A 51284-nucleotide genomic window follows, 5' to 3' on the forward strand; every position below is an offset into this window, starting at 1 on the left:
GTTAATCTGCGGTAAAAATACCTCAACCAAAAAACAAGACGACCTATTGGGGTCGTCTTATTTTATTTAATAAAAAATGCAATTTGTCAATAGCAAACAGCGACTATTTTTTCCGTTTAGCCTTATCTAACCGCCTGCGATCGCGCCACTCAACCGAAGTCAAATATGCAACCCCGCCTGTGACAGTCACCAGCAGTACAAAGGCCACTAAAACGAGAAAATTAGCAATAGAAAATTCCACAACCCCTCCTGCTTGGCTTAGATTTGAGATTATGTGCGATCGCACAACCGCAATCAAATTAGCTTGTAACGAGGAATATAAGTCCTCATCAAACTCTGCAGACTCGCATTCCTCACTACAAACCTTACAACAACTCTTCCAAAATTGTAAACCGGACATGATTAATTGCCAAAGTCCCCACGGAAACATCCTCCTTCTTCAGAGGAACGCCCCCGCTGGTGAGACTTTGAAACCGAATTCCCTTGCCAATTTCTACGTGGTACCAAGCTAAGCCCATAAAAAATCTCAAAGGATAAGGGCCTCTGTCTTGAATATCATCGGGATTAGATTCCATCGGTACCCAGCCAAAGCCCGGAATATAAAACTCCAGCCAAACATGATTGAAATCAGGTTCCAGCGGCACACCTTTTCTGTCAGCAAAAGCCGGACACTTGTAACGCCCAATTGTGCGGCAAGCAATCCCGTTTAACCTTGCCAAAGCCAACAATAACCCTACGTACTCGCCACAAGAACCGATGCCGCGCCGCAGTACAATATCGGGTGTATCTATGTGAGGTCTGATTCCGTAAGAAAGTTGGTCGTAAACAAAATTGCGAATGCTCAACAATTGCCTGAGAATGTTAGTTTCTGTGCCAATTGAGGCCACCGCAGCCGATCGCACAATCTCCGTATCCATCGCCAAATTATCATTATCCACCAAATACTTAGCTTCAAACTCCGGCGACAGTTTGGGAATCTTTTCCACATCGCGAGGCGACAATTGATACTTAATCGATCGCACTTCCAACAAAGCCTTCCAGCCAAAAATTCGCCGTTCCCCCTTCATCAGGCGATCGAACTTAAACACCGCCACCCGTTCCCCTTCCTGAATTTCCTCAGTAAAAGGCATCCCGACTGGCGTAATTTTCCTCACCTTTTGCCGGTGAGTTTCCGAAGGTAAAGCAATCCGCCACTCCAAATTGTCGATTTCTACCTCATCCAGAGGAGACAGTTCCTCCACATAGGACATTTCTATCAAAAAACCGTTTGACAAAGCGTAGCATTCTGCCTCATTGTAGTGAAAAGACAAAGGGTGAATAAAAGTGCGATCGCGCTTCGTCAACTGAAAAGGATCTTCCGAATTCGGGTCATCCCGGATATAAAGCTCATCGCCCGCATAAGCCACGTAGAGAACCTCTTCTCCCGTCTCTGAATCCTTGTGAAAAGCCAAGCCAGAAGGATATTCAAAGGGAGTCAAAATGCTAAATTTAATTTCTCCTGTGGCCCGTTCCAAACAGTAAACAGTTTGCTCGGTTTTGTCGCAAATCCAAATTTCCTCATCCCGGATTGTGATATTTTCTACTCCGATACCCGGAGCAAAAAATCGAGTAATTTCCCGACCAGTTTTCCCGTCAAAAACCAGAATATAGCCCAATCTCTGGCAAGTCACGTAAAGCGTAGATTGCCAAATCGCAATCCCGTCAACTGGATAAGAAAGGGAAACAAAATGTTCCGGTTTGAGTTGTGCGATCGCCCCATCGCGAATTGCACCCGGACAGCAACAAATATCCTGACCTCGCGCAAACCAGAGAGTATCTTCCCAAATAGCCAGCCCGGTTGCGCCCGCAAACTTAACCGTTTGATAAGGATTCAAAACAGTAGTGTTGTCAGTTTCTCGATCGATCTCCAATAGCAGCCCTTCGGCGCGATCGACACCGAACAACCGATTTCCCAAAAAAGCAATGCCGTGCAGTGCAGATACACCGATCGGTCTGACCATTCGCAGCCCCGAAGGCTGTTTGTCCGAGATAACTGGTGAATCGAGGTTCATGCTAAATTTCTTGTCGGTATTGTACAGAAAACTTGACTTTTGACTTGTAGCCGATCGCTTGAGATCCACCGGTCTTCATTACCGAGATTCCCGGTCTCCAAAACTAACGCATCAACCGGGTTTGTTTACGAAAATACAAGTTTTAGCCTGTCGTCGTAGTTAAAAAACCCGGAATATTAGTCATTGTCAAAATTGGGTGTAACAAGGTCAACCCAACTTGCTGCTGTGAATGCAGCTAAGTATAACCACTAAACCACCGCGCCAAAACGCTACACAGAATTCTATTTCCGTCACAGCAGCCAAACTAATCGTATCTGTCTGAACATATAAATTAAGTACAACAGATTACTATATCCGCCAAAACCTTGGGTAGAATAAAAATGTGCATCGAGTTCTTAGGTTCATCAGAAGGCAGGTTCATCATGGCTTGGAAGTCTGCTCTCAATACCAGCGCCCTTTCTTTAATTCTGTCTTTACAGGCAGTTGGCACCGGTAGTTTCTTTATACCAGCGGAGGCTATCAACAGCCCCGCAAAAAGCGTCCACCGCCCCTCAACACCGCAGCTACCCCTCAACTTGCAAACAGCTCAACCCCCCGGACAGACGGGAAACAGAACCAACAGCAAGCAACCCGGAGCCGCTTGGAATAACTTTCAACCGCCGGAACAGGGAGTACCCGGAAGGCGGGAAGGGGGAGGAACCAGGGGCTTAGTCTGCCCCACTCCGATCACAGCCTTGATTCCCCAATCAACTATGGGGCAAACCATATCAGGAAAGCCGACATTTTTCTACTACATTCCCGCAGCCGTTGACAAAACAGTTCAGTTTGAGTTAGCAGACGAAAGTGACAAAACAGTATACAAAAAAAGTTTTCGGATGGTAACTAGCCGTGGTGGTATCGTTAGCGTCAGCCTAGGCTCCGACGGCAACGCGCCAGCCTTGGAAGTGGGCAAAAACTATCAATGGTACTTTACTATCAAATGTAGCCCGCAAAGCTATACAGATGATGTTCTCGTGTCCGGGTGGATCAACCGCACCGCACTCGCCCCAACAGTAAAAACACAGTTGGATCGATCGCCCGACAGTCGCGCCAAGCTCAGCATCTTCGCCCAACAAGGTCTTTGGTACGAGTACCTGGCAACTCTAGCTCAACTGCGCCTAGAGTCTCCCAGCGATAGCAGTTTAGCCACCAAGTGGTCAGAAGTGTTGAGTTCGGTCGAACTCGGCAAAATCGCCCAAGCACCATTAGTCGCCAGTGAGTTAACACCCATAACCAAAAAATAATTCTATTTGTGCGCGGCGTACCAAAAACTCGGTTTCGAGGGCGGTATCTGCCAGCGCCACAGATGATTTTGGGGGTGTTGGGGGTTTGTTTGTCGATCGTCCTGAATAAATTCAAATTTTTGTGCTCATGAGCATTTCTGGTTCGCTTGCCTCTTGAAAGCCGGACTGTTCAAATTTTTATAGTAAAATTGCGCCCAATACTAAATGGTAAACTTGCAGAGTCAAGCAGAAGACAAACTTATTTTACAAAACACATTAATTATGCGCCCGAGAGCAAATATTGCAATATTTCGGTTGGGGATTTCACTTCTAACAGCGCTTCCTATCGCTTGCTTTTATGCCAATAAAGCTATATCCCAAATAAATGATATTTCTCAGTTTTCGGCCGCTGACAACTCAGCAAATACGGACAACGAAGCATTAGCACTTCAAAAACTGGAAATCCAACAAGATGAAACTGCAACCAACTTAAATCAACTCCCCGATTTTCCCGAAAGCAGCCCGATCGAGAATCAGCCCGATCGCTGTTCTACAATTAATCAAACAGATTGTGATACGCGCCTGTCGCCCGAAGCCAAAAAGTTCGCAGACAGCCAGCCAAAATGTCATAACCCCCTAGATTGCAATGTTTTAGCCCAAAACCAACCCCAGACACCTCCAAACCTGCCACCGCCCCCAACTCAACCAGATCCAAATCGCGATCGATTTCTGCAACCAGCCCCGCAGCCTTCCCCACAACCTCCCCAAACACCACCAACAGTTGCGCCCCAACCCCCGTCACCAGTTCCGCAGCCGCTGCCGAATACGATAATTCAGGTGCAGAAAATTGAAGTAATTGGCAGCACCATATTAACTGAAGACGAAATTAACGCCTTAATCAAGCCGTTTGAGGGCCGTTCTGCCACCCTAGAACAGATCCAACAAATCGCCGACAAAATTACCGAAATTTACCTCAATCGCGGGTACATCACTTCCAGAGCAATCTTGCCACCCCAAACTATCACCGCAGGGGTAGTCAAAATTCAAGTGATCGAAGGCAAGCTAGCCCGAATTGAGGTAGAAGGAAATAAAAGAGTGCATAAAAGTTACATCCGCAGCCGAATTCGACTCGGTGCCGGAATACCTTTAAGCACATCTTCATTAGAAAACCAACTCCGGCTGCTGCGAGTCGATCCTTTATTCGACAATGTAGAAGCCAGCCTGCGGGCTGGAGATAATGCAGCCGAGAGCATTCTGATCGTCAGAGTTACCGAAGCTAATCCGTTTCAATCTAGTTTCAGCTTTGACAATTACTCGCCTCCCAGCGTCGGTTCCGAAAGATTGGGGGTGAGTGTGCGGCACCGCAATATCACAGGAAATGGCGACGAACTGGCGGCGGCTTATTACCGATCGCTAGGTGATTCAGACTTGTTCGATTTCAGCTACCGCATCCCGCTAAATGCCATGAACGGCACTTTGCAACTGAGGGCGGCACCGAACCGCAACAGTATTGTACAAGCACCTTTTGACGCTTTTGATATTTCAGGAAAATCGCATTTATTTGAATTAAGTTACCGCCAGCCGCTGCTGAGAACGCCGATCGAAGAATTTGCCCTGTCTGCCGGTGTTACTTATCAGACAAGCAGAACTTTTCTCGCCGGCGAACCGTTTCCTTTTGGCATCGGCCCGGACTCCAAGGGTGTCAGCACTACCACTGCAATTAAGCTGGGACAGGACTACATTCGGCGCGACGCGCAGGGTGCTTGGGCCTTGCGATCGCAATTTACGATCGGCACTAGCTTGTTTGATGCTACTCAAAACGAAGGTTCTGTCCCTGACGGACAATTTTTGAGTTGGCTTGGTCAAGTGCAGCGAGTACAGCGATTGAACGACAAACATTTATTAATTTTGCAATCAGATTTACAGTTGTCTGCTAATAGTTTGTTGCCTTCCCAGCAATTTGTAATTGGTGGCGGACAATCTTTGCGCGGCTACCGCCAAAATGCCCGTTCTGGCGATAACGGCTTCCGAGTGTCTGTCGAGGATCGGATTGCTTTGCAGCGCGATGCTTCGGGAAATCCCAAACTTCAATTAGCGCCTTTTTTGGATGCGGGTACGGTGTGGAATAATCCCAACAATCCTAATAAATTAGCGAATCAGAGATTTTTAGGTGGTGTGGGTTTGGGGGTAATTTGGCAACCGATACCGCAGGTGAACCTGCGCGTAGATTACGCTTTTCCTTTGGTGAGAATTAGCGATAAAGGCGACAATTTGCAAGATAACGGCATTTACTTCAACCTAATTTATACACCATAAGGAGAATGGGAGAATGGGAGAGGGGGAGAGGGGGAGAATGGGAGAGGGGGAGAATGGGAGAATGGGAGAATGGGAGAGGGGGAGAATGGGAGATGAACACAATATTTCCTTCTTCCCTCTTCCTTCTTCCCTCTTCCTTCTTCCTGATGACGTTGTACCGAAAGCTCGGAGGCGACAGCACTGATGACTAATGACTAATGACTAATGACTTCTTCCCTCTTCCTGATGACGTTGTACCGAAAGCTCGGAGGCGACAGCACTGATGACTGATGACTAATGACTAATGACTAATGACTAATGACTAATGACTAATGACTTCTTCCTTCTTCCCTCTTCCTTCTTCCTTCTTCCTTCTTCTATCCGATATTAATCGCCAACTTCCCCGACAACCTCCGCAGCAGCCTGAGTTTCGAGCCATAGTTTGAGCAGCAATCGCTCGGCCCGATCGCCCAAAACAGTCGCAAACACGCCCTGGGCCCCCTCAGACTCGCCAGAAATCCACGTACCGCGCAGAGTCACCTCCACAAAATCAGCATCAGCAACACAAAGATCGATCGCCTCGCTATCATTTCGGCGGGCCTCAGATTCCAGCAGAGACAGCGCCGGCAAATTCGCCGGCAGCAAAAATGCCGCAGTGCTCGGTTCGACGCTGATGCTTTGACCAACTCGCATAGCCAGCACAACTCGCAGCGCCACTAACTGTTCGGGAGATTGAGCCAAACGCTCTAGGTTAAAGCCCGTTTCAGTGTAAGTCAACTTCAGCATATCGACAGCCTTAAAATTGAAATTTGTCAGTAGTCAGTAGTCAGTTGTCAGTTGTTAGTAGACTGACTAATTTCCTATTCCCCAATTTGGTATTCGTGCCAAAACATTTCGGAAAAAGCCACAGTGGGGTGCATAGGAGACTTCGGCTTAGTTCGCAAAGGCATTTGAGCTTCTATGGGAGTTCGATCGCCCTTACGAGAGTTGCACCCTTCGCAAGCAGTCACCACGTTGTCCCAAGTATGCAGCCCGCCCTTCGAGCGAGGCATGACGTGATCCAGCGTCAACTGTCGGTTGCTGCCGCAGTATTGACAAGAATGAGCGTCGCGGCGCAGAACTTCCCGGCGATTGACCGGTGGCACTTTCCAAAGGCGTTCGCTGTTGGCAAAAGTCAAGCGGATGTGTTCGGGTACGTGGATGCTGGTACTGGGCGATCGCACCAGCCAGCCATTGCCGGTGCTATAATCCAGAGCTTGGGCCTTGCCTGTTACCAAAAGTACGATCGCCCGTTTGATGTTGACACGGCTCATCGGTAGGTAATTCTGGGAAAACACCACCACAGATTTCCTCAATACATCAGTTAGTACGGTCACGGCTGCCTCCTCTTCATTAGGATTTTAGATTGAAGAATTTAAAATTTTTCGACTTCGCTCAAAACAAGTTTTAGATTTGGGATTTTGGGTGTTTCACCAGCATGATTAGATTTTAGATTTTGGATTGTGGATGTTTCACCAGCATTGTTAGATTGAAGAATTTAAATTTTTTTGACTTCGCTCAAAACAAGTTTTAGATTTAGGATTTTGGGTGTTGCACCAGCATTGGCTGAATCTGGTTTTTTGCCAGTTTCCCAAGCCTTTCCCAATTTCTCAAATATCCAATCAAATGCCCCCGCTTCTGTCGTACAGAAGCGGGGGCCCAAAAAACTGCTTTCATGCAAATTTTCATCCTGTGTCGGTACAGTTTTTTAGCTGTACCTCCCGCTTCGCGTATCTTTCTGTGGCTGTGCCACTCCCAGACCGTCCCGGTCTACCTGGTTGTAATTAATTTCTGCATTTTGTCTTAATCCACTATAACCGGGTTTAATTGGGCTTATACGCGCCCGCGAGATTGCTGTGACGGTGGCAAAACTCGCCATCAAGACACGCAGCGACTCGTCGCTGCAACCACAAGGGCGATCGCGCTGCGGTTGATAGGTGGAGTAGGTGGAGAGAAATATCACAGTAGGCACAAAGTGATCGGAGACCTTTAAATCTAGCTTTAAACATACTACACTGATATTACACATATGTCCACCTGTCACGGAGAAAAATAATGCATACCTTACCTAGAACCTCAACCACCGAAATGGAAGTCACCAGCATCCGACTAGAAAGAGAGCTCAAGGAGAGACTCAAAGAGCTCGCGGGGAATCAAGGCTATCAAGCTTTGATTCGAGATTTGCTCTGGAATTACGTCCAGCAGAAGTCTGGAGAGTATCGCCAGATGTTTTGCCGAGAAGATATTCGAGCCAGCATTAATGCCACAGCACAGCAGGAGGAACGCTGCGCGCTTACAGGAGAAGCAATCCGAGTTAATGAGCCGATGTTATTAGGCCTGACGATGCACGGGGAAATGGTGCCGCTAAGTATGGGGAGTATGGCTGGATAAACCAGTCGATCGAGAATTTGCCCGGCCTGGGGTGAAGGCCCCAGGCGCTGAATATCAAATCCTGAAGCGTTTCGAGATATCTATTTAACGAAAGCAAGAAGACGAGAAGTGCGCGAAGGAAGATCGGAGAAGGAAGAGGTGCAGCTAATGCTAAACTTTCCATCGGGTGTGCCGCAGGATGAATGGTCAATTTGATGGAAAAATTTAAGGTAATGCTGAAAAACCGCTACTTGACTGCTGTAAGTTCGATCGCCATTCTCACAATTATTACCGGATGCGCCGCTACGGAATCACCCCAACTTGCAACTCCCTCTCCTGTAGCCGAATCTTCCCCGCCGCCGGTTAAACCGAGTCAGCCGTTAACAGTCTCTGTCAACAATTCCGAAACTGCCACAAATACCAAAATCCAGCAATATCTCAACGGATTGACAGCCCAAGGTTCTGCCAAAGAAGACCAAGGAATCTGGATGCAATCTGGCAATACTTTGCTAGCCAACCATCAAGGTACAGTTCCTCTGTCAGCAGCTTCCATTACCAAAGTAGCAACATCTCTGGTAGCCCTGCAAGAATTTGGGCCGGAACATCAATTTATTACTTTAATTAGTACCGACGGGACAATCAAAGACGGCGTATTAAAAGGCGATTTAATTATTCAGGGTAGCGAAGATCCTTTGTTTGTTTGGGAAGAGGCGATCGCCCTCGGTAACACCTTAAATAAAAAAGGCATCAAGCGCATCACTGGTAATTTGATAATTGTCGATAAATTTTACATGAACTTTGAATTAAATCCCCTCAAATCAGGAGAATTGCTCAAACAAGCATTCAACAGTCAAAACTGGCCCAGCGAAGCCGCCGCCCAGTATCAAACACTAGCTCCAAATACCCCAAAACCTCAAATAGTAATTGATGGTACTGTCAAAGTTGTGCCAGCACCTCCCACCAGCGTGCCTTTAGTCAAACATTATTCTTTGCCCCTCACCGAACTGATCAAAAAAATGAATCAGTACAGCAACAATCTCATGGCAGATATGCTCGCCGATAGTGTCGGCGGCGCGAAAATAGTTGCACAAAAAGCAGCAGCAGCAACTGGAGTTCCTCCCGCCGAAATTCAACTCGTCAACGGTTCGGGATTGAGCGAAGATAACCGTATTTCTCCCCGCGCCGCTTGTGCGTTATTTATAGCTTTAGAAGGCTATCTTAAACCTTACAGCATGACAGTTGCCGATGTCTTAACTGTAGTTGGAAAAGATAAAGGAATCCTCTCTGAACGACCGTTGCCAAAATTAGCAGTAGTCAAATCTGGCACGTTGGATAATGTTAGCGCTTTGGGCGGAGCGCTGCCAACTCAAAAACAGGAAACAGTATGGTTTGTTATTATGAATCGAGGGGCAAATGTCGAGGAATTCCGCACTCAGCAAGAGGTTTTGCTGAAAAGCTTTTTGAAGGATTGGGGAACTGTTCAAGCCTCACCGGCGGAATTAACGCCAAATCCTGCTAGAAAGAGTAAGGTATCTCGCAACGAAATTGTCAATTAATTTGGTTGTAGTCAGGAGTTTCGTCCTTGATTGTTAAGTAGCGTCAGGTTCGCCACAAGCACCTAGCCCGCTTAGGGATGCAATGGATGGATTTGCGTCATTATTAGGTGTTGGCGATCGGCAATAAACCAGATTTATTACCCATCGCCCAATTCCGAGGAGTTCCCTATTTACGAAGGTGATGAAACACTCTAACGATAGAAACACCCGATTATTATCCCCATAAAACTGCTCTGTCTCTACAACTTGCGAAAATAGCCGTTGGAATACTCACAAGCATAGAGTACAGACACTTTTTCAGGCTTGTCTGCAAAAAACTCATCACAAGCACGTTTTACACCAGGCGATTTGAATGGCTCAGCAGTATGTGGACGTGAAAACACCTTTTCATCATAATAAATGCCAAATAAGCAAATAGCTCCTGGCGTTAGACGCTCGTACACATAGGGTAGTACATATTGAGTAGAGCTATATATATCGCCGTCCACAATTGCAAAGCTGATCCGATCTGGAAGACATGAAGGAACAGTATCCTCGAACCATCCTTTATGAATATGTGGTAGATCCAGTCCAACATCGGAAAAATTCTTTTTGAATTTGTCGAGTTTAGCTGTCATCGAACCTTGAGCGTATATTCCATCTTTTATATCGTCTTCTTGTAGTTTTGGAAGCCCTTCAAAGCTGTCAAACACATGAAATTGTTTCTCCGGCGCATACTCATTCAGAATTTTTTGGATCACAATGGAGCTTTCGCCGGCATTACAACCCACTTCGACAACATCACCCTCTACTTTGTATGCTGCTATTTGGCTCGCCAAATGAAAAATATTCATTCGAGCTTCTATACTTGCCATACCAGGCGTTTTTGGAATAACTTGACCGTTCAATCGCAATTTATTCAATACCCGATTAGCCAAGCGATGGCGTTTGCGTGGAGTCCGGTGATCCCAATCAAAATAAGTTGCAATGAAAGTATTGTCCATGTCGTTTACTAGATGAAATTGTGAATAGTGGTTTAGAGAATGGATGACTTCACTTATAATCCTTGCGTCAGCAGCATAGCAGTGGAACCAAATTACATAGTTTTGAAGAGCGGTCGAAAAAACATTTTGGAACCTGCCAATAGCAAGGAATTTAAATAGAATAAATGAAAATCCTATCTTTGCTAAAAAGTTGAATAACGCTCACTTCATTGAGAATAGAGATAGAGTAGCGAAAGAAAATGTTGCTACCTGAGATACTCCAAATTGGTTTACTTCTCTAGAATTACACGCAGTTATGAAATTACGATGAAATGCCGATCGCTGCAAAGCATGAAATCATCTCCTTTTCAGAAGAAAGAGGCAATTAAGCTGTTGCGGCAATTAAATTTTATGTAAAAAAATAAAACAATGAGTGGGCCGTTGCTCTGAGCATCACCCTGAATATGCAATGTTTATTTGCGCGACAGCTTAACAGCTTTGCTTGCGAGAATTTTATCGGCTATATTTTGGGGTGTATTGTGGAGTGGGTTTTGGTGGTTTGTCTGAAGCATAAAATCATGCAAAAACACCAAAAATTGTAACAGGTTTGTAGTAAGTAAGGGCTTTAGTTTTTACTGTTGATAACCTCACATATCTTTATCTGGGATCGATCGCCCTAACGACTACAATGCCGATCGCGCTTTCGACTCTGCTAATATATCTTTGCAAGTCGTAAGCAACTGTCACAGCCCCAGCCGGCGAAGCATGAATTAAACCCAGATTCCCGTCTGCATTCCTGTACACAAAACCCGTGTGGGTGACATCCAATCCTTTAAGATCCGTGGCTACCGCCACAATATCCCCCGGTTTTAACTGAGAATAAATACTTTTTATCCGATTTGTCGGGATGTAATTAACAATCGTTTTGGCTAAGTCTGCTTCTTGGTTGACTATGCACTGATAAGTTGCTTCGTCTTTGACCATTTGCGGGTAACTGCTGCGGTGCTGGCTCATGAAATTTAGTGTTTTATTCATGGGCACTCCGCCTAATTCAGCGGTGATGTTTTCTACTGTTTTCCGTTTTTGATTGTCGTTAATCCACTCAGAAAAATAGTGCAGGCGGCTGCAATAACCGTTCATTTTACCGTTTACATACCGCTGTTGTTCTATGCGATTTACAAAGTTTTGATAGTCGTAATCTTTGACGGCTACGCCTCGCGAAATAGCCAAAACGGTTTCGACAAATAAAACGCAATCAAATTTATTTAAAGTTACGATCAACTTTTCTTCGCCGGAATTGTCAAGCAAATTCTCGGCGTAGGGTTTTCCTAGGAAATTGTCGGCGATCGCCTGTAGGATTTCTCCGATCGCGCGATCGGGCAAATTTTGTTGTTTTGCATACTGTACAATCTTTTCAAAACGTGCTATATCTTCGGGTTGTGCAGCATTTTCTCTCGCGGTATTGTCTGAGTCGGCTCCTCTAGCGAGCACTTCGAGCAATTGCGAATAGGAAATTTTAGATAAATTGTTGATTTCCCAAAACAGACTCGGGAAACTGGAAATAGTTTGGTTGTTTATTACGTCCCACTTTTCGCTTTTTTCCGTCAACTGGGCCGCTACATCCGCGCCCTGTGCTTTTGTTGGTCGATCGACAACAGCGACAGCAGGTGGAGGCTGAAATGCCCACACATCCGGTATCAAAGAATTATTCACAATGGCGATCGCAAATCCCCAAATAGCCGGACTCCAAAAATTTCTCATGTTTTTCAAAGGATTTTGCTTTAACCGAGTGCTATCCTGAAATCTTTACAATTATTAGAAGTCTGCATCAGCCTAGAAGAAAGCTCGAATTGGCAGTGGCGGACTCGGCTGATAAGTGTATCAGTCCATTTTAGATTTTAGATTTCAGATTTCAGATTTCAGAAATGAATCTCGGAGGGTCAACTACCCGGCCGCTTCGGGGTTTGTACCTGTTTTTGGGCTTGGTCATTTAAATTAGTTTCCCAAAAGAATCCGACTGTAAGCCCGCGATCCAAACCCTTATATAATCAGTGATTCGCAATTTTCAAATTTCAAATCTAAAATCTAAAATGGTATTATACGCCGACCTATTATAAACTTATCCTGCGAGTTTGATACCACAACACTGTAATGCAAGTAGACCGCCGACGCCCCCCCATCGGGCCCCAACGCCCCATCCAGCCCCGACAAAGCAGCAGCCGTCCAGTCCCATCCCGACAAAGTAGCAGCCGTCCAGTTGCATCCCCGCGCCCCATAGATTTCTGGGAAAAGTCGGTATCAATTCTTAAAATTATCTACGTTTATCTGCGTTCCTCTGCCTTATATCTGCGGTCTCTTTATCGAGAGAAGATGGATGCCAGAAGTTTAACCCAATCCCCACCCCAAAGCAGCCAGCGTCCAGTCAGGCGCAGACAAAGCAGCCAGCCTCCCGTCCAATCTCGTCGCCGAGTCAGGACGAAATTTTCTCGATTAAAATACGGCAACATCCTGTGCTTAGTTGCTGGGGCGATCGCGCTTTTTTGGATTGTCACAATACCCTTCAGAATTCGCCGTCCCCCAGAACCGCCAGTCATTTTGACTCAAGAACCCCTCTCGCCGCCGATAATTCAAACACCGGAAAGTTTAGTCGATCGTCAAAGCGAGCCTACCTTCAGCTACAACATCAAAACACCTCCTAATTTAACTTACTCTCAAGAATTGCAAGGGATTGTTGATGAAGCTGTGAAGATTGCGACCAGCAAAGGACTGCCCGCAGATCAACTATCAATTAGCTTAATTGATGTTAGCAATCCCCAAACCCACAGCATTGCCGGATATCAAAATCAAAGTCTCAGATTTCCCGCTAGCGTTGCCAAGTTATTTTGGATGGCAGCCTTTTACTCAGCCACCGAAAAAGGCATAATTACACAAAAAGAATCGGCCTCCAAAAATGACCTAGAACAAATGATTGGCTTCTCCAACAACGATGCCGCCAGCCGGATTTTAGACAAAATCACTGATACAAAATCAGGAGTCAGGCTCGCAGGAGAAGAGTTGCAAACATGGCTGCAAAAACGCACGCAAATTAATTCATTTTTCCAGTCAGCCGGCTACAATGATATTCGTATAAGCACCAAAAATTATCCCATACACTATTTGCATCAAGAAGGCCCTATCGGTCGTGACTTGCAATTGCGGGGCGATGCTTCGCAGCCAATTCGCAATCAAGTAACTAGCGATCAAGCCGCCAGATTAATATATGAAATCTATACTAGGCAAGCTGTTTCCAGCATCGCCAGCCGCAAAATGGCTTACTTGCTGACGAGAGATTTAGACCCCAAGGCCTGGAAAAATGACCCTACCAACTCGATCAAAGGATTTCTGGGCGAGTCTTTACCAACTAAGATTTATTTTGGTTCCAAGGTTGGCTATACTTCCAAATCCCGCAGCGAAGTGGCATTTGTCAGGACTTTGAACGATCGCGCGATTTATATCTTAGCTGTTTTTGCTGACGATCCGGCTTATTCCAGAGACGAAACAGCATTTCCGGCCATTTCGCGATACGTGTTCGATCGGCTCAACGCTCGCGAGATCAAAAGTTCGCAGTGATCTGATGTGGGGCGATCGAACAACCACAATAAAATTGGTTTGCAGTCAGGACTTTAGTTTTTTGATTCAGAAACACTGAAGTCCTCACTACAAACATAATTCATTGGTTCGTAGTGAGGACTTTACTCCTTCTGAATCAACCATTGTACAAACAATTTAACTGGGGCGAAAGGATTCGAACCTCTGAATGGCTGGACCAAAACCAGCTGCCTTACCACTTGGCGACGCCCCAACGTCTTAACCTTCATCATATTAGCATTCAAACACCTAAATCTGTCAAGCATTTTGACAGTAAAATCTCAAAAATATTTTTTAAACCGATCGCCCGCCAGTTTTTTGTTTGACCGGTGCGGGGCGATACAGCGGGACTTAAATCCAGAAATCTGCTCCCTGTAAGGGTTCCGAGATACACTTCAAACTGCCACCCTGTTGTTCCACCACAATCTGGTAACTGATAGACAAGCCTAGTCCCGTACCCTGCCCCATCGGGGTTAGTGGTAAAGAAAGGGTCAAACAAGCGGGATTTAGCTTTTTGGGTCAATCTCTGTCCGCTGTCGCGAATCCGAATCACCACAAATTTGCCGTTAGCGGAGCCCGCCCCTACGGGGGCTGCGCCAACGAAGAGGATCGACTTTCCAAACTCAGCATCCTCCCACTCTCTGGCCACCAGCGCCGTCGAGATGGCGATCGTCTTGGGCGCGGGCCGATTTTCCCAAGAGTCGATCGCATTCCCCCAAATAGTCATAAATACTTGGTTGAGAGCTCCGGGATAGCACTCTACCTTCGGCAAGTCGCCCCAGTCTTTAATTACCTCAATTCCCGGTATCAGCCCGTTGGACTTCAAGCCGCCCTGCAAAATCAGCAGCCTGCTGTCAACCCCTTCGTGAATGTCCACCGGCTTCAATACCGGCCCTTGCAAAACAAGCTCTGTATTTTGTGTCGGGAGACTGTTGGCACAAGTCGCGTGCAGCCTGCTTGCGCCCAACTCAGAGCAACCCCTTGACTGAAATTGAAACTTTTGAGTTATGGAATTAGGACACCGCAGATCTAAATACGATACAAATTATATTTCGACTTGACTGTGCTTTTTAATACTCCGGCTGGGTGAATCTAAGAGCCTCCCCAGGGAAAAAACACGCTTCACCCATACATCGCGGATAGCAGTTTACAGAGAATTTTTGAATAAGTCAGTCCTAGAGGCAGGCGAGGCACAAAACCCGGGTTTTTTTCCTCAAGCATCTCTGGGATGAGCAACGATTTTCCAAGAAACCGGATTTTTTGGAGCAAGTTCTCTAAATTTAAGTGTATTTTAAGGGACTTGTCTAATCCTGCGTAGGAGGCTTGCTGGTAGATTAAAATAATCAATTTGTGCCACAATACCAGTGCGGTTTACGAGTCTGTGCCACAGACTACTCAATTACAGTGAGAAAATGAAGTACAAAAGATTGCCAAAATGTTAAACTTTGTAACGATAGTTGGTCAAACTCGACCGTCGAGGGTTTTAGCATTGAGATGGAGATTTTGCAAGTGTTGTAATAGGCGCTCGACTTTTCTAGCCATCCCTGTTTTCGAGCCCTTCGACATGGCGAAAATTATGTTTTCTCTTTTCAAAAGTTATAAATAAACCGGGAGAAGAATATGTCTGCAACTAGCATTCAAATACCAACTATTTTGGCAGTTGATGATAGCGTAGTAATGCAAGGACTGGTCAAACAAGCCTTAAGCAAAGAGTTTCGAGTTCTCGTGACAGACAATGCAGTCGATGCTTTATCAACGATTTATCACGAACAAATTTCTGTTTTGTTGCTCGATGTTTCGATGCCTGGTATTGACGGATTGGAACTCTGTCGCACAGTACGAAGCTTACCTCAATTTCAAAATTTGCCGATCGTAATGCTGACAGCCAGAGATGGAGCCTTTGATAAGGTGCAGGGTCGTTTGGCGGGAGCAACCGAGTATTTAACTAAGCCCTTTGATGCTGAAAAGTTGCGCGAAGTTATTGGTAAGTTTATCACTCTCAAATCATAAAAGAAGATGGGCGCGGTTTCAACCGCCGTCTCCTTCTATAGCAGTTAGATCTCTCATATGAGGTATTGACAGATCGATCGCTCAATCCCTCAATCCCCCAATTCCTCAATCTAAAATGTCAACTCCTCACCACGCTTGAAAAAGGCTATATATTTTCCCTAAGTGCTAAACTTTTAACTTAGCCAACAGCAGGGGAGCGATCGCGCTGATGGGTAAAACGTGCTGAGCTGCACCAAGGGCGATCGCCTCTTTCGGCATTCCAAAAACCACGCAACTGTCTCGATCTTGAGCAATTGTCAAGCCTCCTACTCGCGCGATCGCCAGCATACCCTCAGCACCGTCTCTACCCATTCCTGTTAGCAAAACACCAGCAGCCCCCCTACCATAAAAATTAGCAACTGACTTAAAAGTTACCGTTACAGATGGGCAGTGTCCCCCTTCACCACCACCTTCCGAATAAATAAATCGCCCTTGAGAATCCAATTCTAAATGACGCTTTTCAGGCGGAAAATAAATAATCCCAGCTTGCGGTAATTCCCGCAAACCAGCTATTCTCACCGGCAGTTTTGATTCACAACCCAACCAGTTAACCAATCCCTGCAAAAATCCTTCACTGATATGCTGGATGCAAATTACCGGCACTGGCAAATTAGCTGGAAACTGCGAAATAATCGACTGCAGCGCTTGCGGCCCGCCTGTAGACGCGCCTACAGCCAATAATTTAATAGTATGAGGCTTAAGATTTTCCCTGGATAATTGGTAATTGTGCGCTGATAATTGATTAATTTTTGGGCTGGGGCGATCGCTTGTTTCGATTCCTCCCAGCCTTTGATGCCGCGTAAATACTTTAACTCCCGACAAAACTTTAACTTTAGCAATTAATTCATTCGCGAGACGAGCGTAATCTGATGCCAACCCGCCAATCGGTTTGGGGAAAACATCTAATGCACCTGCTTCCATAAGTTCAAATACATTTTGAGTATCGCTTGCTTGTACAGAAGCACTAATTATTAAAATCGGTCGCGGGTATTTTTTCATCACTTCCTGCGTGAATTCTAACCCGTTCATTTTTGCCATATTAAAATCCGTACAGATAACGTCCGGCTGAAGTTTCGGAATTAATTCTAGTGCTTCTAACCCGTTGCAAGCGGTTCCTACAACTTGGATTTCTGGCGAAGCATCCAAAATGCGCTTGAGGACAATCGTAGCTACTGGGGAATCTTCTACTAACAATACTTTTATGACCGAAGACATGAATTTTTTAAGTAATTGGGAATGGATAATTGGGAATTGGGCGAGCGCGAAGCGGAGGGATTGGGAATTGGGAATGGATAATTGGGAATTGGGCGAGCGCGAAGCGGAGGGATTGGGAATTGGTAGCCGTCTCTCCCACTCTCCCACTCTCCCACTCTCCCCCTCTTCCTTCCCCTTCCCCTTCCCCTTCTTCTACAATTAAACTAACCTTTTCAAGGTTTCAATCAATACATCTTGATTGAACGTACCTTTAGGAATATAAGCATTAGCCCCGGCATCAGCCCCTCTTTTTCGATCTTCATCCGATGCCAAAGATGTTACCAAAATAATCGGCAACTCATTGTATTCTTTTTGCTCGCGAATTTTAACAGTAAGTCCTAAGCCATCCAAATTTGGCATTTGTATATCTGAAATCAGAGCATCAAAGTAGCGAGTTTTTAATTTATTGAAAGCATCCATTCCGTCTACGGCTGTCACCACTTCATAACCTGCACCTTCGAGGATGCGCTTTTCTTGAGTGCGGGTAGCGATCGAATCTTCTGCTAAAAGTATAACTTGTTTGCGGCTGACTGTCTCAACGGGCGATCGCCCGCCAGAAACCTCACGCGACGAAACTTGTTTGCGTACAGATTTTATCAAATCATGAGGATTGAGTACCATACAAACTTCCCCCGTTCCGAGAATCGTTGCACCTGAAACATTTCGCACCCGTTTCAACAATTGACTTTGAGGTTTAATCACCACATCCTGTGCGTCAATCAAAGTATCTATAAATAATCCCAATCTTTCCTCCCCAACTTTCAGGACAATACAAGACATTTTTTGAGAATTTGAAGTCAGGGATTCTCCCTCTATTTTCCTGTTGAGTTCTTTCCAACTTTCCTCTCTCCACTCCTGATTTTGAGGCAGCCATTCTCCCTTGTTTAATTCTAATAAATCTGCCAAATACGCAACTGATAGCGGCTGAGCATCGACAAGTATAGTTGCTTTCCCTTCTAAAGTAAAAATATCAGAATTAGCCACCATTATCCCCGTATCAACAAATTCACTTGGCATCGCATAAGCAACACCTTCAACAGCTATAATTAATACATTAGCAGTAGCTATAGATGTGCCGATAGTTAGCCGAAAAATACATTCTTTTCCTGGTACAGATTCAACTTTAATGCTGCCTTTTAGTGATTCAACATTAGTCCGAACTACATCTAAACCAACCCCCCTGCCAGAGACTTCAGTAACAAATGTTCTGGTGGAAAAACCCGGAGCAAAAATCAACGATTCAATTTGGCTTTCTGTCATGACGGCGAGTGCTTCCGGCGTGCAAACGTTGCGTTTGACAGCAGTTTGTTTAATGCGATCGAGATTCAGCCCCTGGCCATCATCAGCAACTTCAATGATAATATTACTAGCAGTCTGGTAGCCTTTAATTCGGAGAGTAGCCACGGGAGGTTTGCCGAGCCTTTCGCGTTCGGCGGTAGTCTCGATGCCGTGGTCGATCGCATTCCGAATCAGGTGCATCAAAGGGTCTTTCATTTCTTCTAAAATGCGTTTATCAGCTAAAGTTTCCCCACCTTCAATGACTAATGCAACTTCTTTTTCTTCCTGCTTCGCCAAGTCTCTAACCGCTCGGGGAAATATATTAAAAATAGTAGACAAAGGCAGCAATCTAAGAGTGCGAATTCCTGAGCTTAATTCCTCGGCAATTAATTCGAGTCTAGCCGTATCTTCATCAACTAGATTGTTCAAGCGATTTACTAAAGTTCCCAGATGTTCTAAATGTTCTTCAGTCCGCTGGTAATATTTCTGAAACTGCATGAATATCTCGTTTTGTTCAGATCCGGTTTTCTCAGTTTCTATTTGATGATCGGCCAACCGATTTATAAAAGATTCTCGGCTCCAATCTTCCCACAAAGTGGTAATTTTTTCGAGTTCAGCAAGTCGGTGTACTAACCGAGTTTTGGTAACAGTTAGTTCCCCTGCTTGAGTCATTAAATCGTCTAAATTTTTGGTAGCAACGCGAATTGTTTCGATGCGGTAAGACGAACTAGAAGAACCATTCTTAACAGTCGGTTCGGAAGCCGATGTAACAGCGGGGCCAGAAGCGGCAGGCAATTTTTGAGATTTCGACAGCAATTCTCGCTCCGATTGTACCGTCAAAAAAGAGAAATTACTATCTAAATTAGTGGCTAAAGAAGTTTCATTATTTGTTTCTGGTGGCGTATTTTCCGAATTGGTAAATTGCGTTTTTACTAATGCTTGTTCTGGTACTTGTGAAGATGATGGTTCTGCTATCGGGGCGGCGGGCTGGGGATTGCTAGAAGCACCCATCATGCTAGCGAGCACGTAAAATGTATTGACACCGGAATCTTGACCCGTGACGGCTTCGTTAACGAGTTGGCGAAGCGCCTCTAAACCTTGGGAAAGTCGATCGCTAAGCTCTGGATTTAGTTGAGTTTCTCCCCGCTTGATACCTCCCAAAATATGCTCTATTTGATGAGCTAAAGATGCTACATTTTTTACGCCCAACATCCCAGCATCACCTTTAAGAGAATGGGTTTCCCGCAGCAATTCTTCTAACTTAGCTAAGTCTCTTGGGTGTTGTTCTAAGTACAGAAATCCATCGTCTAGTTTCTGCAAGTGTTCTTGACTAGCAATTTTAAATACATCTCGTAGTTCTTGATCTTCTATCATATATATCTTTGGATAATTGGTAATCGCTAATTGGTAATGGCTAATTCTTCAGGAGCATCTCAGTTTTGCAAAAAGCATTTTTTTATCATAGTGCGAGTTTAATATCTCGCGTATTGTACAAATCGCGAATGGGGAGGCTCGCACTGTAAATGCAAAACTGAAATGCGCCCAATTTTTGATTAAATCCATTAAATCCATTAAATCCTGTATACCCCTCGTTTCCGAACTTCCTTCTGACATCACAGACTTGAAATTTAATGCAGCTTCGTTAGGTTTTTGAGTGCCGATTTTGGCTTGAGTAATGCCACTGACTGTTTGAAAAGCGGCTTAGTTGAGAGAATTCATAGCATCACCTACTTGCTGAATAGCGAGCGCCTGCTGTTTAATATTAAAAGAAATTTGTTGATTGCTAGTAAACACCAGATTGCAAGCTTCCCGAAGCCCCGTAAAAGCTTCTGCCATATCTCGTGCTGTTTTCACCCCTGCTATATCAAATTCTCTCTTCATCGGAATAGTAAATTCGCTGTTGACTGTTGACTGTTGACTGTTAACTGTTGATTATTAACATCATGTATGAGTGCAACCGGAATTAATATTACTGCCGTTTTGGCTCCCTCTTCTGTTGCTTTCATAGTCGAGTAGATCGCACATTTAATCTCTGGAATAATACCATTAATCTTTTGTGCCACTTCTTGGCTTTCCTCTGCTAACTTGCGAATTTCCCTTGCTACCAACGCCAAACCTTGCTCGTACTCACCGGCTCTGACTGCTTTCACGGTGGCGTTGAGAGCCAGGATATTCCTATGGCTGGCTAAATCGCTAACCAAACTTGCTAAAGTCGAGATATTGCCAATCTGACTTGTACTGTCATCAGGAGGAAAAGGGGCTTACAGTTGCATCTTTTTGTGAAGCTATCAGAACTAATTGCTATTCTTAAACAACTGCTTTTAGATCTAAAGCAGCTTCATTCAATTTTTGAGTACCGACTTTAGTTTGAGTGATACCGGAAGCCGTTTGTGCTGCTGCTTGGTTGAGTGAGTTCATAGCTTCCACCACTTGCTCGATCGCGATTGCTTGCTGTTTGGCGTTCAGCGAAATTTGCTGAGAGGTCAAAACCACATTGTTAATTGCATCAGCCACTCCAGCAAAGGCTGCTGCGGTTTCTGAGGCAATATTTACACCAAATTCTACAGTTTTAGTTCCTTCATCTGTTACCATTACTGTTGAGTTAATCGCCTTTTGAATATCAGCAACTAAGAGATTAATTTGCGTAGCAGATTTTTTACTGCGATCGGCTAGTTTGCGAATTTCTGACGCGACAACGCCAAATCCCTTGCCGTGTTCGCCCGCCCGCACTGCCTCCACGGCAGCATTAAGCGCTAACATATTAGTCTGATTTGCCAAATCGCTAACGACTGTTGAGATATTGCCAATGCGATCGGTTTGCTCGCTCAACTGCATAATTTGCCCTTGCATATCCTGAACTTTTGTTTTCAGGGTTGCCATTGCTTCTAAAGTTTGTTCGACAGCTTTTGTACCTGTTCCAGCTAAATTTAAAGCTTGTATTGCTTGAGATGCGGCAGTTTCTATCTGCTGTGAAGTCGCGCGAGAAGATGCACCCAATTCGTCCATTGTCGTAGTAGTTTGATTGACTGAAGCTGCTTGCTGGCTTGCCATGCGTTCCTGTTCTTCAACTGTTGCTGCAATCTCAGTGGAAGAAGTGGCGATCGAACTAATTGCGCGATCGATAGTTCCGACAATTCCTGACGAAATCAGCCAAGCTATGCCCGCACCAAACAGCATTAAAAGCACCGAAGCAACCAGCAGCGTCGATACCAATAAGTGTAAAGCTTCCTTTGTTATCTGCGTTTTTTCCTTAATTATATTTAATTCGGCTTCCCGAAATACCCGGTTCACTTCCACAAATTCATTCACAAAATTTGTGTACTTGCCTGTATTAAATAGAGCGATCGCTTTCTCTTTTTGATTTTGCTGCAATAAGCGAACAATTTCGTTAGAACCATCATAATATTCGTTTACTAGCTCTCGCATCCTATACAAACGGGTTTTCTGGGAGGGATCTTTAACGATCTGCTCTACATTATTTGCCGACTGGCGAGCTAATTGTGCACCCACTTGAAAATCCTTTAAAAACTGCTGATTTTTATTAATTATATACCCGCGCATCCCCCGTACCATTTGCTCCGCACCTGCGGATATTTTACTGGTTTCTCCGATTACTTGCTCTACTCTTTCTGTTTCTTGGAAAGTGTTAAACACCTGATTGGTAGTAGCGATAACTATTACGGGAAACCCTAAGTATATAGTTGCTGGCACTAGATATCCGAGCAATATCTTGTTTCTAATGTTTAAATTGTTAATTTTAGCAAACATCTTTTTTCCTGAATTTAAGATAGGATTTCTGTTGGTAATATTGTGACGCTGCGCTTGTCGTTAGGAATACCGCCTTAACAACAGAAATCAGCCGGCAACTTCTGGGAGCGATGCCGTGCAGTGACACTAACAAATAATATCATAGCAAATTCCGTTTTATTGCTATAGCGGTTCTTAATTTTTGTGAGACATGAGGGCGAGTAATTACATGGCTTACACCCAAAGGTCAATCAACCGGGTTTTTAACCGAGATTGAGGTTTTTTCGGAAGTATTTGGGTGATAAAATTAGCTCTATGGCAACCTATATATAATTCCTAAATTACCAGTTACGAAAAATCCCAGTGTATGGCGCTTTTGTTGAGAAATGCGATATCTTTTCTTGAATTTCCAGTGGCGCGGAGTTCCTTGGTGTCGGCGCAATTGCGATGGCTGATAAAATCTTTTTTCAAACCTCCTCGTCAACAATAATTCCCCCTTGTTTCAGGAGTTTATGTAAGTTGAGAACAGCGATAAGTTTTTCTTTGTAGATAGTTGTACCGAGCAGATATTCGCGGTTTTCCGAAGTTAGTGCAGCAGGAATAGTCGCAAGCTCTGCCACATTCAAATATATAATATTTAAGATTTCATCAACAACTATACCTGCAACCAAATCTTCAATTTCAACAACGATCGCCTTAGATAGAGATTTTGTATCCGCCGACATATTTAAAACATTCCGAATATCCACTAGCGTCAGAATCTCGCCCCGCAAATTCATATTTCCAATAATGCGATCGGGAGTGCAAGGAACCGGAGTTACTTGGCGAATGTCAGTAAATTCACGCACTACCTCTAGATTAATACCAAAATATTCGTCGTTTAAGAGAACCACCGCCAGCGACAGATTAATTGCTTCAGAATTTTTGCGATCGCCCAAGAGCCTCAAATTATCAGCTCGCTCTCGAAAAATTGCCTTTTCTTCCGGCAGAGCATTCGGACAAAAAACGCGAGGCTGGCTCAAAAAATTAGCATTTTCTGCTAACAATTTTGGATCTATTTCTAACTGCAAATTTTGACCCTCTACCTTGCCGGCTAACGCCCCAGAGCCTGCAATGCTTGCAGAAAAAGGAATTTCTGCCTCTGTTTTGTCGGGAGAATATCGAATTAGGCGATCGAGATTTAGCAGCATGATCATATCGGCTTCACAGCGGGCAAATCCAGCTACAAAATGATGCGACGCCTCTGAGTTGTCTCGCCCGTAAGATAGCTGCGGAGTTATTGCATCTTCCGGGATCTGCTTAACTTCGGTAACTTCATTAACAATGATGGCAACTCGAACTTCTTGCCATTCTATAACGATCGCACTATCTGTCAAACAATACTCGTGCCACAGATACCCAAAACGAAGATTTAGATCCATCACCGGCAGAATAGAGCCCCTGAGATCGATCGCCCCAACAATATCTGGAGGCGCTTCCGCGATGGGTTTCAGCTCCGGTAGAAAGAAAATTTCCCGAACGCAGGCGACTTCTACACCCCAGAGCAAACCGTTCTGTTTAAATATAAGATACGGCTTAGTTTCCATATTGATTGTGACACTTTATTGACTGGGACTTGGGAAAAAGACATGGTTTTTGCGATCGTATTTGGCTTGGTAGCGAGCAAAGTGTGTCAACTTAATATCAAATGTAGTATCGATCTACTGTTTTACGATTAGGCCTCAGATCCCCCCTAGCCCCCCTTAAAAAGGGGGGAACCGGAAGATATCAAAGTCCCCGGACTATCCGGGGGATGCGAGGCTTGGATACACACCAGAGAGAGCAAAGATTTCAGACTTAAGTTTACACCAATGGGTAGCGAGGTACTTACCAAAAAAATTAGTTTGTAAATTCTCCCTGCCCGTCAGTTTTGTTAGCTGTACAATTTTACCAATTTTTTTTGAACATCCATCAATACTTGACTCGCTGTCATTTTTTCCTGCTGCTCTATCGGAGTATTGGGCGGTAGTTTTTTGAGAATTTCGCAGGATGAGTTGTACATTTTAATAGCTATATTTAGCTTACCTTCTTGAAGGTATATATTTCCGAGTTCGAGATAAGCTGAAACAAAAGATGGGCACAGATAAATTATTTTTCTCAAGATAATTTTAGCTGTTTCCAAATCGCCCTGTTCTTCAGCAATGTGCGCTTGTAAACAATAAGGAAATACTGACATAGAATCTACTTTGCTAGCTCGCTTGCAGTGATCGATCGCCTGAGAATAATTACCTAAATTTGCATAAATTTGCGCCAACAAGTAATCAGCATCAAAGGTCTGACATTGTAGAGATAACGCCTTTTTTGCCCAGTCAATTGCCTCAGTATAATTTTTATTTTTAAAGCATTGCTTAGCTTCTTTGATTAGCATTAAATAAGTTTGTTGTGGCGTTTTTTTGGTTAAATTAGAGTTTAATAATGCCCCATCTTTGCCCGCACAATGTTCCTCCACATAGCGACTTGGCAGTATTTTTTGCAATGGAGTATCTGCTGTTAACAACGACCCGATCTCCGCAAAATTGCCGTTAGCAAAACTAGCTGGCACCGTTTTTGCTGGTAGCAACTGACGGCTGTCGCTACCAACTTTCGCTCCCTTTCCCGATTCCCCAGAGGCTGATTTTACCTGGGATGCTGGTGTAATCAAAGACTCTATTTTACCTGGTTCATCCCCTAGGACATTCTTGGCTTGATAAACAACCGACTCCGGGAAAATTTTTGGTTGAAACTCCTTCATTACGTGATTGTAAACTTCCGCGTGACCGGTCATTAAATATCCTCCAGGTCTCAGCGTCTTGGCAAATTTTTTCAATACCTGGGAAATATATTTATATTCAAAATAAACAAAAACATTTCTGCATAGTATCAAATCAATGTTATTAATATCTGTGTAAATATTAGGAAAATTATCTGTCACTAAATTGAGATTGCTAAAGCTCACAAATTGGCGCAATGTTCTATCTATTACCCACTCGGTTTTTCGTCGGTCGAAATAGCGCGCTTGCAAATTTGGATCGACTAAGCGAAACGACCAAGGGCTGTAAATTCCCTGCTGCGCTTTTTCTATTACTTCTTGATTGATATCAGTACCTAAAACTAAAATATTCCATTTTTCCAAATCAGAAATTAGCTTTTTTAAAATAAAAAGTAAAGAATAAGGTTCTTCACCGGTAGAACAGCCTGCACTCCAGATTCGCAGGGTTGGCTTAATCCCCAATTGATCGTGTAGTTTTAATTGGCGATCGATCAATTCCGGGAAAATGACTTTTTCTAGGAGCGAAAATTGTCCTTTGTCCCGCATGAAATAACTTTCGTTGGTTGTCAGCAGCAGGGCGAGTTTGTCCCATTCGTTTTGACTTTCCAGACTCGCAGCAGCTAACATTTGATAATAATTATCGGGTAAGCCTATTTTTACAGCTTTCATCCGAGTCAAAAGTTTTTGAGTCAAAGCCGATCGATCTTGCGGGCGAATTTGTAAACCGGTGCGAGCCGCAATTAATTGAATAAATAGCTGAATTTGTGCATCGTTCATATCAACTCGGTAAATTTGTTTAGGTATAATTTATTATGATGGGGAATTGGGAATTGGGAATTGGGAATTGGGGATTGGAAATTGGGAATTGGAAATTGGGAATTGGGCCGATCGCACTCACCGCCACAATCCGAACGGAAATAAGATCGTGTCAGGTCGATCGACCGCAAGATTCGAGTTGGGGCGGTGAACTCACCCACAAAAACCATCGTTAATTTAGCAGATTGCGAGAGCGAAAACAGCAGGTAGAAAACAGACAGCAGCACGAAAAAAATTCGGCCGTTTGCTTTCTACCTTCCGCCTTCAATCGGTAAGGTGCGGCCCGCGCACCCTACACAATGCCCGTTCCAAATCCCGACTGTTTAAGCTGGAAAAATCCGCAGGCGGCGGTTGGGTTCTTCCCCAAAACTGTGAGATTTTAGGTGATAGTGTTCCACAAGTTCGTGCTGCATTTTGCGGACGTTGGGAGAACGCGGTAAGAGTTCCACCGGCTGTCCCTTGGGAATCACAATTTGCTCCACAGCCAAGCGGGTTTCTTCGAGAGCTTCGAGCTCGTCAGAAGTACCGCTGCGGGCGAATAAGGCGAGGTCTGCCACTTCCGGGGTGCCGGGGTCGTCCATGTCCAACAAGCGCCGCAAGGCTCTCGCTACGTGGGGAATAGTGCCGGCCTTAATTGTGTGCAGGGGAACTTGGCGAGTTTTGGCCAAGTGCCTTAATTTTGACTGGTTCCGCACGTTCGATCGCAAAGCCAAAACCACGTCAGCACTTTCAATATCCTTCGTCAACTGCACCGGCAAGTTCAGGGTGGAAATCACCTGTTCTAGCTGGTGGCGAGCTATGCCGTAAGGATAAACGTGGAGGGGCAAATCTTCGCCGTTAGGGCCGACGTTCTGCGAATAACGTCCCCGCTGCTGCGGTACTGGTTCCACGGACAGGGATTCTTCGAGGAGTTGCTCGAAATACCGACTCTCAGGAGCCACCGGCGCGCTGTTAGCTGCTGCGAATTTCTCGCCTTGAGGGGGCATCGGCACCATTTTGCCGGCACTGCGCCACCCAGAAATCGGTGTGACAGGTCGGATTGCTGATACCGCAGCGGGGCCTTGGCCGGAAGCTGGCATCCCTGGGAACCGGGCGGGGGGAGAGGCTGACTCGCGCTCGATAATTACTTCTCCGCTGTCGCTGACGCTTCTGATTTGCTGGCTTGGTTCGCGTCCCCGCAGCAGGCTGTCGATCGAATCTGAAACTCGCTCGTGAATTACCCAGCGCTGGCGTTCGAGCATTTCGACCGCAATTTCAAAAGTAGGCGGCGATTTGCGTTCCAAAACTGTCTTTTGAGAACCGCGCCGCCTTGCTTCGTCATCTCCTAGTGTCACCGCTTGGATTCCGCCAATTAAGTCTGCCAGAGTCGGGTTTTTCATCAAGTTTTCGATGCGGTTCCCGTGGGCGGTACCGACCAATTGCACGCCCCTTTCGGCGATCGTCCGAGCGGCCAAAGCTTCTAATTCGGTGCCGATTTCGTCAATCACGATCACTTGCGGCATATGGTTTTCCACTGCTTCGATCATGACTTGGTGCTGGAGTTCGGGACGGGAAACTTGCATTCTGCGAGCTCTGCCGATCGCCGGGTGCGGGATGTCTCCATCTCCGGCGATTTCGTTGGAGGTGTCGATGATTACCACTCGTTTTTCCAAGTCGTCGGCGAGCACGCGGGCGATTTCGCGCAGGGCTGTGGTTTTGCCGACTCCGGGGCGGCCTAGCATCAAAATTGACTGACCGGTTTCCACTAAATCGCGGATAATGCCGATCGTCCCGAACACAGCGCGGCCCACCCTCAATGTCAAGCCGATAATCTCGCCGCTGCGGTTGCGAATGGCGCTAATTCGGTGCAGGGTTTGCTCGATACCGGCTCGATTGTCGCCGCCGAAGCTGCCGACTCGATCGATGCAATAGTTGAGGTCTGCTTTGGAAATCGGTGTTTGGGAAAGATGTTCGGCCGAGGATGGAAAACGAGCTTCTGGTCGGCGGCCCAAGTCCATTACAACCTCAATGAGATTGTTGCGCTGCGGGTGCTGCTCTAAGGGCTGCCGGATCTCGTCTGGCACGATTTCTAATAATCTGTTGAGGTCGTCTGTAATCTGCATTCGCCTCGGTGTGTTCGGTTCAGTGGACAGTGGACTGTTGACTGTTGACTGTTGACTGTTGACTGTTATCAGTTGACTGTTATCAGTTGACTGTTGACTGTTGACTGTTTACGCATCGGTGGCTAGAAACCCGGCTTCGACGAGTTTTGAGTTGGGTAACGAGAAATATACTAAGAAACCGGGTTTTACTCTTGTCGCAAGTGCGATCGTGAAATCGCAAAATACAGTTGTTAGTTATCAGTTGTTTTGATTAACAACTAACAACTAACAACTAACAACTAACAACTAACAACCAACAACTAACAACTAACAACTAACAACTAACAACTAAGAGAGCGGGCACGGGGCACCTACCAACTAACAACTAACTTTTAATCTGGGAAACTAGAGAACGAGCTAAACTCACGGCCTCCGAGAGAAGTTCTGGGACGGCTTCGAGTTGATTCAACCGAGGTGTTGGAACTTCGGCTGCGCTGTGAGCGGCTGCCACGGGAACGGCATAAGCTCGATCGCTCTGCATTGTGTCTAATTGTTCTAAAATTGGCGACAGCAAAACCCTGGCATAGCTGCCGTAAGCTACACCTGCAATGTATTGGACAGGAGGAACTGACAAATTTTTTCCGCCATCCAAAAGCAGTCCAGAGGCTCTGAGTTTGCTGACAGTGCGATCGTTAGTGCCTCCTGCAAGTTGCACGAATCCCGGCAACTGGGCAGCCAAAACTTTTTGACCGAGTTTGACGGAGGCTCTAGTAGTTCCTATTCCGATATCTCCGCTCATTGGCCTACCGTCGGTTTGCCAAATTAGGGGACAAGGAAGGGGGGAAATTATTTGATACAGTGTCCGCAAATAGTCAATCAAATTGTCTCCATCGGGGCAACTAATTGCTATTAATTTGAGTCGATAGACCCACGGAGCTATGCTCGACCAAAGTCGCGCAAAATCTACTTCTCTGCCTACTTGCGTGTGGATTTCTAGGGCATCCGCACCGGATTGCAAGATTAAAGGTGCGATCGCAGCGGGAGCAGACACGTAAGAACGAGTGTAGATTAATTGGCTCGGACAAATTGGCAGACAGCGACCGCAGCCATAGCATTGCTGGTCTATCACCCCGGAAAAACCCTCAACAGCTTCCTGAAAAACTATTGCGGAGGCCGGACATATTTTTTCGCAAGGCCGCCAGCAGTCCGTCGGACAATCGGCTGGGTTGAATTCGGCCTTGCGAAAATGCGGGTCTTCCCCATCGTTTAAACTCACCATCAGCCAGGGCAACCCTTTGCCCCCAAACCTGCGGTTGGGGGTTTTTGCCTGTAATTCGCTGGCAACTTGTAGGGCTTCTTTTGCTGCTGCGACGGCGGCGGGATCTGCCGCGACATCGATACAGTCAGCGCCTGCTAAGGTGTAAGCCAAGGTAAGATTCCGAACCGCAGGCAGGTGTTGAAAGCTCGCCCCACAGATCAACTTGAACCAGCGGCCACCTTTTAATGAGTTTAGGGGATGATAATGTTCTGTCACCCTTATATGCTAATCCTTTCAGCTAAAAATTACGAGGTGCAAATTTCTACTTAATTTTAAAATTGAGCCTGGTACAAGCTGCAAACGCTACTGATAGCAGTAGCTCTGGTGCTGTTTGCCCTATATGTAGAGTTCCGAGGTAACTGTTTTTGATAAATCTAATTTTTTTGAGAGTGCCTAACGATGACGCGATTTTTAAGTTTGGCGATTGGCTTGACTTACAGACAGACTTTCTACCGTATCATATTTGGGAGGATTTGGCAAGGGAAAGGTAGACTAGAGATTTTTTTTTTGAAGTTGCCGTGCAGTGGCAATGGTCATAAAGTTCGATCGAGCTTTGAACCCAATTGACCAACCGCAGATGAACATTCTCCTCCTTGACTAGGAGCTACATTCATCTGCGTTAATCAGCGATTCAACGAGCTATACTACTTGCTCAGCCGCTTGTAAACCGTAGCCAAAGCATGGCTATCCCCCACATTTCCCGGAAACAAAACAACTGGTAAATTGGGAAACAGAGGATGATCTGCATCGGTTTTCACCACCGAACAACCTGCGATAATTTGACCGATTTGCCTGACACTTTTCAGCGACAAACCTGTACTCAAAACATCATTAGAAGTAATGCCGCCCTTGCTAATCAAAAAGCCGATATCCGCAGGCATTCCCCGCACGACATCCATCAACAAAGCAGAAACAGCCTCTCCAAATTTTAACCGGACTTCGGTATTTTCAAATTCGAGTTCCTTGCGGCTGGTATAAATTACAGGCGTTTTACCATCGGCATGAGCAGTGCTAGCTTTTTCGAGAATTTCATCGAGCATTTGGGTGCGATACTCTGGTGAATCTTCTAGCAAGTGAGATACATCTATTTCAATGCTAACTATATTGGGTTCTTTTAACAAGCGTTCCAATTGTTCAGTAGTTTTCTTAACGTGGGAACCAACTATTACTGCACCCGGTTTGCCATCCCTCACATATTTGGCCATTTCGTCGGCTGCTACTGGCTGCGGGCCGAGGTCAGCTAAGGATGTTAAAATACTCGCTGCGCTACGGAATAAAAACTTTTTGCCTTGACTGGCTGCCGCGAGAATGTGTTTGGCAAATGTGTCTAAATCGCCTTGGCTTTCGCCGTCAACAACTGCACATTGGTTGTCTTTCATCTCCATCAGTCGATCTAAACTTCCGTAGCGTATATCTGCGAGTAAAATGCGATCGACTGTATCAGCTTTGATGCGACCTTTGGTTTTTTCTTCTACGTAGTCGGGCAGGTAACTGTGACTGTAGCCGAAGACTGAATCTTTGGCAAATTCGGTTTGGTGTACTGGTATTTCGACGCTGTTAACTATTAGGTAGTGTACGCTGTTGCGGGTAATTCTGCCTCCTTCAAAAAAGGCGGGAATTAGAAAATGTGCGTCGAAGGGGCCTAGTTCTTCGGCGATCGCGTCGGTTTCGATGGGATAGTGGCCGCGCAGGGTAGAATCGGAACGGCTAACTATTAGGAAGTCTTCGATTTTTTCGCTGGCGATCGCCCTTTTTAGATTTTGGCACACTTCGCGGGTGACGGAGGCTGCTTTTTCGGGAGTTAGCGATCGAGTATTTGTCAGTATAAAAAAAATCGGGGACTTGTCCCGCAGCCCCAAACGCAGGGTATCTTCGTCCCAACGTGTCAGCAGCAAGCAACTGTGCACGGTTTGCGAACCTGTTGGATCGTCGTCGAGAACTATAATCTTGGGTTGGCTAGAAGACATACTGACCTTGTTGTTAACGTCACCTTTCCAAGATATCCTTACCTGTTACTTAACAGCCAAAAATTTACAATTAGGATATTTCTTAACAATTCTCATTATTCATGAATTTTAAGATGTGTTGAATAATACCGGGCGGTTGAAACCCGGTTGATACTTACCTTACAGCCACTAAAGAGCGGGTTGAAGAAGGGGCGGTTAAAATTTAATAAGGTTGGGTTAACGCTGGTGTCAGAAGAGATTTCTTAGTGTTAGTTTTCGCGAGCGGCGACCATCGCGATCGCCGAGATTATGATAGTTATAAATTAACTGATGTGCGCGGGGAGAAATTAGTTTTTTAACTGAACCGTATTTGGCTAAAATTACGTTATACCAATTTCATAAAGTAGCGCTAGACATTACCCCCCCAACCCCCCCTTACCAAGGGGGGGCTAAGACTTCAGCTAGACCACATCTTTAGAAAAATGGTATTATGCTCTTCATTCCGCTTGGCATGGAATTAGTTTGTGTAGACGCGGTTTCAACCGCCGTCCGATCTTTTCCATTTTTTCAATTAGCAGTGTTTCGATCTTGCAACTTTTTTATTTCTGCTTGAACTTCTGTAGCTAACTGCAAAGCTTCGTTGAGCAATCGCCCTTGTTTGCTGGCTCGATCGCTAATTTGCAAGGCATTCAATGTTCTCAAATTATTGGCAAACAGTTCGGAGTTAGTTGCGACAAATTTTTTGTTTTCTCTGAGAATTCTTTCAGTTTTCAAAGCTCGAACTAAATCCTCTCTGATGGCCTGCAAGGCTTGAATGACTTTGGCTCGATCGCCTATTTTGACTTCCGCATTGCCCGCATCTTCTATCCGATCGTTAATTTCGATCGCTTTGATTATACCATTATAGCGATCGACATCATCAAACAAATTGATTAAATCTTTATTTTGGCTGCTCCAAATTTTCCACGCATCCTCAAAAATCAAACCGCAGATCGCAGCGAGGTGGAGGGCGAACCAAAACAAATAAGCCCTAGGAAATATCGCAACCAGTAACCAACAACTGATTATAACCAAAACAATTAAACCGACGGTTTTTAAAACTTCGCGCGCAAAATTAGTTGCAGTCGCCGGTCTGTATACGCGATCGGGCCCCGCGCCGCACAGGTGCCTGAGCTCACCGACAGTAATTTCTAATCCTTGAATGTCAGCTCGCATAAATCTTCACAAATATTTGTTAAATATAAAGTTTTGTGGTAGAACAAAAGGCTCGTCTACAATAAATCTAACACTTTTTTCAACCAAAACTGCACTATGTCCGCACGTCCTATCTACCTAGACAACCACGCCACAACTCCTGTAGACAAACGGGTACTTGATGCGATGCTGCCGTATTTTACCGAACAATTCGGCAACGCAGCCAGCATCAACCACGTCTACGGCTGGGAAGCAGAAGCAGCGGTTAAAAAATCGCGGCAAATCATAGCAGAAGCAATCAATGCTTCTCCAGAAGAAATTGTTTTTACTAGCGGTGCGACGGAAGCAAATAATTTAGCGATTAAAGGTGTCGCCGAAAGTTATTTCAGCAAAGGAAAGCACATTATTACAGTAAAAACCGAACATAATGCAATTCTTGATCCCTGTACGTATTTGCAAAAATTGGGGTTTGATATTACTGTTTTACCTGTAAAAAGTGACGGATTGATTGATATTGGCGATTTGATCAAAGCGATTCGGGCCGAGACAATTTTAGTTTCAGTGATGACGGCTAATAACGAAATTGGCGTGATTCAACCGATCGCCGAAATTGCTGCAATTTGTCGCGGAAATGACATTCTGTTTCACACGGATGCGGCACAGGCGATCGGCAAAATTCCCCTCGACGTACAGGAAATGAACATCGATTTAATGTCCTTGACAGCCCACAAAATCTACGGGCCAAAAGGCATCGGTGCTCTGTACGTCCGCCGCAACAAACCGAGAGTGCAGCTAGCGCCACAAATGCACGGAGGAGGCCACGAACGGGGAATGCGATCGGGAACTCTCTACCCACCGCAAATAGTCGGATTCGCCAAAGCGGTAGAATTAGCCGTTGCGGAAATGGAGTCGGAAACAGAACGAGTGATTAATTTGCGCCAGCGTTTGTGGGAAAATTTGAGTGAATTGGACGATGTTTTTCTCAACGGTCACGCTACTAAGAGATTGCCCGGTAATCTTAATATTAGTGTAGGCGGGGTTGACGGTCAAGCGTTGATATTGGGTTTGCAACCGGCGGCGGCTGTTTCTTCGGGTTCGGCTTGTACTTCGGCGAAAATTGCTCCATCTCATGTTTTAGCAGCGATCGGGCGATCGGACAAATTAGCTTATGCTTCAATTCGGTTCGGTATTGGCCGATTCAATACCGCAGCAGAAATAGATGCAGTCGCCGAACACGCGATCGCAACTATTCAATCTCTCCGACAAGCTCAAAAAGTCAATCAATTTTAGATTTTAGATTTTAGATGGGAGAATTGAAGATTAAGAAGTAGTTTTGAGTTTTTAGTTTTAAATGATTTAACTTAAAACTCAAAACTTTTCCTCTTTTTGTCATCGAGTATAATTTGGATCAACCCCTTATTTAGAACCAAACACCTCGCGCACCCGATAAATCGGTTTTCCCTGCGACTCGTGATAAGTCCGCATCATCACTTCCGCCAGCAAACCAAAACAAAATAACTGCACGCCAGTTAACAGTAAAACCACAGCCAAAATCAGCAAAGGACGATTGCCAATACTTTGACCAAAAGCAAATTTTAAGACTGTCAAATAAATCCCTAAAACCGTTCCCAACGTCATAGAACTCAGTCCCAAAAGTCCAAAAACGTGCATCGGTCGAGTCAGGAACTTTTTCATAAAAGAAATAGTTAACAAATCCATCAACACCCGAAAAGTCCGCCAAATTCCGTACTTACTTTGACCGAAACGGCGGGCGTGATGTCGCACCGGCAGTTCTGCAATTCTCGCCCCTTCAATAAATGCCAACGCTGGCAAAAAGCGGTGCAATTCCCCGTAGAGATTCAAGTCTGCTACCAACTCGGATTTATAAGCCTTCAAAGAACAGCCGTAGTCGTGCAGAGTTACGCCTGTAACGCGACCAATTAACCAGTTCGCAATTTTAGAAGGAATCAACCGACTAATAGTATTATCCTGCCTATTTTTGCGCCAGCCGCTAACTAAATCGTAGCCTTCATCTAACTTTGCCAACAATAGCGGAATATCAGCAGGGTCATTTTGCAAATCGCCGTCTAGGGTAACAATAGCACGACCGCGAGCGCGATCGAAACCTGCCGACATGGCAGCAGTTTGCCCGTAATTGCGGCGCAAAATTACAGCACAAAGGTCATCGCGAGTGCTGGCTAACTGCTGGAGAAGTTCAGCAGAACCGTCCTTAGAACCGTCATCTACACAAAGAATTTGATAGCTGAGTCCAGATGGTTGGATAGAAGAGGCGATCGCCTCAATCAAATGAGGCAAACTTTCCACCTCATTATACACCGGCACCACCACTGAAACGTCGAGAACAACCTCAGCCTCAGCTTGCTGTCTCGCCAATTTTTCCAAAAATAATGCAGCGTCCATTTTTTTATTCGATAATATCAATAGTCAACCGTCAACAGTCAACCGTCAACAACTCACTAGGTTGATAACTTGCCACAACTTTACCATATCCCCGCAATTGCTGGTAATAAGCTTGACTGACTCGATCGCCATCATCCGACAAAACATCGATACCGATACCGTTGCGACCTTGTGCTTGTCCAGAACTGTGAATGTAGCGACGATCTCCGAGACACAATCCTACATGAGTGGCTTTTTCGGGCGTTCCAAAAAATACTAAATCACCCGGTTCTAAAGCGCTAATACTAATAGGTTTAGTAAAAGCTTCCTGCTGATAAGCATCCCTCGGCAACCAGATGCCCGCAGCCATAAAAGCAGCTTGCATCAATCCCGAACAATCATAATTTGGCCCGACTGTACCCCCCCAAAGATAATAATTGGATTGGTTCATGGCTTCACGAGCAAAAGTAATTGCGATCGGCAATTTTTCCCTGATTTGAAACTCAGAAAGCACCAAGGGATGATACACTGTTTCTGTGACTTCGAGCAAGTCAATATCTCGAAGATCCAACCATCCGGGATAATCGTCTTCGCACAGTCGCACCATCACAGCGTTTGTATCCAAGTTGACCTCGCTCGGACTCTGGTTGAGGGCGCGCAAATGTCGCCCCAGGGCTGCTTGAGTTGCCAATCGATCGCACTTTGGGGAATCGTAAATATTTATGTGCGATCGCACCCGGTACTCCACAACATCAGATAATTGAGAATTGACCATTGCTAATTGCTAATTATTTGCTGTTAATTGTTCGCATCCAACGATTTATGGCAATTAGCAAACCGCCGTTAACCGTTAACCGTCTGCCATAAACCATGACATTTTTCCACAAAGACGAACAATTAGAAACCCTCGGCAGTAGCATTATAGACTCTGCATTGTCAGAATTTACAGGATTGACGGGCGATCGCACAGCCATTACCTGGATAGTCTACGATCCGCCAGTGCGAGTCAACACGGGCGGCGCCCTCAGCGCACCAGAATTTTGGAAATATCAACCGCGAGGTTTTAGCAACCGAGCATCCGAACGAATTTATCCCGCCAGCATCATCAAATTATTCTACCTCGTTGCTATCTGGGAATGGGCCCAAAAAGGCATGATTCAAACATCGCCAGAATTAGAACGCGCCGTCCGAGATATGATAGTTGATTCCAGCAACGACGCCACCGGTTTAGTAGTAGATGCCCTCACCGGCACCACCAGCGGCCCAGAATTATCACCAGGCCCCTTTGAAACTTGGAAACAGCAGCGAAACATCGTCAACCGTTACTTTCAATCATTAAATTGGCCGGAATTACAAAATATTAACGCCAATCAAAAAACCTGGTGTGACGGCCCCTACGGTCGCGAGCGAGCAGTTCTGGGAGAATTAATGGAAAATAGAAATATGCTGACCACAAATGCAGTAGCCCGTTTGCTGCACAGTATAATCGGTGGCGTAGCTGTTTCTGCCAAAGCATCGCAAGAAATGATGGGTTTAATGAAACGCAGTTTAGACCCAGCAGAATTAGAGGCAGATCCCGAAAATCAAGTTACAGGTTTTTTAGGCGGCGGATTGCCAGAAGATGCAAAATTGTGGTCAAAAGCAGGGCTGACAAGTCAAGTTCGTCACGATGCTGCTTATATTGAAATACCGGGTTTGCGGCCGTATTTGTTAGTTGTATTTACCGAGGGTAAAGAGAATAGCAAGAATGAAGAAATTTTGCCATTTATATCGCGGCAATTTGTCGAAGCGATGAAGGTACTTAATTAGATTTAGTAGCTGATTATTGCGACTAGACTTGAATTGCAAAAATAATTTGGACGATGCTCAAAGCCCGTCCAAAAATTTGATTAACAATAATTTTTTTTTACAAGTTCTAGAACGGAGAGGGGGGGATTCGAACCCCCGAAGGGTGATAACACCCTTAACAGATTAGCAATCTGCCGCTTTCGACCACTCAGCCACCTCTCCAAGATGACGGTAACTAACTATAGCACACACATCTTCTTTTTGCCAACCCCTAATTTAAAGATTCCTCAATCCCTTACTCTGTATCGAAGGAAGAAGGGCACAACAGGAATTTTGACACGGATACACAGATGAATTATTCAGCTTGACTCACATATTGAAGTCAGAAGGAAGAAGAAAGAAAAATCAACTATTCCCAATCCCCGATGCCCCATGCCCCATTCCCAATGCCCAATGCCCGATGCCCGATGCCCGATGCCCAATGCCCCATGCCCCATTCCCAATGCCTACTCGCCAAATCCCCTAGCCTTCAAGTGTTTTTCCCAACTAAAGTTGGAACTCAAAAAGAACCTCTTAGTATACAAATAGCCCAAGCGGTACAGATTAGCCTTGCGATCGGCATCAAGTTGAAAATCCGTCGTCGTCACCTGAGCTTCAGTCACATCAATATTAATCACCCTACCTTTATCCATCTCCCGCTGGTGATAGCGGTCTCTTGCTTTCATCATCGTTGTGAACATCGCCGACAGCATTGACACCGGATTTTTAATCTTAATTTGATTTTCCAGGCCAGTATCAACCAACCGAAACCCAAAGGTAAACCAGCGCGGTGCAACCGGAGTCGAACCCGATTGCGTGTCATAAATCCACAGCGGAAAATTGCTCAGAATTCCCCCATCGACAATTAAGTCGTTTCCGAGTTTTCCCGGCTCAAAAAATAGGGGAATGCTCATCGACAGCCGCACCGCTTCAGCCACGCTAAAATCTTCAGCGCTTTTGAGCTGCAACTCCTCGTACAAAGCGTCGGAATCAGCCGATTCCCGTCGGTTCAAATCATCGGGAATCACCAACATCTCACCGCGACTGAGGTTAGATATTACTACTTTTAATTCCCGGTCTTTTACCAGTTGTTTGACATCCGCAAAAGTATGCAAGTGACCTTTAGCAAGTGTTGCTTCCAACCACTGCCGGAAAGGCTGCGAAGAATATTCACCCATCTGGCGGCTAATTGTTAGGAAAAGTAGCGTCCAAGCTGGAGATTGCAGGTCATCTGCGGGGTCGCCGTTTAAAATTAGAGGACTATTTTTTTGAGTTAAAAATATGTTGTAATCTAGCTGTCCCAACAATTCTTCTAAGTCATCGATTGACAAGTCTGTTGCCAATACTGCCGCCGTAATTGCACCGGCAGAAGTGCCTGCCAATTTTCGCCAGCGGATGCCCAAATCGCTGCAGCATCTGAGCGCTCCTAAAAATGCAACTCCACGCACGCCTCCGCCTTCAAAAATTGCGTCGGCATAAATTTGATTGTTTTCGTCGGGAGGCGGAAATTTGCTGAGAATTGTTTGTCTTTCGGTGGCGGACATCCTGACACCGGGTTCTTGCAAAATTTGCTGCGGATACCAGTTGCTCATTTTAGATTTTGGATTGTGGATTTTAGATTTTGGATTGATATCTATTGTTGTTGATTTTTGTTGGCATTCATTGCTTCTTTGACGTATTCTTGAACTTGCGATCGCACTTGTTCGTAGGCCACCGACGCGCACCAAGGCCGGAGAGATAAAATAGTTGTATCTGGAGTAATCTCGGCTACCAAACAAGTCGGGGGCGGATTTTCCAACACCAGCGGGTGAGAGTGGGCAATTTCTAATAACTCAGCCATCGTTGGACGGATCGGCCGATCGCCAATATCAATTTTTAAGTCTACTCGCCTCGTTCCCATTGCCGTGGTATTTTTCAGTGTACCGTTAAATAGCTGGTTGTTAGGGACAATAATTTTTATGCGATCGTCCGTCACAACAGTAGTTGAAAAAATCCCGATGCTATCGACAACTCCCTTCACATCAGTAGCTTCGATTGCATCTCCCACTTCAAAAGGCCGCAAACTAATCAACATTACCCCAGCAGCAAAGTGCGACAAAGTATTTTGCCACGCCAAGCCAATCGCCAAACCCGCCGCACCCACCACCGCCACCACGCTAGTAGTTTGAATTCCCAACTGACTCAAAGCCGCGACTACTCCGACAATCAAAATCGTAATTTCTGCCGCTTGAACCAAGAATTTCCGCAGCGTGGCCTCCGTGCGGCTCAGAGCTCGGCGAGTCACGCGCCCCGCAACGTCGATCGCAAATCGCGTAATTAACAAAATGCCGATCGCCCACAGCACTTGAGGTACAACTTTAAACCCCAATTCTACGAACTTTTTCGAGAATTCTTGGGCGAATTGCATGGCCTGTATTCTTTCTGTATCTAGCTGCGCCGTCAAGGTTTGAGCTATTAGTATAATTGTGCTGGATGTCATGGCAATTGCTAATTGGTAATTGGTAATTGGTAATTGGTAATATCAAATTTGATTACATCGAAATTATACTATATAAAGCCTGCGGTTGAAACCAGGTTTATACAAACAAAACCCGGATGGTGCGCGGGTTGAAGAATAGGCGGTGAAAATTAAGTTTGACATGATTTTATTCAGTCCGCGCAGGCGGACATCGTTTGTATAAACCTGGTTTCAACCGCCGTCTAATCGTCCTAATTAAGAGTTTACCGCAACGCGGGGCAATCGGTGTTTAAAACCGCAGAGAATTTCCCAAGAAATAGTTCCTAAAATTGCGGCCCAATCGTCTGCAGTAATTTCATTTTCCCCCTCTTTGCCCAACAGCGTCACCACTTCGCCGACTTCTAAATCGGGAATTGCCGAGACATCCAGCATTAATTGATCCATCGTCACTGCTCCGATTTGCGGCACAAATTTGCCCCTGACTAAAACCTGAATTTTATTAGAAAGATTGCGCGGAATCCCATCTGCATAGCCGATGCCAACTACGGCAATCTGTGTCTGCTGCGAGGCGATAAATTGATAGCCGTAACTGACACCGGTGCCTGCTGCAATTGTTTTCACTTGAGTAATCCGGGCTTTTACCTGCATTGCCGGCTGCAAAGAAGCGATCGACTGCAAGTGAGGAGCTGGATAAATACCGTAGGTAGCCAAACCCACTCGCACTAAATCGTAGTGTAAATCGGGGTTTGCCAGGGCCGCCGCCGAGTTTGCCAAGTGCAGCAGGGGGGGGTTAATTCCTGCTGTTTGAATTTGCTCGATCGCCCGTTTGAACCGATCGTGCTGAACAGTCATAACAGCGGGATCGGGACTGTCGGCTGTCGCCAAGTGAGAGTAAATGCTGGCTAATTTTAAATGGGGCAACCGCTTGACTAATTGCACAAATTCTGTTGCTTCCGACGCGGGCGTACCCAACCGAGACATTCCCGTATCTAACTTAGCGTGAACCGGCAAAGAGCGATCGAGAGTAGCGAGAACTTCGGAAAAAATTAGGGCTTGTTTGGCAGTACAAATAGTGGGCTGCAAGTGCCATTGGGCGATCGCCCTTACCTGCGCCGCTGTATGAGTTGCCCCCAACAGCAAAATCGGCGCTTCTATCCCAGCTTCTCGCAATTCTATGCCTTCGGGAATCGTCGCCACACCAAGCCAACTAGCACCAGCTTGCAATACTGTTTGACTGACTGCAACAGCACCGTGCCCGTAAGCATCCGCCTTCACAACTGCCATCAATTCAGTTTGGGGAGATAACAGATTTTTAAGCTGTTTTACATTGTGAGTTAAAGCTGCCAAATCAATTTCTACCCAAGCCCGCTGGCAAAGTCCGCCATCACCTTCCCACAGCACCATCTGGCGGTTTTTTGTTGGCGCCGATTCTGCTGTTGTTTCTTCCTCGCTCAACATTGTCGCTCCTATCTTGCTTACACAATTAAACACTGCTCGGAGATTTTATCCTAGGTTTAATTATCAGGAATTACGCATTAATACCACAGAAACCGGGTTTAAATCGAGATTAAAGGTCTAGATGCAGTATTTTTGCAATACAACCCGGTTTCTCACCACTCGCGCGTCCGGGACTAATTTATAACTGGTTCCCAGGCAGAACCCGATCGCGAGTAGTACCATAAATCATTTAGGATTGCTATAGCATCCAAAATACTTGGTAAAAACTATGGACGGATTAGCTTACCTGCATTTAGCTGAAACTTGGGAAACGCCTGCGCCTCAAACTCGATCGCCCAATTCGACAAAACACCTAAATTTAGCCTTTCCTCCTTTACTTTTCTTTACGATCGCTCTGACAATTTTAAATATAGTCAACCCCACCCTGGCCATCAAAAAAGGCGATTCAGGCCCCGAAGTTGCCGAACTCCAGAAAACACTACAAGACGCAGGATATTTTAGCCAGAAACCCACAGGATTTTACGGATCCATAACCCAAGCTGCTGTGAAAAAGTTCCAAGCAGACAACAACCTGAAAATTGACGGAATTGTCGGCCCTCAAACCTTGTCAGCACTTAACGTTAAACCGGAAAGCGCTCTAGCTGACAATCAACCTGCTGACGAAACGCAGTCAAAGTACGATCGGCGTAGCTATCCCCAAGAAAATCAATATTCCCCATCGCCTAGCACCACAGAAAACACCAACAAACTCGAAGATACAACTAAAAGCCAGCCGAAAAAACCTTTTTTTCAAAAACCATTTTTACCACCATTTAAAACAGAAACTCCCGAACCACAATCCGAAGCAGAAATACCTGAATTTCAACCCGAAAAGCAGGTAAAATATCCAGAAAAGATTACCCGCAACATGACATTGAAAAAAACTATTTACGGCAAAATATCGCCGAAATCAATAGTTTATTCAGGAGCAGGATTGTTTTTTGCTCAAAACATGATGTACAGCCACACAATCACAGTTTACGACAGGAACTTTAAATTAGTCAAGACTATTCCCGATACAATAAACTTGTCCAAGTTCGGATTTGCTAAATTCAAAGGTAATTATCGAGGTGCTCCCGTAGAAGCTGCTTTTTCAACAGACGGCAAATATGCCTACGTATCCAACTACCAAATGTACGGTAAAGGGTTCGACAATCCGGGGAGTGATAGATGTTCTCCATCGGCCAAACACGACCAAAGTTTCCTCTACCGCATCAATACCAAAACGTTAAAAATAGAAAACGTAATTCCTGTGGGTGCTGTTCCCAAATTCAATGCTGTTTCACCAGACAATCGCTTCGCCCTCGCCAGCAATTGGTGCAGTTGGGATTTGAGCGTAGTTGATATAAATAAAAATCTCGAAGTCGAGCGGGTAAAACTAGGTGCATATCCTCGGGGTATTGCGGTAACTCCTGACTCAAAGAATGCCTATATAGCCGTCATGGGTTCTTCGGATATTGCGAAAGTAAATCTCAGAGATTTTTCGGTAAAATGGCTGAGAAATATTGGCAATGCGCCGCGTCATCTGACAATAGATCCCAACGGAAAGTATCTTTATGCCACGTTGAACGGTGAAGGAAATGTGGTAAAAATTGACCTAAAAACGGGTGAAATAGCGAAAAAAGTTAGGACGGGAAATGCACCTCGCAGCATGACGATTTCGGGTGACGGGAAACTGATTTACGTGGTTAACTATTTCTCGAATACTGTTAGCAAAGTTAGGACTAGCGACATGAAAGTGCTGCAAACAGTGAACGTTAATTCAAGTCCGATCGGAATTACTTACGATCCTGAAACTCATCAGGTTTGGGTAGCTTGCTATTCGGGCAGCATTATGGTGTTTCAAGATTAATTTAGCTGGTTCGCAGTCAGGAATTAAATCCTCAGAAAATGCCGGAGAAAAAACTAAATTTCTTACTGCAAACTAGCTAGATTAAATCTTATTCTGGAGCGCCGAGCCGGAGCTGTCCCAAAAATATTATTTGGACGACTTGACCTGCTTGATCACATACTTAGAAGGTTTAGCAGGTACTTTACCTTTTTTTGCCATAGCTTGGTAAATCATGGCTGCTACTTCCGCGCGAGTTGCTGTTTTGTTGGGCTGCAAAAGTGTGGGCTTGGGGTGGTTGACAACAATGCCAGCTTTTGTTGCTGCTGCTACTTTGTCAATTGCCCATTTCGGCACTTTTTGTCTGTCTGTATAAACTTCTAAAATCTTGGTGGGATTCCCTTCTTTTTTCAGGTTTAAACCGCTAGCTAATGCTACTATGACTTCGACACGGGGAACGTCTTTTGTGGGACGGAACTCATTGTTTGGATATCCTTTAAGAAATCCTTTTTGTACGCTGCCATCGATCGCGCTAGCGGCAGGGTTCTTGTCTTTCACGTCTTCAAAATTAATCGGTTTTCGGGTCTCTTTTTTGTCTGACATTCGCTCAATTAAGCGGGCTAGTTCGGCTCGCGTCATTGGTTCATCGGGACGAAACTTGTTGTCGGTGAAATCAGTAAAGATTTGCCGATCGACCAAAGCGACAATAAATGGACGCGCCCAATATTTGTCAGGCATATCGGAGAATGTAACCGGCCCGACTTTTGGTTTAGGGGCTTTCGGTTTGGTAATGATTGCAGGGGGAGTCTCGCGCGCAATAGGCGTTTGGGGAACCACGATCGCCCCCTGGGGAGGAATTGCCGGTAAAATCGGCCCTAAAGGCGCAACAGGCGCAATCGGTACAATCGGTACAATCGGTACAATCGGTACAATCGGCGCAATCAGTGCGGCATTAGGTTGCGAGGGAATCAGCTTTGTAGCGGGCGCAGGCGCGGGCGATCGCAAATCCGAACTCGGCAGGGGTGTTAAGATTGTCGAGTTTCCGGGTGTGACAGCAGGCGCTGAAAAAACGGCTGGAAATTGCCAATTTCTCATGCCGAATTGATTGGGGTTCTTGCTGGTGGCCCAAAAGAAAATTGTTCCCATCGTGCCGAAAGCAACCAAGATGGCAATCAATTCATCGAATCCTAGAGGGTTTCTTTCCCCTGATGGGGGTTGTGAAGAAGACATATTGTCACCACATATCAATGTAGCAATTAAATCACATATTTTTTGGGTCTGGTAAATACACAAATCGATCGCTCAACTATTCCCAAATTCTCACCGTCAATAACTGCGGCCGCGTGGTATACAGAAGAGCGATCGAATCCACTTTTATCGATCGGGCGTTGCTGATTTTAGCAATCTTCTAATTAGCGCCCTCTGCTGCGGGAAGAGCCACTGCGACTAGGCCTGCGAGAAGCCCCGCCGCTACCAAAACTCGGCTGGCGCTTGTATTCATTTTGACGCGGCTGCTGCGATCGTTTCAAAGTGCTGCCGCCGTAACCCGAACCGGTCGATCGATTGGCATTCGGCGGTGCTTGCCGTCTTACTGGCGCATTCGATGTGGGCGATCGCAAGCGGCCGGTCGTCCTTAAAACTTGACGGTTGCTCACAGCAGCAGGCGGGGCTTGGTAGCGAGTTTGATATTGCGAGACAGCTTGGCCGTAAGTATTGCCGTACCCGCCATATCCGTTCATAATTACCCCAGGCTGATAGAGTGGCGGCACATAATATCGCGGTGTAAATAACAAACTGCCGATCGCCTGACCTGCCACGGCCCCAGCAAACGGAGCCCAGAAGCCCGATTGCTGCCGCACCACCACCGTTTGCGGCTGACCTGTTTGAGGATTAGCAACAGTTTCAGTAACGTTATGAACGTACTCAATTTTAAAATCTTCTGTCAAATGCAGGCTCGCATTATTGTTATCAATTTTTAGATAACTTTTCTTACCTGCCGATATTTCTTCCTCCGTCAAACGAGCCATTTGTAAATCGGTACTGCGATAAATAGAAGAATTACCGGGGGCAGTATTCAGCAACATCAAACTGTACTCGCCATCGCCATCGTCGTAGGTAGCTTGCTGTACGGGATATTCCCCTTGGCTCAAGTTATTCTTTGGTGAAGTACGCACCCTGTTAATCTCCTGATTTCCAGCAGCCGGATTTGTCGGAGCTTGGACTGAAGGAGAGCCGCAAGCGGTTGTCGTCACCAACAAAATTACAGCCATCAAATAAACTGTCAGTTTTCGCAGCATAGTCAATAATATTTGCTCATTGGTTGTTGGTCGTGAAAGCATTTCTGCGCCATCTTTAATAATGCGAAATGAAGGTCGCGGCGAGTCTTCTAGCTAACCGCAAGCATCTTCATATAGCCTTATAAAAAAAAGCTTTTTACAAAGCCCGTAGTTTTTCGTCGGTAAAAAGTCCGAACGATCGAACCTTTTTATTTTTCTTCTTTTTTTTAAATCGTGTTGGCTAACATTGTTTTTGTCAAAGCGAATTATTTTTACCAAAGCACTGGTTCGTTGTGTTGATGGCAAGTTTTCCAGTTTTTAAAGGGGAATGAGTTCTGGGAAATTTACCAAAACTTGGTCGTTGGTAAGTTCGTCTCCCAATTGTGCCGGAGAAAAGTGAACTTGCACGGCTCGCAGCCTTTCCTGGTACTGTAAATTAATCAATGCTTTCAAACCAGCTTTCAGGGCGCTCATGTCAGCGAGGTCTGTTTCTAGGGCTGGAACTTCACCTTCATAAGCAACTGTCAGCATCACTACGACATTTCTAGTAAGCGGCAAAGACAACAGGGAATTTTTCTCGTCCGCAGATGTGCTGTATTGAGGTTCGCTGAGATAGCGGGAGGCTGAATCAGTGAAAAGTTCATCCACATAATCGCCCGCTTCGCCTTCATCCCAAAAAACATCACCTTCATTAGCGGCTGCTTGCCAGTAGTTGTCATACTGTAACAAGTGATTGCAAATTTCTACAAGGCCTTCTCCCAAAACTGTTACATCGCCATCGGCATCAATTGCTTCTCTGGCGGTGCTGTTGAGAACTCCTAACATCGGTGCAACTTCTTCACCTGTTAGCTGAACGAACACGCGACAAACTGCTAATCTAGTTTTACCTGTAAATTGATTGAACCGATCGCGCAAACCACTCATAATAACCTAATAGTTGTGATCTTTTGGGCAATGCTTTCTATCATATCACCCTATTGCAACTATTGTTATCTACCTTCAGATTGAGAACGAGATTTTTTTCGGCGATCGCCCCGGCAGCCTACATTCTCGCTTTGAGCGATCTAATTTTCAACAGTCGCTCTTAGACAATCCTAAAAAGCCTGTAAAGAGCAGGATCGAAGAGCCAGATCCGGCTGGGAAAAAAGCATTTTTTATTCAGCGCGCGATCGCCTCAAAAATTCGCGAGTTCCCGACAGCATTATTAAATGCCAAACACAAATGGTCGCAAATTGCAAATTTAAAAACCTCCAATCTTGCAAGATGGGAGATTCCTTCAGCGAATACTTTGTCGCCAGATAACTATTTGAAATCGTGTCGATTACCATAAAAAAACGGATCGCGCGTGGGTCAGTCAGCGTCCGCTTGCTTGGCTGCAGACTGAAGCCTGCACGCGCGATCGAAGCTGATTGCAGTCTATTTGACGATCGCGCGCTTTACTGGTTCGATCGCACTTTCACAAACTAACTCTGCAACTTGCTCCACCGGCAAATCTAGCTCGCCGCCTGGAGCTTCCGGGTGTTCGCGAACCACAGCAACCGCATCTGCAGTCTCAGCTACACTTGCATATGCGATCGGCTCAACTGGCTCTTCAAAAACTTCAAAATTATCGCTCATCGCAGCACAAGCCGCAGAGGCCCGCTGGCCGGCGCGATAGCTCATGTAGGCCGCACCGCCACCCAAAACCCCAAACAAACCCAGAAAACCCAGAGCCGCTATTTTGTCGGATTTCCACGGATTCATTCGATCGGAGCCGCCCGAACCTAGGAGCGTTGTCGCAGAACCAGATTGAGTCGCCCCTGATTTTTTGTAGGAACAGGGAAATGCAGATGCAGCGTCACCTATGGCAATGCTACTGGCGATCGCTGCGACGGAAGCAATGCCAGCTAACACTTGAAACTTCTTCATGGTGCTCTGGAATATTGTAAAGGATATTTAAAAAATAAATGGTAACAGCTCTTCACAAATAGATCAACAGTCGCTATCTGCTCAAATCACAGATCGATCGCAAATATCCGCGATCGCCCGATCGCAACTAAAATTTTAAATTACCAAAAATAAACACTAAAAACCTTGTTATGTAAGCGTTACGCTCAAAATCATCGATAGAAATTTAAGTGTGTTGATTCAATATTTCAGCGCCCCAAAATCAGAAAATCTGAAGTCCGACAACAGAAAATTCGATCGCAGAGCGACAAACACTTGATGACAAACTACATTTAAGGCTACTTTTAAAAAGACTTAGTTATTGGAAAAACTTTTATTTTTATGACAAACATTGGGAATCAACGCATTGAGCGAGAACCTCATCGATTGTTGGTGACGGGCGGGGCTGGATTTATCGGCTCGAATTTTGTGCATCACTGGTGCAGCAGCTATCCGGGCGATCGGGTAATCGTACTCGACGCTTTAACCTACGCCGGCAACAGAGAAACCCTAGCAACCTTGGAAAAAGGAGAAAATTTTCGGTTTGTGCAGGGGGATATTTGCGATCGAGCCCTAGTCGATAGCTTGCTCAAACAAGAAAACATCAACATAGTCGCCCACTTTGCCGCAGAATCCCACGTTGACAGATCAATTATCGGGCCAGCAGCCTTCGTTCAAACCAACGTCGTCGGAACCTTCACACTCCTAGAAGCCTTCCGCAAGCACTTTGAAGCAACAGACGACTCGTCTCTCAAAGCACAAATGCGCTTCCTCCACGTTTCCACCGACGAAGTTTACGGCAGTCTCGGCCCCGACGACCCAGCATTTACCGAAACCACCGCCTACTCCCCCAACAGTCCCTACTCAGCCTCCAAAGCCGGCAGCGACCACCTCGCCCGCGCCTATTTCCACACCTACGGCCTCCCCACAATCATCACCAACTGTTCCAACAATTACGGCCCCTATCACTTCCCCGAAAAGCTGATTCCATTAATGTGCATCAATATGCTACTCGGCAAACCCCTGCCAGTATACGGCGACGGTCAAAACGTCCGAGATTGGCTGTATGTCCTCGACCACTGCCGCGCCTTAGATGCCGTTATCCACCGCGGCCAACCAGGAGAAACCTACAATGTTGGCGGCAACAACGAAGTAAAAAATCTCGATTTAGTCAAGATGCTCTGCCAGCTAATGGACGAATTAGCCGAAGATTTGCCCGCGCGTCCTTGCGAACAACTGATCTCATTTGTCAAAGACAGAGCCGGGCACGATCGGCGTTACGCTATTGATGCCAGCAAAATAGAAACAGAACTAGGTTGGACTCCCTCAGTAACAGTTGAAGAAGGCCTGCGGCAGACCGTAGAATGGTACTTAGCCCATCGCGAGTGGTGGGAACCCCTGCTTTCGGAGGAATATCAAACCTACTACCAAAAAATTTACGCTCATCAGTAATTGGTAATTGCTAATTCGGGTAAGGTGCGAATTCCGCACCCTACAAATTCTTCTGATTTAATTAGATGAAAACTAATATCACAAACATTCACTCTTGTCAATCATTGTGAAGATTTAGTTAACATTCATCCCAAACGCATAAATTTCAGTGTTTGTGGCTGATAATTTCTATAGAGTTACCTGCTCGAGCATTTTATAAGCTTTTAGTAAAAAACAAAAAGCAGCAATGATAGAAATCAACTGGATCAAACAAATCCAAGAACCTAAATATTGGCTGTTAGGCATAGCCTGCGGCTTGATTGCCTTGCAACTGACTCTGGCTGCCAGAACAAACGACACAGACCTCTTCGGCACAATGTTAATGTTTTGGGGAGTCGTGGTATTTCTGATTTGGGAAAAACACGAATCCCTAACTTTTGAAAGCGGAATTTTCGCCAGTTGTTTTGGGGCATCGTTAATTGCTTTCATTTTGCTCAAAACTTCCTCCATATCGGGCTACGACTTGTTTATCAGAGTGGCCCCTTTCTTATCAGGAATCAGTCTGGCTTTGCTAGCGTCCGGCACAAAAGGACTTAAACAATATTGGCAAGAACTGCTAATACTTGCCTATGTTATTATTCCTCCCGGCGCGATCGGAGTATTTGTTGACGTAGCCCTACTAACAGCAAAATTTTCAGCTTTCCTCCTGCACTATCTAGGATTTGAAGTTATACGGAAAGGAGTTTTTCTCATCCTAGAAAAGGGCAGCGTCGAAGTGTATCACGGCTGTTCTGGCGTGAATGCCATGCTACAACTATTGGGACTATCCCTAGTTTTCTTGCTGATGTTTCCGACAACTAGGGGACAGAAAATTGTAGTCCCAATCGTAGCAATACTTATTGCATTTGTCGTGAATGCCGCGCGGATTGCTCTCCTGGCAGTGCTGGTATCGCTATCTCAATCAGAAGCATTTAAATACTGGCACGAAGGTAGTGGATCGGTAGTTTTTTCGATGATTTCTGTATTCTTTTTCGGGCTATTCTGCTGGTTTGCAATCTTGCAATCGGAACCGCCCAATAATAAAAAACAAAATTGCTAATGGCTATTACCTCTTGGAAACCAATTAGAATTTCTCTTTTGGCTGTTACTTTGGCAGGAGTTTTATTAGTGGCCGGAAAGTTGACATTCTATCCCTCAACAGGCAATAGTCTAGTAACCCAGTTTAATTTTCCCGAGTCGGTGCCTTTAGCAGAGTGGAAACTAATCAAGAGCGCGCCGCTGGAAATCACCGATACTTCACAAGTCAAGGCTGCCCGAAAGTATCAATATCAAAAAAATAGCAAGGATCTAGAAATAGAGATGCGCTATTTGGTGAATACCATTGGGGACGTGGAAGGTATGATGAAGGGACATACTATTCTCAAGTCGTCTCCTGGTAAGCTAGCATTAGCAAGCACTCAAGCTGCCGGGTTTCACGGAATTTTGCAACAGCAAAATCGACTGTATTTGAGTTCCTGTATCAATCCTCGCGGCAGTCCTACAGTAACTTCCCAACAGTTTAGATACAATCGAAATACTAGCGATTTGCAGCCGAACCGCATTTTGTTTTGGCTTTTGGGTAGGGGAAATATTCAAGACAAGCGCTGTTTGTGGACTCAGATGTCTATGCCTTTGGATAAAACAACTCCAGAAGATGCCAAAAAAATCCTAGAGAATGCTTGGGTTTCTTGGTATGGGTGGTGGCAGCCACGATTTCCCGAACCTTAAGTAAGTCGATTTTAGATTCTTCGACTTGCTTCGGCTACGCTGGCTCACAAGTCGCTAGCGAACAAGTTTTAGATTTTAGATTTACTCAACCTGATTAATCTGGGAACTCTAACTTTGGTCTAAAATTTGGAGATTCGACGACTTCAATCTGTAGCTGGTATCCGTTTTTAACGGAGAGATAGATTTTTTTGTTAACAACAACAGTGAGGATTTTATGAATGACATACAAGGCGAACAAGGTTTTTCTATTTACAGGCTGCGTTGGATTGGCTACGGTTTATTAATTTTGTCTTTATTAGATACGATCGCAGTTTTGATACCAGCAAACTTCGGCAATCGCGTCTGGGAATTGCAGACGATTGGCGCTGTAGTGGAACGGGTGCCAGTTCCGCTGCTGGCTATGGCGCTGATATTTTTTGGAGAAGATTACGATCGCAGGCGTTTTGAAGACCCTTTGTTAAAGCTTTTGTCTTGGGTTTCTTTGCTGTTGGCGCTGCTTTTTCTGTTGATGTTGCCTTTGGGAATTTTTGGCACTATCTACGTCAACAACCAAAACAGCAAGCAAATTACTACTCAAGCCGATCAACAATTAGCTCAATTGCAGCAAGTGGAAGAACGGCTGAACAAGGGCACTCCTGAAGATTTAAGGAATTTGGCGGGGGAACTTACCCGTTTGGGGGTACCAGCGGATACGCAAAACCCGCAGGAATTAAAAAGCCAAATTTTGTCGAGAATTACTCCGGCCAAGGAACGGTTGCAGACGCAAAGCGCAGCGGTGCAGGCCAGTCAGCGCTTGGGGTTATTTAAAAATGCTGTTAAGTGGCTGCTGGGTGCACTGATTTCTAGTGTGTTGTTTTTTACAATCTGGCGCGGTACTGATTGGGCTCGGTAGTAGTTTTGAGTTTTGAGTTAGATGTAAGGTGCGCGTCGGCGCACCTGAAGAATTGCGAGTTGCGATTAGTAAGGTGCGCGTCGGCGCACCCGAAGAATTTATAGTTGTAACTCGCACTGCTGAAAAACATAGGTAATTGCTCAACCCCCTTGACAAGAGGACGAGATAGACATTAGATAGAGGAATGAAAAAACTCCCTGAGCTAAAACAACTATCGGATGAGGCCAAAAACGCCTTGATAGTAGAGCTTTGGCAGGAAATCCAAAAACTGTGGCCAGCATTAGACACTGACGAATCAAAACCCAACTCATCTCCCGCCAAAACCAGCTCGAATTCAAGCACTCCACCA

Annotated in this window: 44 protein-coding genes and 2 tRNA genes; 15 read left to right on the top strand and 31 right to left on the bottom strand. The window is 45.4% G+C overall.

The genetic code is table 11. The annotated features are described in order from the left end of the window. Window positions 1-103: 103 nt before the first annotated feature. Complete coding sequence (locus QUA01_RS20030; protein ID WP_333090142.1) at window positions 104-400, bottom strand: hypothetical protein; 297 nt, start codon at window positions 398-400, stop codon at window positions 104-106. Beyond that, on the bottom strand, window positions 366-2051 hold the full coding sequence (locus QUA01_RS20035) for a transglutaminase-like domain-containing protein (protein ID WP_194066364.1): 1686 nt from the start codon (window positions 2049-2051) through the stop codon (window positions 366-368). The genes QUA01_RS20030 and QUA01_RS20035 overlap by 35 nt, the downstream gene beginning before the upstream one ends. Before the next feature lie 422 nt (window positions 2052-2473). Here QUA01_RS20035 and QUA01_RS20040 point away from each other — a divergent pair, with 422 nt between their 5' ends. Both QUA01_RS20040 and QUA01_RS20045 read left to right on the top strand, forming a co-directional pair. After that, entirely contained in the window at window positions 2474-3334 is an 861-nt protein-coding gene (locus QUA01_RS20040; RefSeq protein WP_333090140.1) for a DUF928 domain-containing protein, read from the top strand. A 204-nt stretch (window positions 3335-3538) separates the two neighbouring features. Then, a complete protein-coding gene (locus tag QUA01_RS20045) occupies window positions 3539-5629 on the top strand; it encodes a ShlB/FhaC/HecB family hemolysin secretion/activation protein (protein ID WP_333090139.1) in 2091 nt (696 codons plus the stop codon). Window positions 5630-5995: 366 nt separating this feature from the next. On the opposite strand, the gene QUA01_RS20050 is transcribed toward QUA01_RS20045, so the two are convergent. The 4 genes from QUA01_RS20050 to QUA01_RS20065 all read right to left on the bottom strand — a co-directional run bounded on the left by QUA01_RS20050 (window position 5996) and on the right by QUA01_RS20065 (window position 7619). Then, window positions 5996-6394: an alr0857 family protein gene (locus tag QUA01_RS20050; RefSeq protein WP_333090137.1), complete on the bottom strand. Its 399-nt coding sequence runs from the start codon at window positions 6392-6394 to the stop codon at window positions 5996-5998. A 74-nt stretch (window positions 6395-6468) separates the two neighbouring features. Beyond that, window positions 6469-6984, bottom strand: a complete 516-nt coding sequence (locus QUA01_RS20055; protein ID WP_333090135.1) for an HNH endonuclease — start codon at window positions 6982-6984, stop codon at window positions 6469-6471. A 161-nt stretch (window positions 6985-7145) separates the two neighbouring features. Next, window positions 7146-7310, bottom strand: a complete 165-nt coding sequence (locus QUA01_RS20060) for a hypothetical protein (protein ID WP_333090134.1) — start codon at window positions 7308-7310, stop codon at window positions 7146-7148. Window positions 7311-7355: 45 nt separating this feature from the next. Next, the gene (locus tag QUA01_RS20065; RefSeq protein ID WP_333090133.1) at window positions 7356-7619 is read right to left on the bottom strand and encodes a hypothetical protein; all 264 of its coding nucleotides are present in this window, start codon (window positions 7617-7619) and stop codon (window positions 7356-7358) included. 83 nt (window positions 7620-7702) lie between these two features. Between QUA01_RS20065 and QUA01_RS20070 the strand changes: the two genes are divergently transcribed. After that, a complete protein-coding gene (locus QUA01_RS20070) occupies window positions 7703-8038 on the top strand; it encodes a hypothetical protein (RefSeq protein WP_194012344.1) in 336 nt (111 codons plus the stop codon). Between the two features lie 182 nt (window positions 8039-8220). Continuing rightward, on the top strand, window positions 8221-9573 hold the full coding sequence (locus tag QUA01_RS20075) for a D-alanyl-D-alanine carboxypeptidase (protein WP_333090132.1): 1353 nt from the start codon (window positions 8221-8223) through the stop codon (window positions 9571-9573). 239 nt (window positions 9574-9812) lie between these two features. Here QUA01_RS20075 and QUA01_RS20080 read toward each other — a convergent pair whose 3' ends face one another. After that, the gene (locus QUA01_RS20080) at window positions 9813-10556 is read right to left on the bottom strand and encodes a TylF/MycF/NovP-related O-methyltransferase (protein WP_333090131.1); all 744 of its coding nucleotides are present in this window, start codon (window positions 10554-10556) and stop codon (window positions 9813-9815) included. A gap of 636 nt (window positions 10557-11192) precedes the next feature. Continuing rightward, window positions 11193-12296, bottom strand: a complete 1104-nt coding sequence (locus QUA01_RS20085) for an N-acetylmuramoyl-L-alanine amidase-like domain-containing protein (protein WP_333090130.1) — start codon at window positions 12294-12296, stop codon at window positions 11193-11195. Window positions 12297-12686: 390 nt separating this feature from the next. Between QUA01_RS20085 and QUA01_RS20090 the strand changes: the two genes are divergently transcribed. Continuing rightward, window positions 12687-14144 carry a serine hydrolase gene (locus QUA01_RS20090; RefSeq protein WP_333090129.1) on the top strand — a complete coding sequence of 486 codons (1458 nt, stop codon included), beginning with the start codon at window positions 12687-12689 and terminating at the stop codon, window positions 14142-14144. A gap of 160 nt (window positions 14145-14304) precedes the next feature. Here the strand turns inward: QUA01_RS20090 and QUA01_RS20095 are convergent. Beyond that, window positions 14305-14376, bottom strand: a tRNA-Gln gene (locus tag QUA01_RS20095). Window positions 14377-14403: 27 nt separating this feature from the next. Continuing rightward, window positions 14404-15129: a hypothetical protein gene (locus tag QUA01_RS27495; RefSeq protein ID WP_442921574.1), complete on the bottom strand. Its 726-nt coding sequence runs from the start codon at window positions 15127-15129 to the stop codon at window positions 14404-14406. Window positions 15130-15782: 653 nt separating this feature from the next. Here QUA01_RS27495 and QUA01_RS20110 point away from each other — a divergent pair. After that, on the top strand, window positions 15783-16172 hold the full coding sequence (locus QUA01_RS20110) for a response regulator (protein WP_194013022.1): 390 nt from the start codon (window positions 15783-15785) through the stop codon (window positions 16170-16172). Window positions 16173-16337: 165 nt separating this feature from the next. On the opposite strand, the gene cheB is transcribed toward QUA01_RS20110, so the two are convergent. After that, window positions 16338-17426 carry a chemotaxis-specific protein-glutamate methyltransferase CheB gene (gene cheB, locus QUA01_RS20115; RefSeq protein WP_194066582.1) on the bottom strand — a complete coding sequence of 363 codons (1089 nt, stop codon included), beginning with the start codon at window positions 17424-17426 and terminating at the stop codon, window positions 16338-16340. Here cheB and QUA01_RS20120 point away from each other — a divergent pair. Beyond that, a complete protein-coding gene (locus tag QUA01_RS20120; protein WP_333090126.1) occupies window positions 17425-17628 on the top strand; it encodes a hypothetical protein in 204 nt (67 codons plus the stop codon). The two genes, cheB and QUA01_RS20120, sit on opposite strands and share 2 nt — an antisense overlap. Here the strand turns inward: QUA01_RS20120 and QUA01_RS20125 are convergent. From QUA01_RS20125 to QUA01_RS20150, 6 genes are all read right to left on the bottom strand, one after another. After that, window positions 17625-20117, bottom strand: a complete 2493-nt coding sequence (locus QUA01_RS20125) for a hybrid sensor histidine kinase/response regulator (protein WP_333090124.1) — start codon at window positions 20115-20117, stop codon at window positions 17625-17627. The two genes, QUA01_RS20120 and QUA01_RS20125, sit on opposite strands and share 4 nt — an antisense overlap. A 327-nt stretch (window positions 20118-20444) precedes the next feature. Then, the gene (locus QUA01_RS20130) at window positions 20445-20624 is read right to left on the bottom strand and encodes a hypothetical protein (RefSeq protein ID WP_333090122.1); all 180 of its coding nucleotides are present in this window, start codon (window positions 20622-20624) and stop codon (window positions 20445-20447) included. Further along, window positions 20621-20944, bottom strand: a complete 324-nt coding sequence (locus QUA01_RS20135) for a methyl-accepting chemotaxis protein (RefSeq protein ID WP_442922023.1) — start codon at window positions 20942-20944, stop codon at window positions 20621-20623. The genes QUA01_RS20130 and QUA01_RS20135 overlap by 4 nt, the downstream gene beginning before the upstream one ends. Before the next feature lie 106 nt (window positions 20945-21050). Then, on the bottom strand, window positions 21051-22511 hold the full coding sequence (locus tag QUA01_RS20140) for a methyl-accepting chemotaxis protein (RefSeq protein ID WP_333090121.1): 1461 nt from the start codon (window positions 22509-22511) through the stop codon (window positions 21051-21053). Window positions 22512-22957: 446 nt separating this feature from the next. Next, a complete protein-coding gene (locus tag QUA01_RS20145) occupies window positions 22958-24076 on the bottom strand; it encodes a chemotaxis protein CheW (RefSeq protein ID WP_333090120.1) in 1119 nt (372 codons plus the stop codon). A 326-nt stretch (window positions 24077-24402) separates the two neighbouring features. Next, on the bottom strand, window positions 24403-26055 hold the full coding sequence (locus tag QUA01_RS20150) for a CheR family methyltransferase (RefSeq protein ID WP_333090119.1): 1653 nt from the start codon (window positions 26053-26055) through the stop codon (window positions 24403-24405). 35 nt (window positions 26056-26090) lie between these two features. On the opposite strand from QUA01_RS20150, the gene QUA01_RS20155 reads away from it, so the two are divergent. Continuing rightward, window positions 26091-26270 (top strand): hypothetical protein, encoded by a 180-nt coding sequence (locus QUA01_RS20155; RefSeq protein WP_333090118.1) that lies wholly within the window; start codon window positions 26091-26093, stop codon window positions 26268-26270. Between the two features lie 147 nt (window positions 26271-26417). Here the strand turns inward: QUA01_RS20155 and QUA01_RS20160 are convergent, their stop codons facing one another. From QUA01_RS20160 to QUA01_RS20175, 4 genes are all read right to left on the bottom strand, one after another. Beyond that, complete coding sequence (locus QUA01_RS20160; RefSeq protein ID WP_333090117.1) at window positions 26418-28196, bottom strand: R3H domain-containing nucleic acid-binding protein; 1779 nt, start codon at window positions 28194-28196, stop codon at window positions 26418-26420. Between the two features lie 364 nt (window positions 28197-28560). Further along, complete coding sequence (gene ldpA / locus QUA01_RS20165; RefSeq protein ID WP_333090116.1) at window positions 28561-29709, bottom strand: circadian clock protein LdpA; 1149 nt, start codon at window positions 29707-29709, stop codon at window positions 28561-28563. A 428-nt stretch (window positions 29710-30137) separates the two neighbouring features. Beyond that, window positions 30138-31460, bottom strand: coding sequence for a four-carbon acid sugar kinase family protein (locus QUA01_RS20170; RefSeq protein WP_333090115.1), 1323 nt, complete (start codon window positions 31458-31460; stop codon window positions 30138-30140). Window positions 31461-32006: 546 nt separating this feature from the next. Next, window positions 32007-32654, bottom strand: coding sequence for a hypothetical protein (locus tag QUA01_RS20175; RefSeq protein ID WP_194009295.1), 648 nt, complete (start codon window positions 32652-32654; stop codon window positions 32007-32009). Window positions 32655-32750: 96 nt separating this feature from the next. Here QUA01_RS20175 and QUA01_RS20180 point away from each other — a divergent pair, with 96 nt between their 5' ends. Continuing rightward, window positions 32751-33923 carry an IscS subfamily cysteine desulfurase gene (locus QUA01_RS20180; RefSeq protein ID WP_333090113.1) on the top strand — a complete coding sequence of 391 codons (1173 nt, stop codon included), beginning with the start codon at window positions 32751-32753 and terminating at the stop codon, window positions 33921-33923. Between the two features lie 126 nt (window positions 33924-34049). Here QUA01_RS20180 and QUA01_RS20185 read toward each other — a convergent pair whose 3' ends face one another. Together QUA01_RS20185 and QUA01_RS20190 are read right to left on the bottom strand one after the other, a co-directional pair. Beyond that, a complete protein-coding gene (locus QUA01_RS20185; protein WP_333090111.1) occupies window positions 34050-35054 on the bottom strand; it encodes a glycosyltransferase family 2 protein in 1005 nt (334 codons plus the stop codon). A 31-nt stretch (window positions 35055-35085) separates the two neighbouring features. After that, window positions 35086-35808, bottom strand: coding sequence for a C40 family peptidase (locus tag QUA01_RS20190; protein ID WP_333090110.1), 723 nt, complete (start codon window positions 35806-35808; stop codon window positions 35086-35088). A gap of 95 nt (window positions 35809-35903) precedes the next feature. Between QUA01_RS20190 and QUA01_RS20195 the strand changes: the two genes are divergently transcribed. Then, a complete protein-coding gene (locus QUA01_RS20195) occupies window positions 35904-36842 on the top strand; it encodes a serine hydrolase (protein WP_333090108.1) in 939 nt (312 codons plus the stop codon). 112 nt (window positions 36843-36954) lie between these two features. On the opposite strand, the gene QUA01_RS20200 is transcribed toward QUA01_RS20195, so the two are convergent. The 4 genes from QUA01_RS20200 to alr all read right to left on the bottom strand — a co-directional run bounded on the left by QUA01_RS20200 (window position 36955) and on the right by alr (window position 40776). Further along, window positions 36955-37043 (bottom strand) — tRNA-Ser (locus QUA01_RS20200). 284 nt (window positions 37044-37327) lie between these two features. Then, window positions 37328-38452: a patatin-like phospholipase family protein gene (locus QUA01_RS20205; protein ID WP_194066565.1), complete on the bottom strand. Its 1125-nt coding sequence runs from the start codon at window positions 38450-38452 to the stop codon at window positions 37328-37330. Between the two features lie 41 nt (window positions 38453-38493). Next, window positions 38494-39339 carry a mechanosensitive ion channel family protein gene (locus QUA01_RS20210; protein WP_333090104.1) on the bottom strand — a complete coding sequence of 282 codons (846 nt, stop codon included), beginning with the start codon at window positions 39337-39339 and terminating at the stop codon, window positions 38494-38496. Between the two features lie 234 nt (window positions 39340-39573). After that, window positions 39574-40776 carry an alanine racemase gene (alr, locus tag QUA01_RS20215; RefSeq protein ID WP_333090317.1) on the bottom strand — a complete coding sequence of 401 codons (1203 nt, stop codon included), beginning with the start codon at window positions 40774-40776 and terminating at the stop codon, window positions 39574-39576. 268 nt (window positions 40777-41044) lie between these two features. Here alr and QUA01_RS20220 point away from each other — a divergent pair, with 268 nt between their 5' ends. Further along, window positions 41045-42667, top strand: a complete 1623-nt coding sequence (locus QUA01_RS20220) for a peptidoglycan-binding protein (protein ID WP_333090102.1) — start codon at window positions 41045-41047, stop codon at window positions 42665-42667. 126 nt (window positions 42668-42793) lie between these two features. Here the strand turns inward: QUA01_RS20220 and QUA01_RS20225 are convergent, their stop codons facing one another. From QUA01_RS20225 to QUA01_RS20240, 4 genes are all read right to left on the bottom strand, one after another. Then, window positions 42794-43873: an S-layer homology domain-containing protein gene (locus tag QUA01_RS20225; protein WP_333090100.1), complete on the bottom strand. Its 1080-nt coding sequence runs from the start codon at window positions 43871-43873 to the stop codon at window positions 42794-42796. A 182-nt stretch (window positions 43874-44055) separates the two neighbouring features. Beyond that, window positions 44056-44940 carry a hypothetical protein gene (locus QUA01_RS20230; RefSeq protein WP_333090098.1) on the bottom strand — a complete coding sequence of 295 codons (885 nt, stop codon included), beginning with the start codon at window positions 44938-44940 and terminating at the stop codon, window positions 44056-44058. A 297-nt stretch (window positions 44941-45237) separates the two neighbouring features. Then, window positions 45238-45843 (bottom strand): DUF1517 domain-containing protein, encoded by a 606-nt coding sequence (locus QUA01_RS20235; protein ID WP_333090096.1) that lies wholly within the window; start codon window positions 45841-45843, stop codon window positions 45238-45240. 492 nt (window positions 45844-46335) lie between these two features. After that, a complete protein-coding gene (locus QUA01_RS20240) occupies window positions 46336-46827 on the bottom strand; it encodes a hypothetical protein (RefSeq protein ID WP_194066556.1) in 492 nt (163 codons plus the stop codon). Window positions 46828-47187: 360 nt separating this feature from the next. Here QUA01_RS20240 and rfbB point away from each other — a divergent pair, with 360 nt between their 5' ends. The 4 genes from rfbB to hpsJ-A all read left to right on the top strand — a co-directional run bounded on the left by rfbB (window position 47188) and on the right by hpsJ-A (window position 50935). Next, window positions 47188-48297 carry a dTDP-glucose 4,6-dehydratase gene (gene rfbB / locus QUA01_RS20245; protein ID WP_194066555.1) on the top strand — a complete coding sequence of 370 codons (1110 nt, stop codon included), beginning with the start codon at window positions 47188-47190 and terminating at the stop codon, window positions 48295-48297. Between the two features lie 226 nt (window positions 48298-48523). After that, on the top strand, window positions 48524-49375 hold the full coding sequence (gene crtA, locus QUA01_RS20250; RefSeq protein ID WP_333090093.1) for a cyanoexosortase A: 852 nt from the start codon (window positions 48524-48526) through the stop codon (window positions 49373-49375). After that, window positions 49375-50043 carry a cyanoexosortase A system-associated protein gene (locus QUA01_RS20255; RefSeq protein ID WP_333090091.1) on the top strand — a complete coding sequence of 223 codons (669 nt, stop codon included), beginning with the start codon at window positions 49375-49377 and terminating at the stop codon, window positions 50041-50043. The genes crtA and QUA01_RS20255 overlap by 1 nt, the downstream gene beginning before the upstream one ends. A gap of 214 nt (window positions 50044-50257) precedes the next feature. Continuing rightward, window positions 50258-50935 carry an HpsJ-like protein, cyanoexosortase A-associated gene (gene hpsJ-A / locus QUA01_RS20260; protein ID WP_333090090.1) on the top strand — a complete coding sequence of 226 codons (678 nt, stop codon included), beginning with the start codon at window positions 50258-50260 and terminating at the stop codon, window positions 50933-50935. Window positions 50936-51284: the final 349 nt, after the last annotated feature.

It is taken from the genome of Microcoleus sp. S36a_B3 (assembly GCF_036700745.1).
Taxonomy (GTDB): Bacteria; Cyanobacteriota; Cyanobacteriia; order Cyanobacteriales; family Microcoleaceae; genus Microcoleus.

Excerpts from the sequence above, each read along its gene's own strand:
- QUA01_RS20030 (WP_333090142.1), bottom strand. The coding sequence starts at position 400 with ATGTCCGGTTTACAATTTTGGAAGAGTTGTTGTAAGGTTTGTAGTGAG.
- QUA01_RS20035 (WP_194066364.1), bottom strand. The coding sequence starts at position 2,051 with ATGAACCTCGATTCACCAGTTATCTCGGACAAACAGCCTTCGGGGCTG.
- QUA01_RS20040 (WP_333090140.1), top strand. The coding sequence starts at position 2,474 with ATGGCTTGGAAGTCTGCTCTCAATACCAGCGCCCTTTCTTTAATTCTG.
- QUA01_RS20045 (WP_333090139.1), top strand. The coding sequence starts at position 3,539 with ATGGTAAACTTGCAGAGTCAAGCAGAAGACAAACTTATTTTACAAAAC.
- QUA01_RS20050 (WP_333090137.1), bottom strand. The coding sequence starts at position 6,394 with ATGCTGAAGTTGACTTACACTGAAACGGGCTTTAACCTAGAGCGTTTG.
- QUA01_RS20070 (WP_194012344.1), top strand. The coding sequence starts at position 7,703 with ATGCATACCTTACCTAGAACCTCAACCACCGAAATGGAAGTCACCAGC.
- QUA01_RS20075 (WP_333090132.1), top strand. The coding sequence starts at position 8,221 with ATGGTCAATTTGATGGAAAAATTTAAGGTAATGCTGAAAAACCGCTAC.
- QUA01_RS20080 (WP_333090131.1), bottom strand. The coding sequence starts at position 10,556 with ATGGACAATACTTTCATTGCAACTTATTTTGATTGGGATCACCGGACT.
- QUA01_RS20085 (WP_333090130.1), bottom strand. The coding sequence starts at position 12,296 with ATGAGAAATTTTTGGAGTCCGGCTATTTGGGGATTTGCGATCGCCATT.
- QUA01_RS20090 (WP_333090129.1), top strand. The coding sequence starts at position 12,687 with ATGCAAGTAGACCGCCGACGCCCCCCCATCGGGCCCCAACGCCCCATC.
- QUA01_RS20110 (WP_194013022.1), top strand. The coding sequence starts at position 15,783 with ATGTCTGCAACTAGCATTCAAATACCAACTATTTTGGCAGTTGATGAT.
- QUA01_RS20120 (WP_333090126.1), top strand. The coding sequence starts at position 17,425 with ATGAATTTTTTAAGTAATTGGGAATGGATAATTGGGAATTGGGCGAGC.
- cheB (WP_194066582.1), bottom strand. The coding sequence starts at position 17,426 with ATGTCTTCGGTCATAAAAGTATTGTTAGTAGAAGATTCCCCAGTAGCT.
- QUA01_RS20125 (WP_333090124.1), bottom strand. The coding sequence starts at position 20,117 with ATGATAGAAGATCAAGAACTACGAGATGTATTTAAAATTGCTAGTCAA.
- QUA01_RS20130 (WP_333090122.1), bottom strand. The coding sequence starts at position 20,624 with ATGAAGAGAGAATTTGATATAGCAGGGGTGAAAACAGCACGAGATATG.
- QUA01_RS20140 (WP_333090121.1), bottom strand. The coding sequence starts at position 22,511 with ATGTTTGCTAAAATTAACAATTTAAACATTAGAAACAAGATATTGCTC.
- QUA01_RS20145 (WP_333090120.1), bottom strand. The coding sequence starts at position 24,076 with ATGGAAACTAAGCCGTATCTTATATTTAAACAGAACGGTTTGCTCTGG.
- QUA01_RS20150 (WP_333090119.1), bottom strand. The coding sequence starts at position 26,055 with ATGAACGATGCACAAATTCAGCTATTTATTCAATTAATTGCGGCTCGC.
- QUA01_RS20155 (WP_333090118.1), top strand. The coding sequence starts at position 26,091 with ATGATGGGGAATTGGGAATTGGGAATTGGGAATTGGGGATTGGAAATT.
- QUA01_RS20160 (WP_333090117.1), bottom strand. The coding sequence starts at position 28,196 with ATGCAGATTACAGACGACCTCAACAGATTATTAGAAATCGTGCCAGAC.
- QUA01_RS20170 (WP_333090115.1), bottom strand. The coding sequence starts at position 31,460 with ATGTCTTCTAGCCAACCCAAGATTATAGTTCTCGACGACGATCCAACA.
- QUA01_RS20175 (WP_194009295.1), bottom strand. The coding sequence starts at position 32,654 with ATGCGAGCTGACATTCAAGGATTAGAAATTACTGTCGGTGAGCTCAGG.
- QUA01_RS20180 (WP_333090113.1), top strand. The coding sequence starts at position 32,751 with ATGTCCGCACGTCCTATCTACCTAGACAACCACGCCACAACTCCTGTA.
- QUA01_RS20185 (WP_333090111.1), bottom strand. The coding sequence starts at position 35,054 with ATGGACGCTGCATTATTTTTGGAAAAATTGGCGAGACAGCAAGCTGAG.
- QUA01_RS20190 (WP_333090110.1), bottom strand. The coding sequence starts at position 35,808 with ATGGTCAATTCTCAATTATCTGATGTTGTGGAGTACCGGGTGCGATCG.
- QUA01_RS20195 (WP_333090108.1), top strand. The coding sequence starts at position 35,904 with ATGACATTTTTCCACAAAGACGAACAATTAGAAACCCTCGGCAGTAGC.
- QUA01_RS20205 (WP_194066565.1), bottom strand. The coding sequence starts at position 38,452 with ATGAGCAACTGGTATCCGCAGCAAATTTTGCAAGAACCCGGTGTCAGG.
- QUA01_RS20210 (WP_333090104.1), bottom strand. The coding sequence starts at position 39,339 with ATGACATCCAGCACAATTATACTAATAGCTCAAACCTTGACGGCGCAG.
- alr (WP_333090317.1), bottom strand. The coding sequence starts at position 40,776 with ATGTTGAGCGAGGAAGAAACAACAGCAGAATCGGCGCCAACAAAAAAC.
- QUA01_RS20220 (WP_333090102.1), top strand. The coding sequence starts at position 41,045 with ATGGACGGATTAGCTTACCTGCATTTAGCTGAAACTTGGGAAACGCCT.
- QUA01_RS20225 (WP_333090100.1), bottom strand. The coding sequence starts at position 43,873 with ATGTCTTCTTCACAACCCCCATCAGGGGAAAGAAACCCTCTAGGATTC.
- QUA01_RS20230 (WP_333090098.1), bottom strand. The coding sequence starts at position 44,940 with ATGCTGCGAAAACTGACAGTTTATTTGATGGCTGTAATTTTGTTGGTG.
- QUA01_RS20235 (WP_333090096.1), bottom strand. The coding sequence starts at position 45,843 with ATGAGTGGTTTGCGCGATCGGTTCAATCAATTTACAGGTAAAACTAGA.
- QUA01_RS20240 (WP_194066556.1), bottom strand. The coding sequence starts at position 46,827 with ATGAAGAAGTTTCAAGTGTTAGCTGGCATTGCTTCCGTCGCAGCGATC.
- rfbB (WP_194066555.1), top strand. The coding sequence starts at position 47,188 with ATGACAAACATTGGGAATCAACGCATTGAGCGAGAACCTCATCGATTG.
- crtA (WP_333090093.1), top strand. The coding sequence starts at position 48,524 with ATGATAGAAATCAACTGGATCAAACAAATCCAAGAACCTAAATATTGG.
- QUA01_RS20255 (WP_333090091.1), top strand. The coding sequence starts at position 49,375 with ATGGCTATTACCTCTTGGAAACCAATTAGAATTTCTCTTTTGGCTGTT.
- hpsJ-A (WP_333090090.1), top strand. The coding sequence starts at position 50,258 with ATGAATGACATACAAGGCGAACAAGGTTTTTCTATTTACAGGCTGCGT.